The organism is Legionella nautarum, from assembly GCF_001467895.1.
Lineage (GTDB): Bacteria > Pseudomonadota > Gammaproteobacteria > Legionellales > Legionellaceae > Tatlockia > Tatlockia nautarum.
Window position 1 is genome coordinate 162,357 of record NZ_LNYO01000013.1, and the last position, 57,671, is coordinate 220,027.

Sequence of the window (57,671 nt, forward strand, 5' to 3'; positions counted from 1 at the left end):
TCGCGTCATCAAGGTTACTAAATCATCGGTTTCTAGATTACCTTCTACAGCTAAACCAAGTTGGATACAGGATTGAAAATGTAATAGCTCTATGGGGCTACTGCAATTATTTTCCGAAATTGACTTAGCCAAGGCTTGCCAATCATAATCCTTAAAGGACCAGTTAAACTGCTCTATAGTTTTATCTTTTATTTGATTAATAAACTTTTGGTGGTAAAGAGGGATTTTACCTTTCTCAAGATTGCTAATAATTGTATCGAGGACCTTTACTCGAAAAACAGGATTATCAAGGGTTGTGTCCATCATTTTGTCAAATAAGGACTTCAGCTCTTCCGGTAGCTCATCGTCCTGTCCTAATTTTGCGTATAATTCGACAATATTCTCAATATCGTGTGGATGCCAACAGGCTAATACTAACTGTGCATAAATCCCTTTGTGTTTTTCCTCAAGCTGTTGTTCCTTAGGAATGGCATTTAATAGGTTTAATAAGGTTTGTTTATTATCATTTAATTCATTGCCATGAGCCTCAACAAATTGTTTCAATTGCTCAATAGAGTAGCCTTGAATTAATTTTCTAATGAAATAATCTTCAGTTTGTTTTCTATCCTTCATAAAGACTGGTACGGCATGCATACGTCCGTAGACTTGAGGATAATTCTCAGCGTCTGTGGCCATTCGTTGAGCCAGATTAATAACTTCTTTTTTATCATCAAAAACGATAAAGTTATCGGCGAGATCACTGTGATGAACGATATGTAGAATCATTCGTTCTTTGCCGCCTCTATAGTCAATCGAGTTGTCGAAACTGTCGGCTTTGGGCTGTAATTCTTCTTCTACTTTAGCGACATAGTTTTCAATTTTAGAGGGATTTGGAGCGGCTGGGTTTTCGGCGGCCTCGTCGACTAGATCTGCTTTATTTCTTTTATCTTCAGCTTTTTCTCTTAGCCTGCTTTCGGCACTAAGAAGATCTTGTTCCCTCTGTTGATCCGAGATCATTTTTTCTTTCTCGCTCGAATTAAGCAATGAGTTCGGATTCTTTCGGTGAAAATTTAATACGCGCCTTTCAAATTTCTCAATGACAGTACTATAGTAATTTCCTAATTTACCGTGATTATTAGCATCAAAATCTAGATAGTGTGAAGCATTGACAATGACATAACCTGTTTTAATTCCCATTTTCTTTAATTCATCGCTTACCAAGCAGCGAAAACTCTTTTCTTCTCCTGGGGAACCAAATTTTCTTATCTCAAAGGATGTTAAAAAATTGACCCGATTAATCCCCATTGTTTTCATTGCCTTAAATAGATTGGTATTGAATTTACCTTCACTATCGAGACAGGTTCCGTCAATATCAAATAAGATTTCCGGGGATTTTACTGGTTTTGTCATGAGCAATTCTCTACAGTCTAATGTTGCAACTGTTAATTATAGCAAAAAGAATAAGTCGAATTCAATGTGCTCAAAAAATATCCAATATTTTTAACAAAGTCAAGATTTAACGATAGTGCGGAGTTTGGTGGTATTGCATAAGTGACCGTATGGTGAATTCACCATTACTCATACCTTATGAAGAGGAAAGTAGAAATAAAATGCGAGTGATTAGCTTCATAAACCTAAGTTTGAATCTCCTCGCACTGAGCTAAAATCAATGTTTTTTCTTCTTGCCGCCGTGATCTTGTTTATTTACAGTTCGCCATGCACGCTCTTCGGCTTCGCTTTTTGAAACGCCCTTATCTTCATAAGATTTTTCAATATGATGTGCTTGGCGTTTTTGTTTTGAGGTATAGCTTGATTTATCTCCTTGTGGCATTTTAATCTCTCCTTAATTAATCTGTTAAAATAAATTAGTAATAATCGCTAGTTAGCGGTTATTAAAATTTCGTTGAAGGGCTTTCTTAACTTTTTCTGATTTATTTTTTCCAATTTCGGTGCCAGCTAAATTACTGGGTTTTTTCTTGCTTATATTTTCATCGGCTTTTTTTACAGCTCCAGGCTGTGGGTGAAGGTAACTTTTAATCATTCCAACTTCCTTTTTAATAATCGATAGATCAATTATAGCTCATAGAAGCTAAAGAAAATTTTTGTGATGCATGCTCAATTCAAGCAATAAATTATGTTAATTTAATAGGGTTTTCTCTATAAAAACACAAGTTTTTCAAAGAAGTTGGAGCGAGAATTAGTCTGGTTATTAACAATAATTCAGCTGCAAATATAAAAAATATTATTCTCAGTTTTAGCTTATTTTGCTCTTTCTTAATTGCTACGGCTTTAGTCATTGCTCTGAGTGCAAATATTGCCAATATGATCGCAGTGGCGGTCCTTAGAAAAAATTAGTATTAAGAAATACGCCATCTAATACTACCAAAGATCCCATGATCGCTTACGTTGGCAGCGATTTGTCCTGAATAATCCAGGCTAAAAAAGAGATTGCGTGCCGATAGTACTGGGTTTAAATTGATTCCAGCATTAATTAGCAGAGAGTCCTTAGCAATGGCTGTCCCTCCTATTAAGAAAGGGATGCTGCCGTTGGCAAAGTTTAACGTTGAATGGGGATTTACCTGCCCATAGGCATGACGCCAAGCCAGCATGACCTTTTCACTTAGAAGAAAACGTTCAGTTTGATAGAGTTGCGCTTTTTCTCTTAAACCAAAAGTGGAGTAGGTGACGTCTTCATTTCCTTTACCCTGTAAGGCTGCAGGACTACTTGATTCATACCAAAAATTATTATTTAGACTTACATAAGCTAAACCTGCAAAAGGTTCTAAGGTTAAGTACTTCGCTTTCAAGTGATAACCTGCTTCGGCAAAGGCTTGTGTCGTATGCGCGTTATAATTTGAAGCAAGATGATTGGCAAAATGAGGGAAAATAACATTGCGAGCCTGATTAATATCGTGCCAAGTATGCACTCCACCGATACGCAATCCCCAATGATTGATCTCAGTACCTGCATAAGCACCTAAATGGTAATTATCGCTGTTACCGTATGAATTTCGTGCACGGACTGCAAAATTGCTATTACTGTAACCACCTAAGATCCCAATTCGCAATGCCTCAGCAAAACGCAGGTCGCCACCTAAAAAACTGCCTCCCGTTGAACGATTGAGTTGTGCTGCGTTAAAATTTCCTCGCAAATGCCCCCAAGATCCAAAACCATCTGTCCATAAACTCAGTCCAGAATCCATTGATACTTGCTGCTGATGACCAAATTTTTCATCCCTAAGGACGGGTGGAAAAGAGAAGGCTTGTTGCAGACGATTTAATACTGCATCACGTACATAGCGGCTTTCTTCTAAAAAAACACCTAAGGTTGAAACGTAGATTTCGCCGGATAAATTGTCAAACGCGTATCTAGCACTTTGTTCATCTGGAGCGTTTAAAACCGAGAGAAAAACAGGGTCTAAGGGATTTAAACTTTCTACGGCATTGGCCGTATTTATTTGATTTGAAGTAATCGCCACAGAAGCAAAAGGCACTATTGTAGGACTAGTGAGGATAGGATTAGGAAAGGGGAGTAGGGAGCCAGGAATGAGACTTCGTGCAATATCCAAAAAGACATGATTATTGTCATAGTTAAGCGATAAATTCAAAAAGGGTAGGTTCGCCTGAGAGAGATTGGTATAAGTTCCACTGACACCACCTCCCGCCGTTAAAATGGTATATCGTGTACCAGGTATATAGATCCCAGCTTCTTTAACCACTTCAACTGCTCCACCGTTGATGGCTGCTGTTTGACTGACATTGATTAAATCGGATTGACCTTGGGGATTGATCTCAACCTCATAGACAGAGCCTGGTGCTTGTGTGTAGTTACCCGCTATAGTCAAGGTACCAATCGAATGACCTGGCGCAATAATACCATTGACGGTAAGCTCATTTAACGTGCCTGTACCTCCTAAAATACCTAAAGAAGTGACAAGTAGATTGCCACCTAAAGTACCGTTAACTTCTAAAGTACCATTTTGAACGCTGGTGATTCCTGTGAAGGCGCCATTATTACCGGTGAGAATAAGCTTGCCTGCTCCTGATTGAATCATTGAACCTGAGCCACTTATCGCAGCAGCATAAGTTAAATTGTCAGCGCGATTAAATACCAGCCCGGCATCATTAGCAATATCGCCGCTAATATTACCACTGGTACCCCCATCACCAATCTGCAAAATGCCCGATGAAATAGTTGTCAGACCGCTATAGCTATTAGTACCTAATAGAATAACGGTACCAGTTCCTGCTTGAATAACATTTCCTGTGCCGCTGATAGCTCCAGAATAGCTCAAGTCGTTAGTGTGACTGAATTGCAGCGTGGCATTGTTCACAATATTTCCAGCTACGCTACCACTGGTGGTGCCTCCACCAAGTTCTAAAGTACCGGCTGAAATGATAGTATCGCCGCTGTATAAATTATTACCCGACAAAGTTAAGATTCCCGCACCTTGTTTGGTAAGACCTCCCGTGCCAGAAAGCACAGCGCTAGTGACTAGGTTAAATCCATTGGAGTCAATGGTTAATCCATTAGCTAAAAGTTGCAGTTCTCCCGCTGAAAAACCAGTGATAAAATTAGTTTGATTTGCTTTAGCGCGTAAGATCCCGCCATTAAAGTTAGCTGCTCTTGTTCCATTACCACCCACTAGCTGTGTTGTTGCCAAAATTCCTTGAACGCCAGCCGTGCTATTCAAATTCAAGGTACCTTGGCTGCCAGCTTGTGATGCAATCGTAGTTATGGTGCTCACATTAACGAAACCACCATTGTCGATATTCAGTACAGCAGTGCTAGTCGTGCCAACTTGAAGGGCGGTCGAATTTGTCCAGGTTGAGCCGATATCAGTTACAGTAACAGTACCATTGCCTCCTGATGCCGCGATAAATCCGCTTGCATTGCTTACTGAGCCGCCGTTTTCGATAGTCAGTCTGCCATTACTTAAATTACCAATAAAAAGATTTCTAGAATTTGTCCAGGTTGAACCTGCACCAGTTACAAGGACTATGCTATCACTTGCAGAAGAGGTTCCGATGCTTCCAGTTGCGCTATTATTTACTGCGCCACCGTCTGAGATGGTCAGAGAACCATTACCTGAATTGCCAACAGTTAGACCGGAACTTACACTGGAATTTATCCATGTGGATCCCGCACCGGTTACGGTGACTGTACCATTACTGCCAACGTTTAAGCCAATATTTATCCCATTATTGGCACTGACTACTGCGCCATCTTGAATTGTCAGACTACCAACATTGTTGACCCCGATAGATATCTCTCCTCCCGAAGCATAGGGTGAAGCGGGGCTTGCAGGGCATGCGGCACCATTACACGAGTTATCGCCAGAAAATGTAATGCTAGGGACAAAAAAAGTAGGGGCATAGAAGGAGGAAAAAGTGGAAAATAGATTTAAATCATCGCTTAACTGATTGGCATATCCTAGTTCCCCACTCATTAATAAAAAAGCACTCAATATCCTTTTTTTCATTAAAACTCCTGTAATAGGTTAATGCTTTATCGCTGTAATACATGAGTTGGCATCTAGAAGTAGTCTTAAATTTCAGGTTATCATTATTGAATGAGCTATTTATTCCGGGCAAAAGAAATTTTTTGCTTTCCTAAATCCAATTTGGAATGCCGCGTTGAGAAAAGCGGAGCATTGAATTATCTTTTTACTCTTTTTAATTAACTGTTTAATATTAATAATCGCTTCAATTATTTAAAGGACTTAATTGAACATTGCAAACTCTCGGTGGGAAGTGAAAGTTTTAGCCATTATCGCTATTATTACGGCCATAAAATTTTCCCAATCAATTTTATTTCCTCTACTACTTTCTTTTTTTCTATATTTATTATTTAACCCTATTGTGGAGTGGTTGGAGAGGGCTAAGTTTCCTAAAGTAGTTGGCTCGATATTAATTGTGCTAGCATTTTTAGGTATAATTAGCTTGGGGACGACTTTTATTGTACAACCTGCTGCTAATTTAATTCAGGATGCTCCAAAAAATTTCTCAATTATCGAACATAAATTTCAATTCATTAAAAAATCTTTATGGAAGATTAATAAAGCCGCTGAAACAGCACAAGAGATTGCTGAAGAAACTCAAAAAAATGAAGTTAAAGTTGCTACTTCTAATACTAGCCTTGGTATCTCTTTATTTAATTTAACTTCAAATATAATAATATTGATATTCACTGTGCTCATCTTTTTATTTTTTTTCTTAGTTTATTTTGAATCGTTCATCCGTAATCTAGAAAGAGTAATTTATAAAAGAAAAAAAACAATAAAGAAAAATGATTTTCTATATCATTTAAAAAATGAAGTATCTAAATACATGCTAATTTTCTCTATAATTTGTGCAGGATTAGGTGCTGTAATTGCTATCTGTTTTTGGTTGCTAGACTTTCCAAATCCTCTGGTTTGGGGTGTCATGGCAATGTTACTCACTTATATACCTTATATAGGCCATTTAATAGGTATAATAATCATCAGCTTTATTTCATTAATCACTTACGATTCCTATTATAATATTCTACCCCCTCCTATTATTTACTTTTTATTAAGTGTCATTGAGGGGCAGATTATTACACCTATTTTTTTAGGTAATCGTTTAAATTTAAATCCTTTAATTATTCTATTAAGCATCTTTGTATGGAGTGAGTTATGGGGGGTCAATGGAGTGATAATTTCGGTTCCCTTTCTAGTAACAATAAAAATAATTATTGAACATGTTTATACCAGATTAAGCTACGAATTATTATTGGAAAAATGACCAAAATAAAAGAATGGATTTAGCTTATACTATGGGATGAAAAATGTTTTTTACTTGAGGTTAGTCTAATCTTAATATTGTGAATGCAATTTATATGGATTTAAAACTCACAAGGAGAGAAACATGCATCATCAAATAGTAAATGCAGACGATGTTATCGGCGTTGATGTTATTAACGCACAAGATGAAAATTTAGGAAAAATAGAAGCACTCATGATAGATAAATTATCAGGTAAAATTGCATATGTTGTTTTATCTTTTGGTGGATTTATGGGCATGGGTGATAAGCTATTTGCAATGCCATGGCATCTTTTTGATTACAATCCTACTAAAGGAAAATTTTTGATTACCATGGATAAAGAGCGGCTAAAAAATTCACCAGGATTTGATAAAAATCATTGGCCAGATATGACTTCTCCTGTTTGGGTTCGTACAATGAATGAATACTATCAGGATGCGTCAAGGCATTGATCTTTGGTCATAAAAGCATCGATAATTCGTTATCGATGCTTTTTATAATTTAATTCCAAGAAGGATCTTAAACAACCGGCTATTGAACCAGGGTGTTCTTGTTGTACTGTACGAGATTGTTCCATCGTCGCCTCATAAATCCGTTTATAACTTAATCCTGCAAAAATTCCATTGAGTTGATCGGCAATTTTTAGAGCCTCTAATAAATCATTCTCTTCATATAAATTTAGCCAGGGGGAAATACATTGCTGTTGTAAATTTTTATAGCTCGGATCGCTTGGTTTGATCTGGTGAAAATATCTAAGATTCCAGAGACAGCCATTTAAAGAAAAAAAGGGATGAGCGACAACAGTTTCTCCCCAGTCAATGATACTAATCTGTCCATTTTCTTGCTGAAAAACCATATTATTTTCATGGAAATCACAATGATTTATTGTTTCTGGAATCTGATATTTGGACAATGATTCACATAAGTTGATGCAAATTTCGTAAGCGTTATTAAGCTTAGCAATTTCTTCTTTCAATAACCCATCACAGTTTGCTCGGTAGTTAAAATGTTAGCCTATATGGCAAATTTCATTTAAAATGGACCTTTTATTTTCACAGAGATTTAAAATGAAACAAAAAAAAGAGAGTTCATATTTAGCTAATTACTATAAACTTTATCAGAAGCGCTATGAAAACGCGCAAATATCGTTTTTAGGCCCTAATGATGACAAAGAAAGCTTGAAGAATCGTAGACCTCCCATTGATGATACTATCTATGTTAAGAAGGGTGTAAGGCCAGAGCAATTAAAAGTTATTCCCCAAACAGTAGAACATGTTTGTTTCATGAAAGCATTTCTAAAAGACCCAATGGATGAAGAAACCTTTAAAACCTATATTGATGCACTCCCTTCAACCGTAGTATGGTTAAAAATCTCTCATCGTAAATATTTAACTTTCCTTCATCTTATTCCAACAAATATTTCTGTTTGTTCAAACGTAGCCTGTTTGAGGGTATCCGACTCCATCAAATCCTCATATCCAACCGCAACAACGACAGGGTTTGTTAACAGCACAAAAAAAAGAGGAGGCTGTGAAGCTTCAGTTGATGGTTCAACTAAAAATGAAAAAAGAGATAGAAAACGGAGTAAATTAGATAAAAATCAATCGTCTGTTAATAATCAAAAAGACGAGGAATTAGAAAAATACAAGCGAAAAAATTCTAAACTTAAGAAAAAAGTTAAACAATTAAAGGCGGAAAGATCTGAATTAATATCAACGGTTTCAACGCTTGTGAGTTCTAGGTTATCAGTAGAATCTAATTACAACCCTGGGTTTTATAAAAAACCACCTGCACAAAATTTTACAGATATTGTTGACGACGTAGGACCCACTCATCGTGGAACTCTATCTTGAGTCATCGGAGATGATTTGCAATTTCAGAAGTCTTTGAGGAATTAAAGATACATCCTTAATAATCCTATTATTTTAGGATTTTATTTAAAATTATTGTGTTTTTGTAATTAATCCTATTATAATGGGATTAATAAGGCATTAGCTCGAAATTCTAATATAAAGTCTATCCTAGTAGGATTATATATGGCCAAGCAAATTAAAAAATTAAAGACTCCAAATCTTCAGCAGCCATTAACCGCAGAATTGTTAGGGGAGGTCATTAAAGCACGTCGAACTCAAAGTAATTTACGATTGGAGGATGCGGCTGCTTTATGCGGTGTCGCCAAAGAAACCTTTATGAAAATCGAGCATGGGCAATCGAAATCTCAGTTGGCAAGTGTATTACAAATTTGCTCTGGTTTGGGAATAAATCTTTACATAAAACCGTGGGTGGATAACGGTGAGGATGAAAATGGTTGGAGATAAGCTGGTCTTAGATGTGTATCTAGGCAAAAGTCAAAGGACCTAACGGTATTTCACTGGCTCCATTTTATGATTTAGTCAATATTAAAATGTATCCTGAATTTGAGCATGACTTGGCGATGGCATTAGGAGATGAATTTGAAGAAGATAATATAAATGCCTATCAGTTAGCTGATTTTTCAGATACATGCCAGCTGCCCCGATCATTAGTGGCTAAACGTTTAAAATATTTGATTGGCAAGTTAACTGCTGCATTGCAAGAAGAAATCAATCTTACTTTGATTAATGATAAAGAAGAAACCTATTTAAAGAAGTATCAAGAAATTGTCATTAAAAGATGTAAGCATTTATTAGAGCAGAGCGACCAAATTACCTCAATGAGGCTCTAGTGCTTCTCCGCAACCTTGTTTGTTTTCAAAGAACAATTTTTATGTTTTCTTCATCTTAAAAGACCCGACAATTTTGATGATTTGAAAGAAGTGATGTAAGGTATCGATTTCAAATGAAGCCTCTTCGGAGGCCCTTGTTTTAGAATGGTTATTTTAAAAATAAACCAATTGGCAGAGCATATAGTGGAATATTATTTTGTGAGAAAGGTAATACTTCTTTGCCAGAATAAAAGACAATTCCATATTGAAATTTTGCTGGATTGAATTCTGCCAGTTTGATTAGTCCTTTAAAATCATGTTGCTTTATAGTAGCAGAAGCCTTAACTTCAATTCCGATGATTTGATTATTATCTCGCTCTAGGACGATATCCACTTCATTCTTATACTTATCTCGAAAATGAAAAAGTTCTACCTGTTCATTTGACCAACCATTTTGTTTTAATAATTCCATGAAAATTAAATTTTCTAAGAGTCCCCCAAAGTAAGGACTATTTATTAATTGATCATCATTTTTAATACCGAGTAGATTACATGCAAGACCAGTATCTATCATTTGAAGTTTAGGCATAGTAATCGCTTGTCGTTTAGCTTTATTTTTTAAGTAAGCGGGAACGATTTTAAGGATGAACATTAATTCAAGAATTTCGATGTATGCTTTTATAAGTTTGTCTTCTTGGCCAAGATCATTTGAGATATTTGAGTATTTAATAAGATTACCGGCAAGCCCGGCTAGATACGGTACCAATGATTTTAATTTGGAACGATAGTCACCTCGAGCAGCATATAATGTTTCAAAGTCTTTAAATAAGCGACCTTCGAGATAAGAATCATACCAAATCTGTTTTCCTCTCGGACTTTTATCTTGAACCTCAGGATATCCTCCTTGAAGAATCAAATCTGCCAATTGCTGGTGGCTAAGGTTTTCTATCAAACTAATATTAAAATTTTGGCTACATAATAAATCGATGATGTTGTTTGGGGTATTAAACTTTTCCGATAAAGATAGGGGGTAAAGCTCAAGTCTAGCCATGTGGCCAGGTAAAGCTTCCTGTGTTTTTCCAGATCTGAAAATGTCAGCAGAACCAGTTAAAAGAAATTTACCTTTTTCAGTGACAGTAAGATTATCTGATGCTTGTTTTATTGCTGGGATTAATTCTGGGATGTATTGAAACTCATCTAATATCAGTTTTTTATTTTTAAAAGAGTCTATAAACCCAATTGGATCGTTTTGAGCAGATTGAAGTATATTTTGATTATCAAATGAAATGTACTCAAGTCCGTAAGCGGGTGAAATCGATTTAGTCAATGTTGTCTTGCCTGCCTGACGTGGTCCGGTAAGATAAACAATCCGAAATTCTTTTAACAATTCAATAACAATAGAAGTTAATTTTCTTTCAAACATTTTAATCATCTGATGATTGGGGCTTAATTACTATATATTGTTGAAGTATATCGTTGTTTATTCCGAAAAATCCAGATTATTATCCCGAATTATCCAATATCTTATCCCGAGAAATCCAATATGCTATCCCGAAATTTCCATAAGAAATACAAAGTAGGTGTAGGTAGATGCTTTGCTTGATGGGAGCTGTATGAATCGAGGGGTTCACGCATGGTTCTGGGAGGGGCTAGAGCTGAAATGCTCTGGTCTACTCAACTTAGAGTACTATGCGGTTAACTGAGTGCCTCCGGAAATGGGGAAGAGCCAAGTACTTTCGACTCACGAAAGACTCTAGGTAAAACATTATACCAATGGCGAGAGGAAGTGGTTAGAATGTGGCGGTTTACTAAAAATAACGGTATTACGGAAGGGCTCCATCGTAAGATGAAACTCATTCAACGACGTGCTTATGGGTTTAGAAATTTTGAAAATTACAGGTTAAGGGTTAAAGTTTTGTGTGCTTGATTAGTGCCCCCGGAAATGGGGAAGAGCCGCGATTTCACCATAACTCATCGATTTCAATGGTGGCCAGAGGCAGAATCGAACTGCCGACACGAGGATTTTCAGTCCTCTGCTCTACCGACTGAGCTATCTGGCCACAAGAGGTTGCTATTAAACTCTGAGAACGCTTTGGAGTCAAGCAGAGTTTATTAGTTTTTTTATAAAAAATTAATGGTTGTTTTAAGACTGGATAATTGCTTAGCTAAACGTTTTTATTTTGCTCTATTTTAATGCTTGTGTTTGATTTGAAGAACAGTTCTTGTTAGGTCTGATTTTTTGTTGATAAGCAATAGCAATTTGAGCTCCCAAAATGGCATTGCTTTTTATTAATTCTATGTTGGCTTGCAAGCTTTGGCCTGAGGTTAATTCTGCAATTCGCTGTAATAAAAAGGGGGTGATGGCTTTGCCGTTAATATGTTTCGCTTCGTTTTGCGCTTGTTTAATAATTGGCATAATTTGTTCGTCGGGGATTTCAGCAGTTTTGGGAATTGGGTTAGCAATGACAATGCCATTGTTAATTCCTAATTTATACTGATAATGCATGGCCGTCGCTATTTCTTCGGCGGTATCTAAGCGATGGAGTAGGGGGATACCACTTGATTGGCTGTAGAATGCTGGGAATTCGTCGGTACGATAACCAATTACCGCTACTCCCTGAGTTTCAAGAACTTCTAGGGTTTTTGGTAAGTCTAGGATTGATTTTGCCCCGGAGCAAACGACGGTGACTGGAGTTGAAGACAGTTCAATCAAGTCCGCTGAAATATCAAAGCTCTCGCCGGCATGATGGTGAACTCCACCAATCCCACCGGTTGCAAACAAGGGCAAGCCTGCTAAATGGGCGCAGAACATTGTTGCAGCAACCGTAGTACTGGCGGTAATTTTGCGACTTAATACATAAGCAATATCTCGTCGAGAGGCTTTGATTACTTCAGGGTTATTGGCAAGATGTTTCATGATTTTCTGATCGATGCCAATATGGATTTTTCCCTTATATAGGGCTATGGTTGCAGGTATTGCGCCATTATCACGAATAAGTTGTTCGACTTCCTGAGCTGTGTTCAAATTATCAGGATAGGGCATGCCATGCGAAATAATAGTCGATTCTAGCACTACAACGGGTCGCTGTTTACGACTTGCTTCTTCAACTTCTCCACCTAGATGCAATAATTCATGAACCATGTTGATTGGCCTTATTCTTTAGGGACATAGCCAGCCGGTGCTGTTGAGCCTTCTCCAAAGAAATATTTCTTCATTTCTTCATTAAGAAATTCTCTTGCCTTGGGGTCTATTAAGCTTAGACGATATTCGTTAATTAGCATCGTTTGGTGTGCTAACCACATCTTCCATGCTTGTTTTGAGACCTGATTAAAAATCTTTTCACCCAAAGGACCAGGGAAAGGTGCTTTATCTAAACCTTCTGCCTCTTGATTTAATTTAGAACAAAAAACATATCTTGTCATGCTTGATCTCTCAAAAACTTCACCTTTTTTCTTCTGCGAGATACAGAGAAGATGCCTGTGGGGCAGATATTGTCCCTAAGGCTTGGTTACTTCATTTAAAGTTAAACAATGCATGATTATGCGATAATGAAACCTGTAATACCAGGCCAATTTATATTCTATCAATCAGCTCGGCACTTGGCTTGCTGAGCTAGGATAATATGCTGAGAAAGTAATTGCTCCTGCTCTTTATCCAATTCGTCAAACTGCACTGCAGTATGGTACTGGTTTTCATTATGATATTGACTATATACAACTACAGCATTGACAACTATAGGCAACATTTTTGGTTTGGTATAAATGATTATTTTCATATGCGTTTTTTCTTTAATCCGCTCTTTGGTTTTAAACGCCATACCACCTAAACTAAGATTGACTTTGCGGACATGAATATTGTCACCCAGCATCAGATGTCGTGCTAGGTATTCGACTTTTGCATTAATTAAATTCAAATAATGGGCAAGAGCTGGTTCTTCCATTGCCAGCGTTTGGGTTAAGCCAGCTAATTCGTAATCAATACTTTGAAAATATTGTGTCGCTTCCATATAGCGTTTACCACTTTGACCCAATAGTTCATCGGTAATGTGCTTTTCAGAATAAGGCTCCCCGGTTTCAACTAATTTGTAATCAAAGTAAACTTGATCTTCTATGCGGAAATGCTGGCGTCTTTCGTGTATTGGCATGATTACTCCATAAAGTCCATTTTAAGAGGTAACCTAATTTCTTAGGATGCCTGCCAAGTTATTCTTTGTTGCAAAGCAGCTTGCAACCTTTTATTTCCATAAGTAATTCCATTGTCACAATCTATCTTAAATATAGACGTATATTTTGAATTATTAATAAAAATATAGATCAAATTTTAGACCCAGCGGCTTAATAAATATAAAATATAGATATGAAGTGGATAATAGACGTAGAAAAAATAACGAATACGTGGAACTTTAATATTAATTTGTGTGGCTAGAAAAATGAGAGGTAAGGTAGCTAGAGCCCAATTATTACCATTAATATTATCAAGAAATAAATAGGCAAAAAGCCAAATCAAAAGACCAACTAAAGTTGATTTTCTGCAATAAAACCAAGAACTAAGGCAGAAGAAAATCCCAACCCAGCTGTACTCTACCACAAGGCTGCCTAATAAGAAAATCAAGAGGGCAAAGGCGCGATTTCTTGTTCCGCCTACCTCGAAACAATAAAGAATCGCTGTAGCGACAGCTAACATGAACATAATGTTCAAAGGCCATAGGTATTGCAAATGGCGCATGGCAATATAGCCGGGAGTGGCGATGATGCCAAAAATGATTAAACGAATTAAAACTCGTTTATGAAGTCCACGAGAAAGGGCATCAGGTTGAGCAAAATTATAAGCAAAAATAAAAGCGAAGAGAGGCATGGCAAGTCTGCCCGCGCAGTAAAGCGCTGGAATGGAGGAGGCAAACAAAAATCGATTAGCGTGATCGATTGTCATGGACATTAAAGCAATCCATTTCACGACTTCCATGGTTCCACTGCTGATTTTAAGAGGAGGAAGGTTGTTCATCGTTGCCCAATCGAGGTGCTTGCCCAACATTAATCTCCAATTTCACCCTGTCTTTTTGATAGCTCAATGGTAACGGTAATAAGCCGCTCTATGGAATAAGTTTTTTAAAATTTTCATAAAGTTATGCGCACCCAGCTCATTTTTCTCCTGGAGGCATTGCTGAATTTTAGTGAACCTTAGAAGGTATGCCCGTATGAATACATACAGGCAAATTGCATTTAATTACAGTAAGTTTCTAACCAACATTCCCCATAAGAATTGCAGACCTCAACCTTTTCACACAAGGGAGCATAATAGCGTCTAGTGGGGACATTAATCACAATATTGGGACCACCCCAACCGCCTCCATAAGAATACCCGCCACCGTATCCCCCCCAGCCATAACCATAGCCACCACCATGATAATGTTCATGACCACCGTACCATCCTCTGCCATGACCATGCCAGGCTGCGCAAGTTGTGCTCGCAAGAATGCCTATAACAAACACAAAAGTGCTGAAGGTATTGCGCTTGCTGTTTATAAACATGAGTATCCTCAAAAAATTTATTATTAACAGTGAGTTGCAGCACAGGGCTAGGAAGAATCATTCTAAAAATAGTCTTTTTCCTTAGCGGAGTGCTGACAAAGTATACAAGAGATTAGGAGAGGGAGCTATTGTTTCATTGTTCATCAATTTAATAAAAAGCCAATTTCCCGTGCACCTCCAGTGTCCATACTCCCTATTAAAATATCGCCATTAAACCATTAGGTTGTATAACCGACGGAATAGCCATTTTTCTCTACGAAATCAGGATTAGAGTTAGATGAAGGGATATCTGGAGTATTCATACTATTTTTTTCATTATTAAGAGTATTTAATGGGGAAAACTTAGTATCAATTAACGATGTGAGCAAACAGTGAATCAATAACATACTAACACAGGCTAACAAGACTACAGGGATCGGCGTTGTAAACAACAAAAACAACCCAAGGGGTAAAAAAACGCTACTAAGGATAACTTGATTTAAATCCTTTAGATGAGCACGAGTCTTTGCAAGCTCTTCGTTCATGATCTGTTGAGAACTCACTTCATTAAGTTTAAGTTGATTTATTAATTTATGGTTTTTCTTTACCTCGGTTATAACTCGTAATAGTGAGCTGATAAGAACGATAGTAGAGATAAGAGGCGAAAGTGGTACTGTAATGATTGAAAAAGAAAATAAAGCAAAAACTGTCACTATAGCTAAGCTAGTAAGTAAAGAGCGAAGAGTATTAAATTCTTTATTCTGCCATTCGATTGCTAAACGAGTTCGCTCAATACCTGTAGCCTGATTGTATTTTAACTCATATTCGTCTTTCTCTTGTTTGTAGCGAATTATCATTATAAAAATATCGATAAGTTGTGCTAGCGTTTCTAATTGCATCCCCCTAAGACCAGAAGATATTGAGTTTCTATAGGATAACCAAAAAAACTGAGTCAGGTTAACGGCACACCACAAACTGTCGTTTAAAAGACTGTAGAATAACTCTCTACGTAGTTTATAATCGGTTTGTTCTTTGGATTCAACCCAATTTAGCTGTACTAATAAGCCTATATTGGTTGAAAGGCGAAGCATATAAAGAGAAAAACTCATAATACCCAAAGAAGTGTCTAAGGGGGAAAGAGCTCTCATGCTTTTTTGTGAACTTGCAAAATACTTTGCTAATCCTTTAGCCCGATTCACTTGAATTCTTTTATTATTTAAATCAGACAGGCTGCTACTAAAAAATTGTAATGTGGATTTTAAGCGCTGTTTTGATGTGCTTTGCTTATGCTTACTCATCTTAATTTCCTCATTCAATACATGAGTTAACAATAAGCAATTGATCCTGTTAGATTCGTGGCATCCACATTACAAAACTGTAATCCATTATATTCGTCAGTTTTTTTATGTTATATTGACTATTTTTTAAGCATAGAGAGCTTATGCGAATATTAATTGTTGAAGATCAAAAGAGAACTGCTGATTTTATCTGCAAGGGATTTAATGAATACCAATTTCAAGCAGATGCGGTATACGATGGTGCGGAAGCAATTTATCAATTATCCGAAATAAACTACGATGCGGTTGTTTTAGACGTTATGTTACCAATAATGAATGGATGGGATGTGCTTGAAAAGATTCGAGAACTAAAACCAGACTTACCTGTTTTGATGCTCTCTGCTTGTGATGATGTAGATAGTCGTGTCAAAGGGCTTGAAATGGGTGCTGATGATTACCTTATTAAACCCTTTTCCTTCAATGAACTACTCGCTCGCGTAAGATCGTTGCTACGAAGAAAACCGAATGATCGCCCCATAATATTAAGCATTGATGATCTGAGCTTAAATTTACAAAAGCACAGCGCAAAACGAGGAGAAAAAAAATTAGCTTTAACAGCAAAAGAATTCAAGCTTCTGGCACTTATGTTGCGACGAAGTGGTGAGGTGCTCTCAAGGACTTTGATTGCTGAACAAGTTTGGGATATTCATTTTGACTCGAATACCAACATCATCGATGTCGCCATAAAGCGCTTAAGGGAAAAAGTAGATAATGAGCACCCAAACAAATTGATCCATACTGTTCGGGGGGTAGGTTATGTATTGGAAGTTCGCTAAATCCATGTCAATCACCAACCGTCTATTATTGGTATTTTTTTGCTCAAACCTGCTGATATTGTCTTTAATTACCGGGTTAGTATACCCTCCGATGAAAGAGTTGCTTCATCAAGCACATTCTAATAATGAGTATTACACTTATTTATTAACTCAAGTTTGTATTAAAAAATTTTTTGCTGCCCTATGGTTTTCTGCCTTGATAATTATTATCGCCAGTTATTTGATCGCAAAAAAAAGTATGAGGCCTATTAAAAATTTTACTAAAGAGCTCGCCTCTATTAGCGCTTCTTCCCTCAATAAACGATTACCCTATAAAGAGAGTCCCAAAGAACTGCAGGAGTTAGCTAATACTTGCAATGATATGCTATTTCGCGTGGAGTGTGCATTTAGACATTTGAAGCAATTTTCAGCCAGCATGGCTCATGAATTACGAACCCCCATTCACTATCTTCAAACTGCTACGGAAATTACCCTGACTAAGCCCCAAACGACTGAAACCTATCAACAGCTGTTACAAACCCATCTTGAGGAATATCAAAATTTAACCCAACTGATAGATAATCTACTCTTTATAACTCGTTGTGAACATGGGCAACTTCAATTAAAAAGAAGAAAAATATCCGCAAACAGCTTAGTGAGTTCGATTGTTGAATATTATCATTCTACTGCTCAAGAAAATGGAATAGATATTCAGGTTTTTGGTGATGCTCAAATTGAGGTCGATGAACAACTATTTAAACGTGTTATTTCCAATTTAATAGACAACAGCCTAGCCTATAGCAACGAAGGTGGAAAGATATTAATAAGCATAGAAAAAAGACCGAACGATAGCATTCAAATTGTTATAAAAGACAATGGAATAGGTATATCTAAAGAACACTTACCACTTTTATGTCAAGGCTTTTATCGCGTCGATCACGGGAAAAACACAGGACTTGGTTTAGGTTTAGCAATTGCTAAATCCATCATGGAGTACCATAAAGGCCGACTTGTGGTAGAAAGCCAGCCCAGTTTAGGGACCAGTGTCATTTTGACCTTATTAGTCAATGAAGCTTAAGAAGGGGGAATTACAATTTTCTGCAATTAAAAAAGGGATTAGCGTTTAAATTTATTTCTTTTTTGGACCCTCTTCGTTCTCAATAATTTCCACTTTTTTTCTTTTTAAATCCTTTTTCGTGTTTGTAACTATCAAGCTATCATTAGACAATAAAGCAGCTGTGTTTTTCTTTCTCCAGTCGAACACATTGGTATTTAAATCCTGTTTTAAGTTGTGAGATACCTCATAGTTAAAAGAAGATTGCAAAAACTTTTGACAGCGTTCCTTAAAGACTTCTTGGCAAGCTGCCTTATTTAAATCCATTATAAGATGTTCAGAAGTAGAATCCTTTAAATCAACTAGTCGCTCTGCCTCTTCTTTTTTAAACCAAGCGACTAGCTCTTTATCATTACTAATATCCAAGGGATAAAAGCCAAATTTATTGTAAACAGCTAATGAGTCAGTTGTGGGATATACTGCCAAATCGGTTCGTCCGCTATGTACAAAAAAATCCAGCGCATAAAATATCATTAAATTGGCTAGCCCTTTTCCTCGGTATTTTTTATCGACAAATACACTAAATAATTGTGATACTGGGTTTTGGGAGTCTTTGGTTAGTTTTAACTCACAAAAGCCGATAATTTTTTTATTTTCTCTTAGAACCAGCATTAGATCACATCTATCATTATTTTCTCGTAACCATTTTCCATTATTTTCAAATAATTTTCTTGCTTGAGGACATTGTTCGTCCTCTTCAAGATACATTTCTGCCATTGCATCGTCTTGTGTTACATAATCCATAAAGTCAGTAAAATCATTTGAATTAGGGTAGTCAAGGACGAATTTCTCTTCAGAAGATTGAGTTATCTCATCCAACTTTTCTTGCATTAGGTTTTACCCCCTCTTAGAAAAAATATCGGCTTATATAAAATATAACAAATGGCATAATATTAACCAGGAATATATCTTTTACGCAAAACACTGAGGGACGGCCAGTGCAATCGTGGGCCCTGAACAGGCCGCGACACATCAGCGGTAATATTAATTTACCAACATACCCTAATTCGAAAAAAATAAATGGAGTCAAGACTAGTTTTTTATTATTTATTTGTTAAGATAATCAGCCCGAAGCTATTTCTTTTATCCACAAACCTGTGGATATCTTTTCTATAGTAGATTTCTTCTTCACTATCCCAGAGCTTAATTTTCTTGACACACCTTATGGAGAAAGGCTTTTGGCTTTGTATTTTGATTTTCATTCACAGCTGTTATCCACAAATTCAGTGGATAACTCTGTGCATACACTGTCGAATAGCATATGGAGAAAGGGGCTTTTATAACTGTTTAGGGTTTCTACAATCGGGCCTAATTGATCAGTTGTACAGTCCGCAGATTGAATTTTCCTGCATTGATCGCTGATAGTTAATATCCTTTATGCCGCATAATAGAAAAACTTAAACTGATTATTGTTTCTCCGCACAAAAGCAATTGTAATAAGATCAAGGCTAGGAATGAAAAAGAGGTAGAAAATAGGGGGGCATTCATAAAAACAGCGAAATTAAATAATATGCCTGATAAAGAGACTGCGGCGATAGCTCCCCACCAACCAAGTCTGAGACTAATAATGAAGGTTATCAAAACATTGACTAGGGCAAATAAAATAGCAGTACTTGGAGTAGAGCTAAAACTAAAGGCAATGGTAGAAAAAACTAAAAGAATGTAAAGCGAAAGCTGCTCTTTAGTCATCTGTTTTATAGACTTATATTGTGGAAAATAAGCGTCCCAGCTGATCATTGCTAAAGAAAATATAAGTATTCCGTTAAAATTAGCCAGCCACCATTGTAGCCCAATTTGAATGGGTAGCTCTGTTGGGTGCATGGATGGATAGCAGATAACAAGCAGCAAACTACTAACTAGACCTGTTAGCATGGCAGTGTATAAGATAAATTTAATAAACTCGTTCAGCTGATGAAAAATAAGGGTGGGGTTAAGAAGGTAGCGATAATTAAACCAAAGTAGCAATAAGGCTTGTACAGTGAGTAAACTTGCGCAGCCTAACGCTAAGAAAAAATTAGCTGTTGCAAGGTAGTAAGCAAAAAAATTGCCTAAGACAATTCCTGGCAGGACACTCAATCCACGTAAAAAAAGATAGGCGCAAGCAGTTCCAGTAGCGAACCATAAGGGGAAGGGATTTAAAGACAAGGTACTGAGGTTCAAACCGCCATACTGGATAAAAAATACCAGAATGTTTACCATAACTAATCGTTGCAACGATAATTTTTTAAATTGCTGGTTCAGTTGAGGCTGTATTATTTCCGAATTCTGCTTAACAATGGTCATCATTTGATGCCATTTACTTGGGTGGGATTCTAAGAGCGACTTTTGTAAACCCATAAGAAGGTACCTGCTACAATGATCTTTCGAGCGTTTTCAACAGAACCCAGTATCAATGATACTGATACACTATGCCAACATTATTTAACTATTTTATATCATGAGGTTCAGCAAAAAAATCCTATTATAACCGGTAACCTTTGTGAAACCTACGGTGAGATTCTCTATCCCAGCGTTAATAAATTATTATCAGCCATTCAACTTTCCGATGCCGATGTATTCGTTGATTACGGTTCAGGTGTTGGGAAAATGTTAATACAAGTTTTTTTAAAGACTGTAGTCAAAGAAGCCTATGGCATCGAAATTGTTCCAGAACTACATCAGCAAGCTTTAAATGCGGCTCAAAGACTGCAGCAGGAGTTACCTGATTTTTATCAAAATAATCGAAAATTAACCTTTTGGTTGGGCAATTTTTTAGAGATTCCTATACCCTCTGCGACAGTGGCTATAATAGTTTCAACCTGTTTCTCCCAGCCGTTGTTGAACGCTTTAGGAAAAATCATTGAAGCCACTCCAAGCATCCATACCGTATTATCTTTACGGCCTGTCAGTACCTTGCAACGTCTTCCCTTTAAAAAAGCAATTGCTGTTGAATGTTCCTGGGACAGTGCCTTATGTTATATCTATAGTACTAAGACGGTCACTTAATGCGATAATTCCCCATTACTATCCACAAATTCTGTGGATAACTGTGTGTATTGCCTGATAATGATTGTGTACTACTCGCTAAGATTTATGAAGGAAAGCTGTTTTAGCTATATCTTGGCGGGCTGAATTTAACTACAATAGATCTTTTACAAAGTTAAACCAATTATGTTTAAGCCACTGGCATTTTTTATCGGATTACGTTACACACGTGCAAAGAAACGAAATCATTTCGTTTCTTTTATTTCCTTAAGTTCCATGCTGGGCATCGGACTTGGAGTCATGGTATTGGTTACCGTACTCTCCGTGATGAATGGTTTTGATGAAGAAATCCACAAACGCTTTTTTGGCATGGCGCCGGAAATTACCGTGAGTGGAAGGGATGGCAAAATTGCTGATTGGCAAAATTTGCAAAATCAGCTCAAAAGCACTCCAGGCGTTGTCGCAGTTGCTCCTTATATCGGTGGTCAAGGGTTGTTAACTCACGAAGGTCAGGTCTTACCTATCGTTCTTACTGGCATCGATCCACAGGAAGAACAGGCTATTACTCATATCCAAGATAAGCTGCTTATGGGTGATATTGCTGATCTCCAACATTTTGGTATTCTTCTTGGTCGCAGTCTTGCCGATAGCTTGGGGGTTATGGTTGGCGATAAAGTAACAATTATGATTCCTCAAGCCACAGTCACTCCTACAGGAATGATTCCGCGCTTTAAACGGTTCACAGTGGCAGGAGTATTTTCAGCCGGTAGTGGTTTTAATTTTGATGCCAAACTTGCGTTTATTAACTTGGAAGATGCGCAAAAATTAACACAAATAGGTAATAATATTACCGGCCTCAAAATGAAAATAAAAAATATCTATGATGCACCTAAAATTTCTGAGCAATTAGCAGACAAATTAGGTGAGCAATATGAAGTGGGTAACTGGACACAGCAATTTGGTCCGTTTTTCCATGCGGTTAAATTGGAAAAAACAATGATGTTTCTTATCCTACTGCTGATCATTGCTGTAGCAGCATTTAATTTGGTTTCATCCTTAGTGATGGTCGTGAACGACAAACAATCTGAAATTGCTATTTTAAGAACGATTGGTGCAACTCCTTCCACAATTCTTTGGATCTTTATTGTACAAGGCATGATGGTCGGTGTAGTCGGCACTATACTCGGTTTAATAGGAGGTCTAATCCTCGCCTCAAACGCAACCTCAATCGTTAATTTCCTACAATCGATTTTTCATACGCAATTGTTATCCTCGAATGTTTATTTTGTCGATTATTTACCATCGAAGATTATGATCAGCGATTTATGGATAATTTGTGCTGTAGCCTTGTTGATGAGTTTTGTTGCGACTATTTATCCGGCTTGGCGCGCCTCAAAAACTGTAATCGCGGAGGCCCTACATTATGAGTGATATTATTTTTGATTGCCAAAATCTAAGCAAAACTTATCATGATGGAACCGAGTCGATTGATGTTTTAAAAGGAATTAATTTAACGATTAAACGTGGGGAACGAATTGCGATTATTGGGCCTTCAGGCTCAGGTAAAAGTACTTTGTTGCATTTATTAGGTGGTTTGGATAAACCGACCTCTGGACAATTATTTACGCAAGATGTTAACTGGCATACGCTTTCCGAAAAACAGCGCTGTAGGTTGCGTAACAAGGAATTGGGTTTTGTTTATCAATTTCACCATCTGTTGCCGGAGTTTAGTGCTTTAGAAAATGTGTGCATGCCTTTGCTATTAGGAAATCAATCCGTAGCGGAGGCCCAAACGAGAGCACAGAAAATCTTAGAACAAGTCGGATTGGCACATCGATTAGAGCATAAACCCGCACAGTTATCAGGTGGCGAACGACAGCGGGTAGCAATCGCAAGAGCCTTGGTTCATCAGCCCCATTGTGTGTTGGCAGATGAGCCGACTGGTAATTTGGATAATACAACGGCTGCTAAAGTGTTTGATCTGATGCTTGATTTGAATGAGCATTTAAGCACTGCTTTGGTGATTGTAACCCATGATCAACAATTGGCAGGGAGAATGGATAGAATATTGACTATTCAAGACGGGAATTTAGCGTGATTGAGATGTTGCAGCGGATTTAACCCGAAGCGGGCTGAGTGTGGGTTGAACAAAGGCCCAACCTACACCGCGAATCCATCTATTAATAATCTGCATGCCCAGGAGTACGGGGGAAAGGAATCACATCGCGCACGTTGTTCACTCCCGTTACATAACTAATCAGCCGCTCAAAGCCTAGACCAAAGCCGGCATGAGGTACTGTACCGTAGCGACGTAGATCTCTATACCATTGATAGCTTTCTTTGTTTAAATTACACTCATCCATGCGTTGATCAAGGATTTCTAAGCGCTCTTCACGTTGGCTGCCACCAATGATCTCCCCGATTCCTGGGGCTAAGACATCCATCGCAGCAACGGTGTTGCCGTCGTCATTCAAGCGCATGTAAAATCCCTTGATATCTTTCGGGTAGTCGGTGAGGATAACTGGTTTTTTGCAAAGTTCTTCAGCAAGATAGCGCTCGTGTTCAGATTGCAAATCAAGCCCCCAACTGACAGGAAACTCAAATTTATGACTGGTATTTTCTAACGCTTTGATTGCATCAGTGTAAGACATGATTTCGAAGTCCGAGGCAACTATATGTTCTAAGCGTTCGATACAACCCGGTGCTACGAACTCATTAAAAAAGTTCATATCATCAGCACGCTCATCCAAAACGGTTTTACACAAATGACGTAACATCGTTTGGCTGAGTTCGCAAATATCATTTAGGGTTGCGAAGGCAATTTCAGGTTCGACCATCCAGAATTCAGCTAAATGTCTGCTAGTATTTGAGTTTTCAGCGCGGAAAGTAGGGCCGAAAGTATAAACTTTTGACATGGCTAGGCAATAAGCTTCCACATTTAATTGGCCTGAGACGGTTAAGAACGCTTCGCGCCCAAAGAAGTCTTTTGAAAAATCAATTTGTCCCTGCGGCGTTTTTGGGAGATTAAATAGGTTCAGAGTGCTTACCCTAAACATTTCCCCTGCGCCTTCGCAATCGCTGGCTGTAATAATGGGAGTATGAACCCAAAAATAACCGCGGTCGCTGAAAAATTGATGAATCGCCTGGGCTAAGCAATGGCGAACTCGGGTTACTGCGCTAATGGTGTTCGTTCTTGGACGAAGATGGGCGACTTCACGCAAAAATTCCAAAGTATGGCGTTTTGCTTGGATGGGGTAGCTGTCTGGATTGTCTACCCAGCCGATGACTTCAATCGATTCCGCTTGAATTTCAAAGGCTTGGCCTTTGCCTTGTGATGCAACCAGTTTACCACTGGCAATAATGGCGCAACCGGCTGTTAATTTAATAATTTCTTGGTGATAATTCGCTAAACTGTCAGTCGCTACGATTTGGATGGGTGAAAAACAAGAGCCATCATGTAAACTGATAAAAGATAAACCTGCTTTTGAATCGCGACGAGTTTTTATCCAACCACGGACGGTGACTCTTTGATCAACCGCAATTTCACCACCTAAGCATTGTTTTACTGTATAGACTTCTGTCATGATGTACTCCAAAACTTAATAAGCTGCTGTCCTCGTTTATATCACATATAATGAAAACGATGATAAAAACTTTGGATAATACACTAAATCAGATCACTGGGGGAACATATGCTGCGTGGAGTGTTAGGTTTTTTTGCATTGATGCTGTCGTTTTACACATTTGCAGAGGATACGGAGTTAAAGTTATATCGCCCTTTTGGGAATGGAACACCAGTCGTTATAAAAGAAGTCATTCCTGGTCAATGCTGGCAGCAATCGCAGCGCATTAAGCGGGAAGATGCTTGGCGTTGTGTAGCGGCAAATAAGGTTTACGATCCCTGTTTTGTCAAAGAATATGGTACCCATAAAGAAGCAGTCTGTCCTCAATCCCCTTGGCTTGGTGATAGTGTACAAATTAATTTATCCACCCCAGTCGATAATAGCCAAAATGTCGCTTTAGATATGGCCGAAGCTTATCCTTGGGCCATCGAATTAACTTCTGGAGAAAAATGCCAGGCTGTCGATGATGGTGAAATTTATGATGGTATGAAAGTTCACTATCAATGCAATAGTCAAACTGTCTTAATCGGAAGCGTTCAACGTTGCCAAGCAAAATGGAGTATTTTGCAACGTACTCCCAGTGGAATTTCGACCGCTTTAGTGGCAAAAGCGTGGTTTTAGCTAGCATATAAGATTTTTTTAAGTCATAATGCGCATAATTTGAATAAATTAATATTTTGTTAATAATTCCACAATAAAATCAACGAAAATAAATCAGGCTTAGAGTCATATGAAAATTAGAGAATTGGAGCGTTGGTTAACTGAATTAAGAAATTTAAATTTAAGAAATAAACGCTTACAAGAAGAAATTGACAATTTGCATTTGCTCTTAATACCTCCTTATAGACGCGATAATATTGCTAAAATAGAGGAAGGATTAAACCATATAATAGAAATAGCCGACCCTTATTTGCCTAAAGAAAATCTTTTAGCATTATCTGAAATGAAACAGCCTTTTGAAAAGGTTCTTTACCCGGAAAATGTGACTGCGGGTATGATGCTGGAAAACATTAGGAAAGACGAATGGAAAGAAGAGATTAATAATGAAAAAAAAATGGAGTTGAAAACAGCAATTGAGAATCATAAAGTTAAACTAAATGGTATATTCAGCCGATATAATCCATTTTTAAAATCTCCCGCCGCAAAAATTCAAGCGCTTGAGGTGCTTGAAGATTATCTCAACAGACCCCAAGAATTGGCTCCAAATGCTCAATCAATTCATGAGCTCATTGAGGCTTGGAAAAGCGCCAGCTTACCTCCAAAAGACGAGCTTATCGAAAAGGATGAAAATCACTCTCCGAAAGAAAGCGAAAGCTTTGCAGTAATAATAGGTAAGCATCGGAACATCTTTTTTAATGAGACACGTAATATAAATACGTCCACTCAAGATTTCCTCGACTCAATTGATAAGGACTATGGAAGCACGGTACTAGTAAGCGGACTTCAATAAATTCAAATAAAAAATTGTTGAAAGGGGGAGTGATAGAACAATCACTTCTACTTTCTTCTTAACCTTATGAAAAACATAAAGAAACAATCTCCCCATCATCGACTATAATTTATTTACAAACCTCGTTAAAGGAAGAACAAAATGATCCACACCTTTCTTCATGCTCTCATTATTGCGCAAATTGCAGGGTTGTATCTTCTTATCATGTCCATCATCATGTTAGTCAGACGAGACACTTATCGCCAATTTGTGGCGCATTTAAAGCCTAGTTCGGGTCTGATTATTATGACCGCCTCGTTTGCTCTAATTATCGGTTTGTTCATAATCGTCATTCATAATCGCTGGGTATTCGAGCCTGATGTAGTCATTACGCTTCTAGGCTGGATAATTACGATTAAGTCGATTTTGTGGCTAGCCATTCCCGAGCAAATGCTAGCATTTACGAGAGGCTTGTATCGAAGTAATTGGTATTACGTCTTTATTGTTATCCTGGCACTCATTGGAATTTTCCTTATTTTGAAAGGTTTTTATCCGTTCATGTATTAAGCAATTCATTGAGTAGCTTGATATTGTTGTTCTGGGGCGGCATCTTTAAAAGGCTCCAGAGCACAGCAATAATTATAAATCTCATTAATGAGAGGATAGTTTTCCATTGGAAAACGAAAACGGTGAGCATTATAAACCTGCGGAATAAGGCAGATATCTGCTAGACTAACTTCACTGCCATAGCAGACTTTATTTTTATGTGGCATGGCCTGCAAACGACTTTCTAGAGCATCAAAGCCTTGTTTTATCCAGTGATGATACCAAGCAGTCACTTGTTGCTCGTTGGCGTTAAATTCATTTCGTAACTGCTCCAAAACTCTCAGATTATTAATTGGATGAATGTCACAGGCAATCATAAGCGCCATACTTCTCACCTGTGCGCGTCCAAGAGGGGTTGGGGGCAAAAGTGGCGGGCTGGGGCTGATTTCTTCCAGATATTCAATAATGGCTACGGATTGACTAATGATATGACCATTTTCATTCAAAGTAGGGACTAATCCCTGAGGATTGAGTTTTAGGTAATCGGGATGATGATGCTCGCCGCCATTGTTAATCAAGTGGACTGCTAAAGTTTCATAACTAATATTTTTGATATTCAGCGCGATGCGCACTCGATAACTCGCAGAAGAGCGATAATAGTCGTAGAGTTTCACTTTTTAACCTTTATAGTTAGTCAGAGTTTGCTTAATAGCTCCAAAATAAGATTGTCCCTCGGGACCGAGCATTTCAATACAGATGCGATCACCATAACGCATAAATTCTGTTTTCGCTTTCCCCTCGGCAAGAATTTCCAGCATGCGTTTTTCTGCAATACAGGATGAACCTTTACTTTGATCTTTGTTTGAAACTGTTCCTGAGCCAATAATGCTGCCAGCAGCCAAATGCCTTGTTTTGGCAGCGTGGGCAATTAATTCAGGAAAGGAAAAGGTCATATCGATGCCCGCATCCGGTTGGCCAAATAATTCATCATTAAAATAACTCAATAAGGGAAGATGAACGCGCAGGCCATCCCAGTGGTCTCCTAATTCATCAGGAGTAATGGCAACAGGAGAAAAACTACTAGCAGGTTTAGATTGAAAAAATCCAAATCCTCTGCCAATTTCTGCGGGAATGAGATTGCGGAGCGAAACATCATTCACCAGCATTAATAATTTAATATGCTGGGCTGCATTTTTGCTACTGATACCCATGGGAACATCGTCAGTGATGATTGCTACTTCGGCCTCAAAATCAACACCGTAGGCTTCATCCGCAACCTCAATAGGATCATTAGGCCCTAAAAAACTATCAGAACCACCTTGATACATAAGGGGAATAGTCCAAAAATCTGCAGGCATCTCTGCGCCGCGCGCTTTTCGCACCAGTTCGACATGATTGACATAAGCGCTACCGTCTGCCCATTGGTAGGCACGGGGTAGGGGGGCTGTTACTTGGTTCGAGTCAAAAGGAAAGCAATGCTCTACCTGGCCTTGGTTTAAAGCAAGATAGACTTCATTGAGTCTTCCCTCTGTTTTATCCCAATGATCTAAAGCTTCTTGCATGGTACGGGCAATATAATCGACTTTGGTACACCTTGTTAAATCACGATTGACCACATAAAGTTCACCATCGCGGGAGGTAACAGATTTCTTACTAGCTAGTTTCATATTTGTTCCTAAAATAACCGTACGGATTGAGTCCTTCGAGAGGTCCAGAATGCGCGGAATGTTACGCCATCTCGAAGACCCACAGTTGCTTTTAATTTGGTTGTAAAGTACCCCGTTTGATCTGATCACGCTCAATGGCTTCAAACAGAGCTTGGAAATTACCTTCGCCAAAACCTTGATTTCCGTGGCGTTGAATAATTTCGAAAAATACCGGGCCAAAAATATTTTCAGTGAAAATTTGTAATAATAATCCTTTTTTCGGATCTTTTTCGCCGTCGATTAAAATTCGTTCTTGCCGTAATTTCTCTAGCGGCTCTTTATGCCAAGGAATGCGATCCCCGATCATTTCATAATAGGTGTCAGGAACATCTAGAAACGCAACGCCTTGCTGTCTTAAGCGATTAACTGTCTTGTAAATATCATCGCTATTTAAGGCCACATGCTGAATGCCTTCACCCTTGTATTCATGTAAGAATTCTTCGATTTGTGATTTATCGTCTTTCGATTCATTTAAGGGTATTTTAATTTTATCGCAGGGGCTGGCTAAGGCTCTACTGATCAATCCAGTCATTTTACCCACGATATTGAAAAATCGAATTTCCCGGAAATTAAAAATGGATTCATAAAAACAGGCCCATTTATCCATATTGCCGCGGAAAACATTATGGGTTAGATGATCAATAAAAGTAATCCCACAGCCCTGCTGTGCTTGTGATGTCGATGGAGTGTTTTGCCATTGATTAGCAAAGGGTTGGTGCTGGTCATCAACAAAATAAATGACGCTTCCACCAATGGCTTCAATAGCCAGCAAACCATGATCAGCATGTTGGCAATCTTGAAAAGGAGTTGCACCATGTTGGATAGCATGGTTATAAGCCTGATTGGCATCTTTTACGCGAAAGCCCATCGCACAGGCACCTGCGCCATGAGTTTTGGCATGTTCTTGTGCTTGACAATTACTGGCCGCATTAACAATGAATTGAATACCCGCTTGTTGATAGAGACTAATATTTTGGTATTTATGTTTGCCAATCTCATTAAAACCCAGTCCAATAAATTCTTTATCTAAAAAAGTCCTGTCGGGGCCGGAGAATTCCAGAAATGCAAACCCGTCTAATCCACAGGGATTGTTAGCAGCGTTCTCGTTCATTAACTCACTCCTTGTTGGCCTTTAGCAAATATCGAGAGAACTTAGGCTAAAGACGTGGTTTAACCAAAAATAATCCATCAGCTATTGCCAGAAGACTGATATCGACTCGCTCATCCTCTTTGAGAAAGGCATTCAAACGACGAATTTCTCGAGTTTGCCCGCCAGTTACTTGCGCATCAATTACTTTACCACCCCAAAAAATGTTGTCTATGGCAATTAATCCTCGAGGGCTAATTAATTGCAATGCTAATTCATAATAATTCATGTAATTTGTTTTATCAGCATCAATGAAAATGAAATCGAATTGATGTTTATAGCCTTCTTCCAATAAATGATGAAGTGAATCTAAAGCCGGTGCCAAACGTAATTTTATTTTTTTATCTTGCTTTGCCTGACGCCAAAAAGGTTGCGCTACGGCAGTCCATTCGGTATTGATATCGCAGGTGATCAATTCCCCATCGTCGGGTAAAGCCAGGGCCATTGCTAATGCACTATAACCAGTGAAGGTGCCCAGCTCTAAAACCTTTTTAGCACCGATGAGGCGAATTAGAAATTGCATAAACTGCGCTTGCTCAGGCGCAACCTGCATGATAGCAAGTCGCATTTTTGCCGTCTCTTCGCGTAAAGCATTTAAAATGGAATCCTCACGCAGGGAGATATCAAGCATGTAATCATACAAAGCGGGAGTGAGACTTAAATGTTTCATTGTGAGGCCTCAAAATTTCTTGCGCTAATCGTGGGTTGATTAGCGCTGATTTTGTCAATGCTTACTGCTAGCTTGGCAGCGGTGCAAGACCTAATTTTTCTTGAGCTAAGGTGTCAGCAATCTCGCTAGCTGGGAGATTTTCACGCATTGAGCGAGTAAATATCGCTAATAGAGAGGTATGAATACCATCAATTTGCTGATTAATTAAATGCTCAGGAGTATGTAGGTATTTGCTCGCAGCAAAAATTAAACCGCCGGCATTGAGCACATAATCGGCGGCGTAAAGAATTCCTTTTTCATGCAATAATTGACCATGGTAACTGTGAGCTAATTGATTATTAGCTGCTCCTGCAATGATTGAAGTTTGCAATTGGCCAATGGTGATATCGTTGATAATCGCTCCAAGTGCACAAGGAGCAAAGACATCACAAGGGACTTTATGAATTAACTCAGTCGATACAACCTCTGCCCCAAACTCTTTTGCTGCTCGCTCCACATTAGCGGTTTTGATATCGGCAACAGTGAGTCTAGCGCCTAGTTCATGGAGATGTGAGGCAAGTAGATAACCTACATGGCCAAGACCTTGAATCGCGACATGTAAACCTTCTAAGCTAGGCTTGCCTAATTTAAACTCCACAGCAGCTTGAATGCCTCGCAGCACTCCTTTTGCAGTCGAAGGGGAGGGGTCGCCATTGTAACTGGATAAACTAGCAACGTAAGGTGTATGTTGCGCGATAATATCCATATCGCTTAACTGGGTACCACTATCAAGAGCCGTGATGTAGCGGCCATTTAAATCATTCACAAACTTACCAAAAGAATGTAAATAAGCTTCCCGGTTAAACGGTTTATTTGGTTTAATAATGACGGCTTTACCGCCGCCAAGTGGCAGATTCACGGAAGCTGCTTTAAAACTCATTCCCCTTGCTAAACGCATGGCATCATTAATCGCGCTGATCGTGCTTGGATATTCTATAAAACGACAGCCGCCTAGCGCTGGCCCTAGTTTGGTGCTATGAACAGCCACGATAGCTTTCATTCCCGTCTCGGGATCGACTTTAAAATGCAGATCACCAAATCCGTGCATCATGGCATAATCGAGGAAATCTTCTTGTACAATAAGTGCCTCATTCGTTTTTATTTGTTCAACAGACTTCATTAATAAAGCTCCGGTGGAAATTCATGTTCACCAGTTATAAATCCATTCCCGATTGAAAGCAATGCAGTTGAAGGCAAAAATTAGATCGTAATAATTCCTTTAGATATCTCAAGTATAATTCATAGAAGCATTGGAAGCCCTCGCAGCCTAGTGTAAACTGCCTTTAGTTTATATAGGAGATAATGATGAGAAAACGAGCTGCAGTCCTGATGCTAGCGGCATTAAGTCCATTGTCAAATGCTGCTAATTTCCCTCACAAAACCCAGTTAGATAAGGTTGTATTTCAAGTTTCTGCTAAGCAATGGGTGACAACCCAATCAGCATTATTAACCGTTAACATCAATGCAACCTTAACCAATGCCGATTTGGTAAAGGCGCGTGCAGAGATTATGAATAATTTAAATAAGATTGCTACAGGCCAATGGCAATTGACGCAGTTTGATCGTTCCCAAGATAGTTCCGGGCTTGAAAAATTATACGTGGCTGCCCAGGCAAGGGTGCCCCAGGCCAGTTTGACCGACATTTATCAAAATGCCAAAAATGTGAGCAAGCCTGGTGCGACCTACGACATTAATGGTGTGGAGTTTAAACCAAGTCTCGAAGAGACACAGCAAGTAAAGGCACAGCTACGAGAATATTTATACCAACAAATTAACAGCGAATTGAACCGCTTGGACAAAACTTACACCAGTCAAAATTACAGTGTTAACCGCATCTATTTTTTTGAAGGTGATCAGCTAGTGCCTATGGCAAAAGCTTATCAACCGCGAGAAATGAACACGATGGCTATCACCGCCGCAGCGACACCTGCGCCTGCAGTGTCTGTCAGTAATGAATTGATCATGAATGCGATTGTCGAGTTAGCCTCAAATCGTCAAGAGGAAAATGCTGGTGCAAGTAATTGAACGAATAATTGGCCATCGAGGAGCCTCAGCCTACGCACCGGAAAATACGATTGCGGCCTTCGACCGAGCGTTGGCAATGGGATGCAGATATTTAGAGTTTGATGTCATGCTAAGTGCCGATGGCGAGCCATTTGTTTTTCACGACGAAATGCTTAAAAGAACAACAAATGGTCAGGGCGAAATTGGTTTAGTGACTGCCGAATATTTACAAAGTTTGGACGCTGGCGGTTGGTTTTCCAAGCGTTTTCGTGGCGAAAAGATTCCTCATTTTCGTGAAGCGTTGCAGTGGCTAACTTTTTCGGATGTCAGAGCCAATATTGAAATAAAACCCTACCCTGGAACATCTGAGCAGACGACCGTTGCTGTTCTTTCACATATTAATCGATATTGGCCCCAGAATAAGCCTTTACCGCTGATTTCAAGTTTCGATTTGGCTGCCCTGACTTTATGTCGTAGCCTGGCACCGGAAATGCCCATCGGCTTACTTCTTGATGAGTGGGATAAAGATTGGTTAGTAAAAGCAAAGGAATTGCAATGCTATTCCGTTCATTTCAATAAACGAGCACTCTCTGCCGCCCGCGCACGGCAAATTAAAGAACAGGGTTATCTGCTTTTTGTTTATACTGTCAATCGCCGACGGCAGGCTAAAAAACTTTTTGATTGGGGTGTCGACGCAGTGTTCAGTGATTATCCTGATCTCATCTCATGAAACGCCTTACCCTTTTATTGTTACTGCAGTTTTTCTTTACAATCCTCCAAGCGAAGCCTGTCGAACTCGTCCTGTGGCATTCGCTTGCCGGACAATTAGGCGAAGAGATTAATCAATTAGTTGACTATTTCAACCAAAATCAGCCCGATTATGTGGTCAAACTCGTTTATAAAGGCGAATATACGGAGTCGCTGACCAGTTTTGCAGCCGCGTTTCGCGCTAAGCAACCACCGGCAATGGTACAAGTTTTTGAAGTCGGTACGGCGACGATGCTTTATCCTAAAGGCATTATCAAACCCGTTCAAAAGCTGATGCAAGAGCAAGAACTATCTTTACCCGTAGACAGTTTTTTACCGGCGGTACGTGCGTTTTATAGCGAAGCTAATCGTCTGCTTGCGATGCCATTTAATACTTCGATTCCTGTTATTTTTTATAATGCAGATGCGCTAGCAAAAGTCGGGTACAGCGAAAAAAACTTTCCTCGTACTTGGGATGAAATGGAGATTTTAGCCGAGAAATTAAACCGTGCAGGCTATCCTTGTGTGTACACCTCGGCTTATCCAGGTTGGATACAAATAGAGTCTTTCTCGGCTATTCATGGTTTAGCAATGATAGACAGTCATCCAACTCGAGCTGTTTATAATAATAAGGCGATTGTGGGGCATCTTGAACGTTTAAAAAAATGGCAGAAAAACCATTATTTCGAGTACGGTGGTAGGGCAAGTGATGCCACTGTTTTATTCACCAGCGGTCGTTGTGCTTTATTTAGTCAGTCATCAGGAAGCCATAATAGTTTAGCCGATCTGGTTAAATTTCGATTGGGGGCGGCGCTAATGCCACTCGATACGCAGGTGAGCCAACAGCGCTACAATAATGTAGCTGGTGGTGCTGCGCTTTGGGCTGTATCTGGACAATCAACGTCCGTCTACCGAGGTATCGCGCAATTTTTTTCCTATCTTGCCCAACCTGAAACACAGCAACACTGGCATCAAAAAACGGGCTATTTACCCTTGGGAACAACAGGGGTTTATGCGGTTGCGGACAAAGATAAAAATCATCCTATTCTTGCACTTGCCCAAGCTGATCTAGGGAGCCAACGTGACGAGCAAGTGCGCCTACATATCGGACCGCAAAATCAAATCAGAACAATTAATGACGAAGCCTTAGAAGCCATTTTTGCGGGACTTAAAACACCCCAACAAGCCATGGAGGAGGCTGTTTCGCGAGCAAATTATGCTTTATTACGCTTTGCTCGTAATACAGGCGATAAGAGCTAGGATAGTTTGTAACGGTTTTAAGAAGGTGAACTCCCGCGAAAATGTAGCGGGACATAGGGATGGAGTTCAACTCTGTGACAATAAAAATTTAATATTTTCTTAATAAAAAGTGATTATATTAATCTCACTTAAATTTTTAGGCATTTCTATGACTAGTTCTTTTCGAGAAACCGATCTTCAAGCTTGCCTTGCTGCCATCGATGCAATTCCAAGCTCTGAGCTTAAGTATTATTTATTGCTTGCCTATCATTCCATAAAAAATGCAGATGCCGATAAATATCAGAATTTTCTCGATGAACTCATCCTCTTCAGCCAAAAATTGACTGAATTTCTAAATCCGGAAAGCGAGACCATAGCCCCAACCCTATTGGAAGAGATGCAGCAATCTTATCAAAGATTAGGTGATTTTTCTAAAACGAACAGCGTTTCTATTAAAATTGGCTACGCGCTAATTGATGTTGGTGCTGTGCTCCTTGCTGTGTTGACTGGTGTACTTGGCGGTATTATTGGCGGTGTAGCTGGGTTAGGCAGAGCTTTATTTACTTTTTCTAATCCTTTACGCCATTTTGCGGATGGGCTTATATTGGGCCTCGCTTTTGGCGGAGCAATTGGTTTTAGAGCACCTAAAAAAATATTCAAAGATGAATTATCAAGACAATTAAAATTTTGTTTGAATCACATCGATAGCTGTATGCAGGATCTGCAAGCACAGATCATAAAACCGCTGCCTTTTTATAGGGAACAGGTAAAAGGACGGCTTTTAAGGGATTGTTTTAATGGAGACCCAGATGCTTATGGGCAATTTTTAGGTGAACAATGTGAGTTCAAAATTGTAAGCCTGAATGCTCGGTTTATCAGCCCAAATCTAGAGCGCTATATAGGCCAACATTCTTGCATTGCTTTTTCATTACCAGGTCAGGAAGAGCAGGAGCTCATAGAATTTTCACTGGGTAAATCTGATGTGGAAAATCGCGAACTAACACAGGAAGACCTGCGATCAGTCACGGGTGAAAAGCTTGTTGAGATGATGGCTTTACATCAACAACTGCTAGTCACCCAAACCTGTACTTATGGATATGTCTTTACCAAAATGAAGTCAGGTGAAAATGATTGTTTACGCTATGTGGAAAAAATTTTGGTGGGCACTGGCCAGGAGACCACTACTGTTAAACGCTTTAGCGGTAAAGAAAATTGGATAGGAAGAAACATAGTCGGCTTTTTTGTGGAAAAACTGAGTCCTTTTAGCCAAGATGTTTTACAACCAAGCCTTGCTGTTCCACCCAGGCTAGAATAGGATAAAGAATTTCTCATTTATAAAACAATGAGCTAGTTGATGAAAGGACTCAAAAAAATAGATTTTCAACAACATCCTATTCTGTTGCTTTCACTGCTCACCTGTTTTGCTTTTTTTGTCAGATATTTTTTTGCTTTTCAAGAGCTGGCTTATCTCGATCGTTTATTTATTCCTGACGATGCTTATTATATATTGAGTATCAGTCGATCGATGGTTGCGGGTTTAGGACCTAGTGTTGATGGCGTGCAACTGACGAATGGGTTTCAACCGTTAATTTCTTTTTTTCAAACAGCTATTTTTCTATTAGGTTTTAAAGGCGATCAGGCTGTTAGTCTTGCTGTATATTTGACTGCTTTTTGGGGCGGGATATCAACATTTGTTTTAGGGTATTTGCTGATGATTTTAAGCAGTATCCGTGCAGCGTTTTTTGGTTCAGTTTTATGGATATTTTGCCCCATAATTATTCAAAATGACTTAAATGGGATGGAAACGTCACTTGCTGGATTTCTAAATTTATTAACTATTTTGCTAGTGCTGCTAATCGATAAAAAACTAACTTATCTACGCTTATTAATTCTGGGAGTTATTTGTGGGTTAGCCTATTTAGCTCGTGCAGATAGCTGTTTTTTGCTGATAGTCATCGGCCTTTTTGCGTTGCTACGCTGGGGATTTCATGCCAGTCTTTTTTTTGTGGCAATTGCGGTGCTTGTTGTTTTGCCTTGGTGGATATATTCCTATGCTCATTTTGCGACAATCATCCCCGAAAGTGTCCAAGCTATCAAACAACTTGTTAATTATATTCATCGATCAACTCAGTTTAATACGCTTGCGTCGCTCTATTCACTCATTGAATGGTTCCCATTTTTTAAATGCTTAGCCCTCACCGCTTGCTTAGGGATTATTATAACTTTTTATATAATCGCCAAAGGTGCTTGTCGTGCAGGTTTAATGGCTTATATTTTGGTTCCAAGCATCGCATTGCAATGGATTTTCTATACTTTTTATTTGCCGGCATTTTGGTTTTTTACTCGTTATTATTATTTTATTTATTCAGTCATTCTTATCTTGCTAGCACTCCTTCTTGATGCAAAAAAAGATAGTCAAGCGCAACGAAGATCACTGGCTTTTCTTTTGCTGATTTTATTGGCTTTTTGTATTTACTTATCGCAATTTTTAGGCAAGCCTCAACGTACCAAAGCAGCGGACATTTCTAGTTTAAAAGGCTATCGCGATGTTGCTTTAGAGCTAATCGCCCATCTTGCTCCGGGCGATAGAATAGGGGCTTTTCAGAGTGGTGCCTTGAGTTATTATGCCCCTGCGTCAGTGCGGGTTATTAATCTTGATGGCGTAGTCAATGCGGAGGCGGCAAAGGCTTTTAAAACTAAGACCATGAAAAATTATGTTGATTCCCAACATATGAATCGTTTTGCTGATTGGGAATATAATGCTTATCTGTTTAAAGATCTGTATGGCGCTCCTTTTCCTGCAGGCTGTTTTAATACAATCTATGAGACGCAAAAACAAGGGAGTCAGCGATTTACATTGCGAAATTATAATCCAAAATGCAAGTTCCAATAAGGGACTGCCAAACTTCTTTGTCACCGAGATTCTTCGCAACCTTTAAGACTAAATACTAATTATCTCTTCTAAAGGCTGCTCCATTGCTGCTGTTTTAATCTCATTGATTGCTTGTGAGCCTACTGACGGGGATTTAAAAACGCCAAAGGCAGTCAAACCGCCTATTAGTGCGCCACAGCCTCCACTCACAGTGACTAGAGTGACAGCAGCGGCGGAACCTGTCGCAATACCGGTTAGCAAGGCAAAGGGCCCGGACCATGCCCCGAAGGCACAACCTATTGCAAAGCCTACAGCAAAAGCAAAAAGAGAGACAAGAACTGCTGCCACAATACCCTCAATTGCATTGGCTACTTTTGATGGTTGCTCGTCTAAGATATCATGGCATTTTTTAGCAAAAGTCTCGAGAGCTTGATCTTTAGCTAAATAATAAGGATTCCGAAGATCATAGATTAGTTCATTGGCTTGTTCCCCTAGTTGAGTCAATTGAACTTCTGATAAATCCAGTTCTTCCAGTATTGAAATAAAATGATCAATTGCTTGGTATAGGCTTGAATCACGCGGTAATTTATTTCTAGCTTTTTCTAAAAGAAAAGTGGCGGGTTTCTCTTGTTGAATAGGAAATGATTGAAGTTGACCAACTAGTTTATTTAAATCTTCATTATTTTCGGCTGCAAAGCTGATAGGCTCGGCAAGACCTTCGAAACCTTGCTCTTGAAGCCGAACTTGTATTGTTCTATGGATTGAGGAAATAAGCTTTTCAGGATCGTCTTCGCATTGGTCTTTCTTTGTTCCCACCAAAACTATGGGCGCATCAGGGTTCTCTATTCTAAATTGGCTAAGCTCTTCTACTATTTTCTCTACATCATAAGGTACCGACAAATCAACGCAATAAAGAGCTATGTCTGCTGGAGTATAATAGAGAGAACTTAATCTCCTCTCGAGACGTCGATTAATAGTCCATATGCTCCATTGGTTTGAAAAACCATACTCTGCAAACTGCATAAATTGTGAATTATCATCTGAGCGGGAAGATAAATTAACAGGAATCTCAGGGTGAGTTAGTCGCTTGCTAAGTGTTGATTTACCCGATTTTTGGTTACCAAGAAGAACAATTTGAATAGGCATGAGTCTAATTTTAAACGTACAGGTTGCGCGATTATAATACATTTGGGATTAATAAAATAGGGATTTTTTTTATTCATGCCAAAGCAACTGTGGTTGGCTGCTTGGCACGAGGGCGCTAGTTAGCTGTTATTCCCGCGATGGCAGGGATTGTGCCTTTATTAAAACTATTAATTCCCAAGGATAAAGCCTAGCTCTGAATAAGCACTACAAAGGCTTCATAAACGAATGCAAATCAGGCTTTTGTTGTAAGCGGTATTGGTAAACCGCATAAAAGGCAATAATATTTTTTAAATAATTACGGGTTTCATGCCAGGGCAGGGTATCTATCCAAATATCCATTTCTTTAGGAGGATGATTTTTAAGCCAATAATTGACTTGGGTTGGTCCTGCATTATAAGCAGCAGCGACTAGAACCGGATGTTGATTATAACGAGTGGTTAATTGTTTTAGGTATGCGACACCGATATTAATATTTTTCTGTGAGGAAAAAAGTTGATCTTTGTTGTTGTAAGCAATTTTTTCACGTTTTGCGACCACTGAAGCGGTGTTTGGCATGACCTGCATTAAACCTCTGGCTCCAGCAGGGGAGACAACATCTTCACGAAAGCCACTTTCCTGGCGAATAATGGCGTAGATGAGTTCTGCTGGAACATGATAGTTTTTTGCATATTCTTTGACTGTCCCATAATAAATAATGGGGAAACGAAGCATTAATTGATTATTTAATTCTTCTGCACTACTTAGATAGACTGACTTGCCGTACCATTGAAGTCCTGTCGCTACCCAATAAATAAGAGCACTTTTTTCTTCTTTTGGCAGTTCACTGATAAAGTCGTTCAATAATCTAGACGCTTGCAATGATTGTTTAGAGTAATACAGCGCTTTAATAGTATCGGTAAAAGGTTGATAGGGTTTCAGTACAGCTAAATCGTTTACAGGCTTCTCATTTTCAAAGTTTGGCGTTTTATTCAAGCGCATACTGGCTAGGAAACCATAGTAATGCCTATTTTGGGCAATGGTTTGGTAGAGCGCTTTAGCCTTGGCTGTCTCGCCTTTTGCTTCCAGCGCCCTGGCTAGCCAATATTGCCAGCAAGGCTTGTCTTTATCGGGCGAATGATTCACCAAAAGCTCAACTTGATCCCACTGTTGATGTTTAAGATTAAAGCGAATCTGCCAATCAAGAATTGCTTCCGTATAAAAAATTGGTTTGATCTTAGCAAACCAGAGGGGTTCGTCTTCATGGCCACGCATTGCCTTATATAAAACAAGCTGAATAAGGAAAGCTTGTTGTTGGGCTTCATTGAGAAATTGCTTGGTTTTATTGTCCTGCCAAAAGCGTAGGGCTTGATCCATTTTTGTCGAGATCATGCGCTTTAAACCAAACAAGTAAAAATAATCATGAAGTTCGCCTGGTTCGAGTTGGGCAATACGGGCAGGATTGTGATAAATCGCCATTAATAATTGCTCATCGCGAAGGCGGGGTTGTTTGTATAATTTTAATAAATAGCGTGCTAGGCCAATATTTCGACTTTCTAAAGCAAGAATGATGCGTTGAGTGATTAAATGTTCATCAAAACCATCCTTTTTTACCATTAAATCAAACAGCAGATTGCAAGTCAGAGGCTGTGAATTACCAGAGAGCCATAATAATCGAGTTGTCTTCAACGCTTCGTCTATTCTGCCTTCATTGAAATTGGCAATCTGCGCGAAGCATTGCAAATTAATATCCGTTGAAGGTCGATAGTACTTAGAAAAACTAGCCCAATCTTTTTGGCGAGCTAATTGATACAACCATTTTTCACGTAATTTTGTTGCTAGTGGGCTGTCGCTATCAATGAAAGCAAAAAAATCGGCCCCAGGCTGCGGCGGTAGATTTTGGCTCCATTGTGTATAAGCCATAAAGCGATCTAAGTAGGCCTGCCCAGAAATTGCATAAGATGCCGTAGATATGCTCAGAACTAATAGTATTAATAATATTTTTTTCATAGCCTGTTATCGACAAAGTCATCGCTCTACTTTAGTAAATGCTGGAAGGGAACGGTTGCATTAGGGACATCATGCGATACATCGTAACAGCTCACTTCGTCCGTCATCCCGAGTGTAGCTCACCCAAACGTCATCCTGAGCTTAAAACGTTCAGGACGGACAAGCTGAGCTATCACTTATTTTAGGGCCAAATTTGCACGCATGGTTTTAATCGTTTTCGCATAATCATCGCTAGAAAATATAGCAGAACCAGCAACAAACTCAGAGGCACCTGCCTTGGCTAGTTGGGCAATGTTGTCTGTGTTGACTCCCCCATCGACAGCAATAGGCAGCTTGGTATATTTTTCTTTGATGAGCTTGATTTTATCGATGACTTCAGGAATTAAAGTTTGACCGCCAAAACCTGGATTAACTGTCATCACTAGGACAAAATCTAAGCGATGAATAGACCATTGCAGACAATCGATGGAGGTTGCTGGATTAAGCACTAATCCTGCTTTACAGCCCTGTTGGCGAATCAATTGCAAGCTGCGATCCACATGAATAGTGGCATTCGGATGAATGCTGATGCGATGAGCCCCGGCTTTAGCAAATTGCACAATTAATTCGTCAACAGGGCAAGTCATTAAATGAACATCAATTTCATACTGGGGAAAGCGTTTGTGCAAAGCCTGGCAAATTGGCGGACCAAAGGTTAAATTGGGCACATAATGGTTATCCATGACATCAAAATGAACCATGTCTGCACCAGCTTCCATTACCGCAAAAACTTCATCCCCCAGCCTTGTCATATCGGCTGAGAGCAATGAAGGGGCAATTAAGTATGTCATAGAGTTCTTTATCTATCCCTAGTCAGAAAAGAAATAATTAAAATTCAGGTTGAGTGTATGGGTTTGCAACCGTGAATGAATGTCCGATAGTGATTTGGTGGTTATGTAACGATAATCAAGGCCAATCGACAGATCATCGGAGCTATAATAGCTAATACCTAGAATAACTTGACCCACAGGCGAGCTTTCACTGTTTTTGGAACTAACGCTAAAAACTTGGGGGAAAAGATAAGGAACAGTATAGGTAACGGTGTTGCGCAGATAAGAATAACCTACCCCTAAACCAACATAAGGCACCCAGGTTGGATCCATTTCTTCATCATAAAAATCGTAATAACCGTTAATAATTCCTGCACCCAAAATGCTTTGCCCCCCTAAACGTACTGGATTAGTAAAGGATACATGCCGTGAAATGGAGGCACCAGCGACTTTGACATTCGACAGAGGGGAATAATTGAATAATAATTCACCTTCGGCACGAAAATTACAAATGCGATAGCCAAGGTGCCCGCTGAAATTACCGCCTACCCTATAGTTAATTGTTCCGCTAGTTAAAAGCGACAAAGACACAGTTGGATTAAACCCAAAAGGGATAGGTACTCTAGTCCTATAGTTATTGAGGATTGAATTGGCAACGACAGGGTTAGCAGTCATATTATAGTTATTATTAATAGCAATAAAAGGCAAAGGATTTGGTGCAGAAGCACGAACGCTGGAGGTATAACTTGCACCACCCATTAATCCCAAATACCAACCTTCAGCTGGAGTTGCTGCAAAAACAGAGTTCGTTAAGAATAGGCTAGCTAAGGCGAATTTACTCGAACGTTTCATGTTGTTCCCTTACTTATAGTTGTATTCATTAAAGCGATACACCACACCGACACTAGCTAAATTAGCCTGCAAAACTTTACCTAGCGCACCTATCCGCGTCGAGCCAATATAGCGATAAGCGAGATTAAGCGCATAGTTTTCGGTAAAATTGTAAGTTAAACCAGCTGTTGCTTGATAAACAAAAGCGCTGCTAGAGCTTGAATAGTGAAGATCTCGAAAAAGTGGATTTTGAAAAACAGTTGGATTACGGAAGAAAAAATTAGGATTTTCAAAAAAATGACGATTGTGATTAAAGTCATTACTAAAATGAATTCCAAACCAACCAAAACCGATACCCGCGCCCAGGAAAGGGGCAATACAGGGAACCATTTCAGGAAAATCGTAATAAAGATTAGCTATACCAGTCACGGTATTGGTTTGCCCATTGACATCCCGAACCCGCAATACGTTTTGAACTGCGAAGGGGAATAGACCGAAACGAAAGGAATTGACTGTTGTTCGCATGTAGGTGACTTCACCTTCATAACGCCAATGATTAGTTTGATAACCAAAACGGCCGCCGGCATTAAAACCATTGTTATAAACCGCATGGGTAAATTTAATACGATTATGGAATTTGCTTAAGTTGTCGGGGATATAAGTGTATCCTCCAAAAAAGCTACCATATAAGCCATCAATCGGAGTTGCAGCCGTTGCTAGACTAGATGCAAGCAACATGCTCGAAAAAAATGCAATTCTCATGAAATACCTTGTTATTATTATTTTGCAACTCAATGTTAGCGATTTACTTTTATTTTGCAAGCAGCTTTTGTGTTTGAACCTAAGCTCTTTTCTAAAAAATTTCACTTTACTGCTTAATCTGCCTTATCTCTTGTATCATTGGTCTATTATTATGCTTTTTTTACTTGTATTAATCAGATAATCGTTTAAGATGGATAACGTTTAGGATTAACGGAGCATGGACATGCTAACAAAAGATGACACAACGATTGTTGATGTAGAAGGAAAAAAAGAAAAAATTATCGATAATTTAAGAGGTTTTGCTGGAGCTTTGGTTGATTGTATTGCGAATGCCTCGTTCGATATGCCTTTAGAAGATGAAGCTATAAACTCAAATCAAAGCTTAGAACAAGAAAAAGTAGCGACTACTGAAGATGAAGAGCCCAAAAAAGATAATATAACTCAAGAGCAAGCTTCTGAAACGCTAGACAATAAAGAGGATAGCAGCGAATCTCATTCTTTTTGGTATTGGCTATCAAGTTTAGTAGGTTATGGCTCACCTACGCCACCTGGTTCACCCGATAAATCGCCGGCTCGTTCTTCGGTAAGCCCTAATAAATCTGAGAGTGCTAAGGAGCTGGGTAAAGACAGTAGGTCATTAATAGGCGTATTTGAAAGGGCAAGTAAGCACTATCTCGATAAGGACTCCTATTGGTCGTTGATATCCGGGTTTTTTCGTCAACGCTCATTTGAACAAACTATCAATGATTTAAAAAGCTTCTCGGATCCTATTCTAAGATTGCAAGCCTTTTACTTATTCACTTCTGCAAAGGGAGCAACTTGGCATAGCGGTTCTGCGAATGTTGCTGTATATACTTCTGCAATTAGAGTGATACCGGGTTATGAAAATGATGAGCAATCGGTTTCTGATGAGTTTATTCATCGAGTAATCATCCCAAATCTAAGACCGTTAGTCGATCTCGAAATCATTGCCCGCATTGAAGGAAGGGCTGAGTTTTTAGATCAAAAAGAAGTAGAAAGAAGAAAGGTTGAAGCAGAATGTCAGGTTTATCTAAATCAAGCGGCTAGTATTGAATTATTTAACGACGCAGAGCTAGCTAGAAAAACAGCAGTCGATAATCCTGAGAAACAAGTGTTTCATTTGAGCGCAAGAAAGTTAAGTGCAAAGGAGCTGGAATTAAAACAGAAGAGAACAAAGAGCAAAATAGACGAAAATGAACTCGTTTGGCAATTCACTTGGTACGATTCGACTGGTAATCCAAATTTGCTTGAAATGACTTCAGGGTTAGAAAGTTTATTAACTTCGTTCCACTTGATAGACACTCAGAAAGAGAGTGTAGACTCAGAGATCAAACTTAAATTAGCTGAGTTTTCGCGCTTGGAAAAAGAATACGAAGAACGGACCAATGTTGTGCTAGAACCTTCGGCTGAAGAGCTCGAAGACTTAAAATCAAGTTATGTTATCACCAAAAAAGATAAACAATATCAACTGACTTGGTACGACAATCAAGGTAATAAAGTTCCATTGGTACTGAGTCATCACTATTTGTTAGCCACGTGGCTTGCAACTAAAGAAAACCTAACTAAAGAAGACCTGCCAGTTCTTAGAATTTACTTGCAACCTCAATTTGCTAATCCGGAATTGAGTCTCAAAATCTGCTGCAGACAATTAGCTGAAGAACATCTTGCAAGAACTAAAGTGCTCATTAACCCCTCGTCTAAAGAGCTGCAAAATCTAAGCTTAACCTATGTAATAGCAGGACAAGATAAGGAATACGAGCTGACTTGGTATGATAGTTTTGGCAAAACTCATTCGGTCAATTTAGAGGGCTATGACTCCTTTTCAAAATGGCTGAAAGACAAAGAGGCTTTAAGCCATGAGGAGCTGCCTCGACTGCGGACTTATCTACAACAGGTCAAAATGCGTAATGAGGTTAACCAAACAGCCAAAAAAAGCTTGGGAAGAGAAATACTTGAAAAAAAAGGAGTCACTTTAATCTGTACTGATGATTTGCAACGAATTCCTCCCTATAAACTTTCTGTTGGCATCTACATCCTAACCCGTTCCCCTGATCCAAAAACAGGCGAATGGATTTTATATCAAAGACAAAAGGGAGGGGTGAATATACCTGTTAATGTCAAGGATGAAGGGTCTAACGATTGGGATGATTTTCATCGCTTTTTAGCAGAAAAACAAAGTCCTTTTTCTGCAGTGCAATTAACATCAAACGATCAAGCAAAATTAAAGAAAAAAATCATGGCTGCTATGCCTGTGCCAAAAGAAAAGAATTTGTGCAGGGCTGTCGAAGCATTTCAAGTAAAACATGCACGTGAATTTCCTGCTTGTACTTTTGTGGTAACAAAGAAAGATTCAGAGTGGCAACTGTTTTATATTGACACCCTACAACATGCTGTGGCGGTCTCAGTATCGAGCGATAAATTACCTAAGGTCCATGAGCTATTTAGTCAATGGAAGGAGGAGGAAGCCCAATCATTAGTAGATGAGCAATTAAAAGAACTATCTAGTCATTTAATCGATTATAAACCGGCTAATCAAATCAAAATGTCTGAATTTTCCTTGATTGCTAAGTGCATAGCAGGTCAACTTTCTAAGCAGAAAGAGTTAGAAGAAACTACAAAATCGCATGAATCGCTTGCGGAGGATTCTTCAACCCAAAGTTCTGATCAGGTTAGTGAAGAATCTACTTTTCCATACACTAGAATATCCATGCCTGAACCAGGAAGATTAAATCTAAGCGATTATACTAAAGTCAGCGAATGGTGGGGGAAAAGGACTGTTTTAAAAAACGGAGAATCTGCTTCTCCATGTCCTAGAACATCCATGCCTGAACCAGGAAGATTAAATCTAAGCGATTATACTAAAGTCACCGCATGGTGGGGGGAAAGGCCAGTTTTAAAACCTGAAGAGCAAACGCCTCCTAAGCAAACTTCTGAGGATTCCTCTGTTTCTCAATCAGTTTATAATCCATAGATTATTTCGGTACGTCATCCGGGCCTAACGCTCGGGATGACGTATTGATCTATTAAAATCCAGAGGTAATCGGGTATCGCCAATCACGTCCAAAAGCGCGAGTACTGATTTTAATACCAGGCGCTGCTTGACGACGTTTATATTCGTTGCGTTGAATGAGACGGACTACTTGATGAACCGTTTCGGGATGATATCCTTTGCGAATTAAATTAGCCGCAGACAAGTCATTTTCCATCAAATCTTTTATCATGGCATCTAAAACTGCATACTCGGGCAGGCTATCTTGGTCCGTTTGATTGGCACGGAGTTCGGCGGAAGGCGCTCGTTGAATAACGCGTTCTGGAATAACTGGCGCTAAACGATTACGATAATTCGCTAAGGCATACACTTGCGTCTTTAAGACATCTTTTAATACTGAAAAACCACCTGCCATATCGCCATAAATAGTGGCATAGCCCACAGCAGTTTCGCTTTTATTAGAGGTAGTTAATACAAGGTTACCGCTTTTATTAGATAAAGCCATCAACAACATGCCACGGATCCGTGCTTGTAAATTTTCTTCAGTGACATCCGGTGCTAAGTCTTTAAAAGAGGGGGCTAGGCTTTCCATAAAACGATCAAAAATGGGTTCTATGGCGATAAGGGTGCTTTTCACACCCATGGTTTTGATTTGTGATTCAGCATCTGTAAGACTGATATCAGCAGTATATTGTGAGGGCATCATCACGGCTTCAACTCTCGATGCCCCTAAAGCATCCACTGCAATGGCTAAAGTGAGTGCCGAATCGATCCCTCCTGATAAACCAATCAGCACACCAGGAAAATGGTTTTTTTCAATATAATCGCGCGTGCCACAGACGAGCGCTTCATAGATTAATTTTTCTTCTTCGTAGCTTGGAACAATTTCAGAGCTTAATTTTTGTCCTTCAATGTGAATAGTTTGTAGATGCTCCTGAAAGGCAGGCGCTCGGGCACAGACTGTTCCGCTGCCATCAAAGGCTAAAGATTGACCATCAAAAACCAACTCATCTTGACCACCCACCTGATTGACGTAAATAATAGCCACGCCCTGCTTTGCATAGTTAAGCAACAAATTTTCCCTCAATTGCGGTTTATTACAATCAAAGGGAGAAGCATTGATGCAGATAATTCCATCCACGCCAGTGGCGATAATGCGATCGACAGGTCCATTTTTCCAAATATCTTCACAAATACAAAGCCCTAAACGATAACCTTTCGCTTGAAATATACAGGTTTCAGCAGGCCCGGGTACAAAGTAACGGGCTTCATCAAAAACACCATAATTAGGTAAGGCTTGTTTTCGATAAATAGCAAGTTGCGAGCCTTGATAAAAAACGGTTGCGGCATTGTAGCAATCATTGCCCACAAGCAGGGGATGACCGACAATAACATGGCATTCACCTGTGTTTTTTTGAATAGTCTCTAAAGCTTCTTTTACCCTTTGATGTAGTTCATCACGAAACAGTAGATCTTCAGGAGGATAGCCTGACACCGCTAATTCAGGAAAAACAATAACCTCATGTTCTTGCTGCTGTTGCTGGATAATGGTAATAATTTTCTGCGTATTGGCTTCTATCGCTCCCACTGTTGGGTTAATTTGAGCCATAAGTATTTTTAACTGATGCATGGAGTTAACACTAATCTCACTAAAATAAGTTCAGAATAATACAGATACTCGTCGATTTTAGCCATTTTTATAATATCGAAATTCGTTTCGAAGAACGTCATCCCGAACGAAGTGAAGATCTCCGGCTTCCAAAGATCTTGCCGCTGCAGGTAGATCCCCCCCCTTCGTTTGGGATGACGGGGAGAGAAAGCCCAAAACAGTTGTTACAATTGATAAATGAGTATTACCTTAACCTTTAATTTGCTATAATCCCCCGTTGGACTGTTAATTTGTTGTAGGTTTTCTATGTTAAAAGAAGCATTATCACGGATGGCAGATGTTTTTTTACCCGCCGTGTTGATGCGTGGACAAGAGTACCAGCAAAAAGGGTTTGTTTTAAACATTCGTCTTAGCGATGGTTTATTAAAAGCCCGTGTTAAGGGGCGTTCGAGTCAAATTTATGATGTCCATATCGATCTTAAAACCTGGCCTGCCAATCCTGCGCGTTGCAGTTGTGCCTATAGTTTAAATTGCAAGCATGCTGCGGCAAGTTTGTTTGCTTTGCAGGTAAGGGAAAATTATGAAATTCCTGCTCCTGTTCCTAATAAACCTAATCTTTCTTTGAATGCCTGGCTTTCTTCTCTGCGGGAAAAAGAGTTTGACGAGAATAAACCCCAGAGCAGTCATGAAGTTGTTTATCTGCTCGAACCCCAATTTGGTGATTATGAACATCGAATGGTGGTCCGGCTTGCGATTGCCAAACGACTCAAAAAGGGAGGCATCGGTAAAAAATCCTTATTTAATACGATCACAGAAAGTCGCAAGCAATTTTTCCAAGACGAAGATGAAGCCATCATTGCCTCTTTACTGTTTAAAAATGGTTCCCGCGGTTGGTTCGATCGCTTATATCTACGCAATAGTGATTTACTAGAAAAAATTCTTGCGACCAATCGCGCTTATTTGGCGAACGATATTGAACCTTCTTTAGTGCTTGGTGACGAGTTGTCCGCCCAATTCAATTGGCAGCTCGCAAAAGATGGTACACAATTTTTAGTCTTAACGTCGGAAAAAGAAATTATTTTACCGGTTATGTTGGATAAGCCCTGGTATCTTGATCAAGAAGAAAATATTATCGGTCGTTTGGATCTTCCTTATAGTGCAAGCCAATTAAAAAATTTATTGAACGCACCGCCTGTCAAACTAGAAGAAGCGCCTTTAATCGTCAAACAATTGGCAATAACTCATCCAGAATTACCCGAGCCTAAGATTTTTGAACAGCGAATTGTGCATAAAAATAGGCCTCAGCCGATACTAAGTTTTGATGCGATTGAATTAGAGACTAGTGAATTATCTTCTGAAAATAATCGTTTATTGATTGTGGAACTTGCCTTCGATTATGAAGGGGTAGTAATTGCCCAAACGGAAACCTGCACTACGCTTTTTCGCAGCGATGGCAAAGACTTATTTGAAATCCAACGAGATTTAGCTTTCGAAGAGGAAAAAGCGAAGGAGATTAAAGAAATCCTTCAGATTCGCAGCCCTAATCTCTCTGAAAAATTGCGTGCCTATTATTCTTTACACGATGAATGGGTTTTAAACCATTATCAAGATGAAAATGATTTACCCCGCTTATATAATCAAGTCATTCCACTATTGAAAAATAAAGGCTGGCGCATTGAGTTTATTCATCCTTTTTATGAAGAATTAATTGATGCTGACGAGCTCGAATGGTTTTCCGAACTTGAAGAAAAAGGCAATGATTTTTTCTCTTATCAATTAGGAATTTTGGTAGAGGGAAAGCAAGTCTCTATTGTGCCTTTGGTGGCTGAGCTGATTAGTCGACTTGGAAAAGATAATCTTGATAGCCTAGCTGAAAATGAGCGAGTTAAATTACCTTTACCCGACGGTAAAGTACTGCAGGTTAGCCTTGGGCGAATTAAACCGCTACTTCGCTTTTTGCTACAGTATGGCCTGCGTCATCTTAAATCCGAAAAGTCGCTGCAAATAAATCGTTATCAGCTTGTTTTGATGCAAGAAACTGAACAGGCTATGGCCTGCATTTCCGCTCGTTGGCAGGGTAATACCGCTCTACGCAAACAATTACAGCAATTGATGAGTTTAATTAACCTTCCCGCTATCGAAATACCACGAGGCTTGAAGGCCAGCCTTCGCGATTATCAACATCAAGGGTTGAATTGGTTACAGTTTTTGCGCATCAGTCGTTTTGGCGGTGTTTTAGCCGATGATATGGGTTTGGGTAAAACAGTACAAACTCTCGCCCACTTGCAAGTTGAAAAGGAAGAAGGTCGTTTAAGTAAAGCGAGTTTGATTGTTGCGCCAACGAGTTTGGTAGGTAATTGGTTTGAAGAAGCGAAACGATTTACACCCGAATTAAAGGTATTAATTTTTCATGGTTTGGAACGCCATGCGGATAATTTTGATGATTATGATCTAATTATTTCAACCTATGGACTGATTCAGCGCGATAAATTGCGCTTTATCGATTATCCTTTTTATTATCTCATTCTTGATGAGGCCCAATCGATTAAGAATGCCAGGACGAAAACCACACAAATCATTCAGCAAATCCCAGCGGTACACCGGCTCTGTTTATCCGGCACGCCTTTAGAAAATCACTTGGGCGAACTTTGGTCGCTATTCCATTTTTTAATGCCAGGCTTATTAGGCGATGCAAAACAATTTCGTCAGTTTTTTAAGACACCGATTGAAAAATTGAATGATGCTGAAAAAAGACATTTACTCGCAAAACGAGTTCAGCCTTTCATGTTAAGGCGAAACAAAAATCAAGTGGCAAGCGAATTACCCGAAAAAACAGAAATGACTCGAGTTATTGAGCTAACCGGCAGTCAGCGTGATTTATATGAAGCTATCCGCATGAGCATGGAGAAAAAAGTTCGTGAAGCGATTGCTAAACAGGGAATTAACAAAAGCCATATTGTTTTACTTGATGCCTTGCTTAAATTACGACAAGTTTGCTGTGATCCCAAATTGCTATCTATGCCTGAGGCAGAAATTGCTCACGGTACTTCGGCTAAATTAGATACTTTAATGGAATTACTTGAAAGTCTGGTTGATGAGGGGCGCCGAGTCTTAGTGTTTTCGCAGTTTACTTCGATGTTGGAGTTGATAGAAAAACAACTTATTGAGTGTGATTATCCTTATTTGAAATTAACAGGCCAAACGCAAAACCGCCAAGCTCTAGTCAATACCTTCCAGGAAGGGAATACGCCCATTTTCCTAATTAGCCTAAAAGCAGGGGGCACCGGCTTAAATTTAACAAGGGCAGATACGGTTATTCATTATGATCCTTGGTGGAATCCAGCGGTTGAGGATCAAGCGACCGATCGCAGCCATCGGATAGGTCAAGAGAACCCCGTCTTTGTTTATAAATTGATTACTGCAGGAACAGTAGAAGAAGCTATTCTTGCGATGCAAAAGAAAAAGCGCCAATTATTTGATGGTATTTTATCGAATAATGCCAGTGGCATGATTAGCTTGACTCAAAATGATGTTGAGCAATTTTTTATGCCTTTATCAAATGAATGAGCACTGAATTGCAATACCGATTCTCATGACCTATCCTGTCGGTGAGCAATTTACGGAGAAAGACTCATGAGACAAATGAAAGCTTTATTGGCCTTTTTAATAACGCTGACAATGATACCAGTTAGTTTCGCCCAATCACCTGCTGGAACCTGGACTTCGATTGATGATGCAACAGGTAAGAAAAGAGTGGTTGTTAATTTTAAGGTATCAGGTAAGACCTTAAGCGGAACAATAGTCAAAGTATTTCCACAACCCGGTGATACGGGGATTTGCTCAAAATGCCCCGGCAGTTTGAAAAATAAGCCAACCCAAGGTTTAAGAATAATATGGGGATTAAAAGATAGGGGAAATGGAGTTTGGGAAGACGGTAAAATTCTCGATCCTAAAAGCGGCAAGATTTATCACGCGAAAATTACTTTAGAAGGCAATAAGCTGTATGTACGTGGATATATAGGGATTCCTGCATTGGGACGTACGCAGATTTGGGTGCGGTAAGAGGATTTTAAAAGGAGGCTTCGAGACGGCCTGCGGCCTCCTCAGCCCTAACGGACACGAGTTTATTTAATCTGTTCGGGCTAAAAGTTTTTTTATTCGTTCGGGCTGAGGAGGCCGCAGGCCGTCTCGAAGCCTCGGTGAATAGCACACAAACCCAACAAAAAATATCTACATTTAAAAGTTTCCCTTAGGTACAATAGCAATTAAGACTCTAGACTCTGCAAGTAATATGACTGAAGTTCAAACACGAAAAAAAACAACTATTGACCCCTTGAAGCGCCCGCCGCATTCAGCCGAAGCCGAACAATCCATCATCGGTGGATTAATGTTGGACAATCAGGTTTGGGATAAAATCAGCACCAAATTATGCGAAGCAGATTTTTATCGTACTGAACATCGCATTCTTTATCGTGCCATCGTTGACTTAGTTAAAAAAGAACAGCCTTTTGACGTAGTGACTTTACTCGATATTTTAAAATCTAAAAATGAACTTGATGACGCCGGAGGGGAGACTTATTTATTTGAATTAGCGAACAATACCCCCAGCGTTGCCAACGTCTCGGCTTATGCGGATATCGTGCGTGAAAAATCGGTACAGCGGCAATTAATTGCAGTTGCCAATGAAATTGCTGATTCTGCTTATAATCCAGGAGGGCGCGAAGTTAGCGATTTACTTGATTTTGCTGAAACCAAAGTATTCGCTATTGCCGAACAAACAGGTGGGGATGGCGGCCCTGAAAGTATTAAATCCATTCTGGTGAAGGCCGTCGAGCGAATTGATGCGCTTTATCATAACGGAGACGCAATTACCGGTTTGGCAACGGGTTTGTCTGATTTAGATGAAATGACCTCCGGTTTGCAATCCTCCGATCTGGTGATCGTCGCAGGTCGCCCATCGATGGGTAAAACAACGCTCGTAATGAACATGGCAGAGCATGCGGCCATTCATGCGAAGAAGCCTGTCTTAGTATTTTCTATGGAGATGCCTGCAGATTCTCTAGCCATGAGGATGATGTCCTCTCTTGGGCGAATTGATCAGCATCGCATTCGTACAGGAAAATTGGATGATGAGGATTGGCCGCGCGTGACCTCTGCTGTTCACATGTTATCTGAAGCGCCTTTATTTATTGATGATACGCCAGCCCTAAGTCCTTCAGAAATGCGTGCTCGTTGCCGTCGTTTAGCTAAAGAACATGGGCAATTAGGACTTATCGTCGTCGACTATTTACAGTTGATGCAAGTGCCAGGTTTGAAGGCAGATAATCGTACCGCGGAAATTTCGGAAATTTCGCGTAGCTTAAAATCCCTAGCAAAAGAATTGCAAGTACCAGTGATTGCCCTATCACAGTTAAACCGAAGTCTCGAGCAACGCCATGATAAACGACCTGTAATGTCCGATTTACGTGAATCGGGAGCGATTGAGCAAGACGCCGACTTAATTTGTTTTATTTATCGTGACGAGGTTTATAATGATGACAGCCCCGATAAAGGGGTGGCAGAAATCATCGTTGCAAAACAACGTAATGGCCCAATAGGAAAAGTGAGGGTAGCATTTCTTGGCAAATATACCCGTTTTGAAGATTTGGCGTTCAATGGTTATCAAGGGGTAGATTGACGTGGCAAGACCCACTCGAGTGCAAATTGATGAAAATGCACTCTTACATAATGTAAATAAAATAAAGCACTGCGCCCCGAACAGCAAAATTATTGCGATGGTCAAAGCGAATGCTTATGGCTGTGGCATACCCGCCGTGGTTCCCGTGCTTGAGGGGCAGGTTGATGCTTTTGGTGTCGCTTGTTTGGAAGAGGCTCTGGCAATTCGTGCCCTTGGCATACGTAGCGATTGTGTACTCTTTCAAGGGGTGTTTAGCGCCGACGAACTTCATGTGGTTGCCGAACATCGCTTTCAATCGGTGATTCATCAACCTCACCAATTACAATGGTTATTAAATACCCCTTTAGCGAACAAGATAAAAGTTTGGGTTAAGGTCAATACAGGAATGCATCGTTTAGGCTTTCGGCCTGATGAGATCGATGAACTCATCAGGGCGCTAAAAAATTGCCCTTGGGTTGATGATGATCTTGGCCTCATGACCCATTTAGCTTGTGCGGATGAGCCCGATCATCCCGCAAATCAAAATCAATTGCGCGCTTTTAAAGAACTTCATTTACCGGCAATTGAGCTGACTAAAAGTATTGCTAATTCCGCGGCTATCTTAGCCTTACCTGATACTCACGCTGAGGTTGTTCGCCCAGGTATTATGCTTTATGGCGTATCCCCTTTTGCAAATCAGACAGGGCTAGAATTAGGCTTAATACCAGTTATGCGCTTTGTTTCAGCAATCAGCGCCATTCATCATTATCCAGCGCAGGCACGTATTGGTTATGGCGGAACATGGCAAACCACAAAACCCTCGATAATTGGTGTGGTGGCAGCAGGTTATGGGGATGGTTACCCCCGACATATTGCTCAGAATACTCCTGTATGGGTCAATGGCTCTCACGCTCCCATTGTGGGAAGGGTATCAATGGACATGTTGACGGTCGATTTAACCGATTGCCCGCAAGTCAATATTGGTGATCCAGTGGAGCTTTGGGGAAAGTTTATTCCTGTGGAGACGATTGCTTTGTCCGCTGGAACAATCGCTTACGAATTACTTTGTCAGTTTTCTCCGAGAGTGCGCCAAGACAAGCCTTAACCAACATCCATAACTTATCTCACTGACATTAAGTTAAGGAATGCTCCTTAGCTCTACGTGCCAAGCAGGCATTGCTGCAGATTCCTGTCCTTATGCCTACGAACCACGACTTGTCCGCGGTATCCAGGTGAGCTCAGACCATAACTAAGGATCTCTTGATCCTGCGGACAAGTCGTGGTACGTAGAGCTAGGGGCTATAGAAGTATGGATAATATCTATACGTGATGGTAGAATGGCAACCGGATTTATGAACCATTACACAGGTGAATTTAAAATGAGAAAAATAGTTTTGGTGTCATCACTTTCTCTTTCAGTCCTACTTGCAAGCTGTGCTCAGGTCACAAATGAAGACGTAGGTACCGTAACCGGAGGGGTCGTTGGAGGTCTTTTAGGCAGCCAATTTGGTGGTGGTTCAGGTAAGTTTGCTGCCGCTGCCGGTGGCGCATTAATTGGTGCCTACTTAGGTGGTAACATTGGTCGTACTATGGACCGTCTCGACCGTTTAGAAATGCAAAAGGCGCTAGAAACTGCGCCAACAGGTCGTGCTGTTGTGTGGTCAAACCCAGATACAGGTAATCGTTACACCGTACAGCCCACCAGAACTTATTATACTAATGCACAACCTTGTCGTGAATATATCACCAAAGCAATTATTGGTGGTAAGTCACAACAAATTTATGGAAAAGCTTGTCGCCAAGCGGATGGCTCATGGAAAGTGGTAGGATAAGATTTTAGTCTGAGCTTGATTTATCTGGATGAAGATGTCTTCATCCAGATTTTTGAATAATTTCATAGACCTAAAAAAAAAAATTAAAGATGACGCATAATGCTGTGCACTTCAAAAAATCAAGTTGTTCTTATCCTCTAAATAATTGTGCCTAATTCTTAATAATTTCTTAAGAAATTATTGTTAATATGGCGCACAAATCCCGATGTGAGGATGATTTATGAAGCCTATAGAAATAGCTTCCGCACTGATCACTGGCTATGATTTGTTATCTGCGAATGTTCGTGATGAGTTTGAAAACACTGAGGCAGGTGCCATTTTTTATGCTGCGATTGCTAAGGCAGAAGGCCCTATTACTGAACTGGAAGCAATAAGAGATAACAGTTGGTTCTGGCAGAAGGGCACTTATCAAAAGCAAATTGATGAGGCAATAAAAGCACTAGCGGACAAGGCGTTAACGCCTGATGTTACGGATTCCGAAGAATATAAAGACCTCATCCGCCAAATCATTTTAAAAGTTCTCCCTAAAATCTATCCTGACATTAAATATTTGACGGCAGAAGAACAATTTCAACTGGCAAGTGCTGAGTTTTCAATAACTTTACAAAGTAAATATATCCAGGCTAATAACGACGTTGAAGCTTACCAAAGCCCGTTGATTCCTCGATCGGGCGATCCGTTGTTTTATGACCTGATAGAATACTATAGGTATTCAATAATTGAAACATGGAAACGGCAGCTGGCAACTGATGAAAACCTGTCTCTTATACGAACTAACATTGCGCTAGGGAAAGGGTTGGAGCGCTCTAGAGCATTAGCTGACTTTTTTCCCTTTCTTAGGGATCCTAGTTTGTCTAATCCTACTTCTGCCACTGACCAATTGTATAATGCTTATCAATTAGAAATAGAGGCTGCTGAGGAAGAGCGTCGCGTACCTAACACAGAAAAAGTAGAAGAAGATTTCTTAACTCAATTATTGTTTCAAGAGCTACAGGCGAAGGCCGGCCATTATATCGATGCTTTACAAATTGACTCCCACAATCTCCTCGATGAGTTTAACCAGACCCAAGCTAATCTTCTAGCTAAGAAAATTCTTGATGCCTTTAATAAGGGGCAAACCTTAGAGATGCATAATTGGCTTGAAGCTTACCGAGCGGAGTTGAGTAGTTACATCCGCAACAAGATAGAGTTAATTAATGGTAAAAGATGGTCTTCTCCTATCTTGGCAAGTTTAACAGACCTTGCTAAGCCTTTATCCGTTCTTTGGAATAATTGGGTTACTAATGGTTCAGCTGAGTTTGCTGCAAGAGTAGGTGATGCGCAGCAATTTTTACAATATATGGGCGCTGCTTCCCAAAATGATAACCCACTTTTTTGGGGCGTTGATGCTTATAACTTATTGCGTAATGCAAACCAAGTTGTGGAAACGAAGAATACCTTATTTAATTTATTAATAAAGCCGTTTAAGCCACTAATTGCCGAATATCAAGATATTGCTAAATACGAGAAAAGTTTTTTAAAGCAAATTTTTAGAACCGTGATGCCACTATTAATCGTCGCCGGTTTGCTTGTTTTAGTGGGTATGTTATTAACTCCTTTTGGTCTTCCAGAGTTAGCATTTTTGGTTCTCGCTATACCTACTATATTTATTGGACTCGCTTTAGCGACCAAATATGTCACTTGGAAAAATAGTATATATCAATCATTACGCCAATGGTGGTATGGCGGTCCTTTTGAAATTCCTGAACTTAAAGTCAGCGAGAGGATGATTTCTGTTTTCGGTGACCAAGCAAGGCTGAATGCAGCCCAGACTGTGCAAGAGAAAGACGACTTACTGCAAGAATTTCGACAAACAGCTGAAGCAATTAGAGCAATCTATATTGAAGAAATGCAGAAACTTAATGAAAATGAGGCTTATTTTGCTGAACATGAAGCAGGCTTAACTGAAGAAGAGCTAAAAGCAAGAAAGGCTAATCTTGCGGAAATATATGCCTTAGGCTTCGAATGGTATGACATTCATAGTAATACACAACTTGGAATTGATGTTGTAAAAGCAGTGGCAATAAAACGCTTATCTAAGATTGCTGATAAGAATTATGGAGCATTGCTAGAGCGTCTTCAGGATACTGAGGGTGTTTTAATTGATCAGGCTGTTAATAACTTGGTGGCTAATTTGAACACTAGTTTGTTGCCCGACCTTGACCAATCGGTAGAGCCGGAAAGAGACAATGATGAAGATGATAACCTTGTCTTTAACAATGGCAGAGCACCTCAAGTCAGTCTCGTGGCTGAGAGAGCCTCTTTAGCTGATGTTGTTGATCAAGCTAATAGGACTCAAAGACCATCTAGTGAAAATGCTCGCTCCGCCTCGGCGGCTCAACCCTCGGCTACAAATCCGTTGCGTCTTTTTTCATTAAATTGTGTAAAAGAGCACAAAAAGGTTGAGAAAATTAGCAAGCTGTTAGAGAAAATAAAGTATGAAAATAGGGAAGATGATGGTTCATCTCAAGCTGATGGGTCCTCAAATCAAGGAAGGCGGCCGGTGATGGGGGTAATGTAGATTATCACTTCCCACGTCAATCCTTAGCGCTGCGAGCAAAGCTGTATTTTAGCCGCTCGCTTGCTCCAAAGCCATGAAATAACATTATTTGTGCTATAGTTAAAACAGGTGGTTATGTCCATTTAGAGGCGTATCCACTTGTCTCTGCACAAGTATGCGAGACTTAGTAGCTTGAGAAAAAGTTATCGCAGGAGGGAGCATGGCCCACTTAATTTATTCAGCTTTATCGGAGCCTAGGCGTCCTATCGTTTATGTGAGTCCTAAGACTACGGTTTCTCAATGCATTAATCTGATGATCAAAGAAAACATTGGTGCTGTTAT

At 39.5% G+C, this 57,671-nt stretch carries 51 protein-coding genes, 1 tRNA gene and 2 pseudogenes (2 of these 54 cut by a window edge); 27 read left to right on the forward strand and 27 right to left on the reverse strand.

Going from position 1 to position 57,671, the window contains the following annotated elements:
• The 4 genes from Lnau_RS04085 to Lnau_RS04095 all read right to left on the reverse strand — a co-directional run.
• On the reverse strand, window positions 1-1,389 hold the 5' portion of the coding sequence (locus Lnau_RS04085) for a hypothetical protein (RefSeq protein ID WP_058503877.1). 2,196 nt of this gene lie to the left of the window's left edge; 1,389 of the gene's 3,585 nt are visible here — the first part of the coding sequence; the start codon lies at window positions 1,387-1,389; the stop codon falls past the left edge of the window.
• A gap of 256 nt (window positions 1,390-1,645) precedes the next feature.
• Window positions 1,646-1,810 carry a hypothetical protein gene (locus Lnau_RS16585; RefSeq protein ID WP_058503878.1) on the reverse strand — a complete coding sequence of 55 codons (165 nt, stop codon included), beginning with the start codon at window positions 1,808-1,810 and terminating at the stop codon, window positions 1,646-1,648.
• 51 nt (window positions 1,811-1,861) lie between these two features.
• A complete protein-coding gene (locus Lnau_RS16340; protein WP_157070625.1) occupies window positions 1,862-2,020 on the reverse strand; it encodes a hypothetical protein in 159 nt (52 codons plus the stop codon).
• 316 nt (window positions 2,021-2,336) lie between these two features.
• Window positions 2,337-5,462, reverse strand: coding sequence for an autotransporter outer membrane beta-barrel domain-containing protein (locus Lnau_RS04095; protein WP_058503879.1), 3,126 nt, complete (start codon window positions 5,460-5,462; stop codon window positions 2,337-2,339).
• 244 nt (window positions 5,463-5,706) lie between these two features.
• Here Lnau_RS04095 and Lnau_RS04100 point away from each other — a divergent pair, with 244 nt between their 5' ends.
• Both Lnau_RS04100 and Lnau_RS04105 read left to right on the forward strand, forming a co-directional pair.
• Window positions 5,707-6,747, forward strand: coding sequence for an AI-2E family transporter (locus tag Lnau_RS04100; RefSeq protein WP_083503771.1), 1,041 nt, complete (start codon window positions 5,707-5,709; stop codon window positions 6,745-6,747).
• Window positions 6,748-6,870: 123 nt separating this feature from the next.
• Window positions 6,871-7,218 carry a PRC-barrel domain-containing protein gene (locus Lnau_RS04105; RefSeq protein WP_058503881.1) on the forward strand — a complete coding sequence of 116 codons (348 nt, stop codon included), beginning with the start codon at window positions 6,871-6,873 and terminating at the stop codon, window positions 7,216-7,218.
• Between the two features lie 29 nt (window positions 7,219-7,247).
• On the opposite strand, the gene Lnau_RS04110 is transcribed toward Lnau_RS04105, so the two are convergent.
• On the reverse strand, window positions 7,248-7,742 hold the full coding sequence (locus tag Lnau_RS04110) for a phosphotransferase (RefSeq protein ID WP_083503772.1): 495 nt from the start codon (window positions 7,740-7,742) through the stop codon (window positions 7,248-7,250).
• A gap of 91 nt (window positions 7,743-7,833) precedes the next feature.
• Here Lnau_RS04110 and Lnau_RS04115 point away from each other — a divergent pair, with 91 nt between their 5' ends.
• From Lnau_RS04115 to Lnau_RS04125, 3 genes and pseudogenes are all read left to right on the forward strand, one after another.
• The gene (locus Lnau_RS04115; protein WP_058503882.1) at window positions 7,834-8,619 is read left to right on the forward strand and encodes a hypothetical protein; all 786 of its coding nucleotides are present in this window, start codon (window positions 7,834-7,836) and stop codon (window positions 8,617-8,619) included.
• A 183-nt stretch (window positions 8,620-8,802) separates the two neighbouring features.
• A complete protein-coding gene (locus Lnau_RS04120) occupies window positions 8,803-9,084 on the forward strand; it encodes a helix-turn-helix domain-containing protein (protein WP_058503883.1) in 282 nt (93 codons plus the stop codon).
• A gap of 35 nt (window positions 9,085-9,119) precedes the next feature.
• A pseudogene (locus Lnau_RS04125) lies at window positions 9,120-9,470 on the forward strand (HipA domain-containing protein); the annotation flags it as partial.
• A gap of 148 nt (window positions 9,471-9,618) precedes the next feature.
• Here Lnau_RS04125 and Lnau_RS04130 read toward each other — a convergent pair.
• Window positions 9,619-10,872, reverse strand: a complete 1,254-nt coding sequence (locus Lnau_RS04130) for an ATP-binding protein (protein ID WP_058503885.1) — start codon at window positions 10,870-10,872, stop codon at window positions 9,619-9,621.
• Between the two features lie 306 nt (window positions 10,873-11,178).
• On the opposite strand from Lnau_RS04130, the pseudogene Lnau_RS16095 reads away from it, so the two are divergent.
• Window positions 11,179-11,376 (forward strand): annotated as a pseudogene (locus Lnau_RS16095) (transposase); the annotation flags it as partial.
• A gap of 57 nt (window positions 11,377-11,433) precedes the next feature.
• On the opposite strand, the gene Lnau_RS04135 reads toward Lnau_RS16095, so the two are convergent.
• From Lnau_RS04135 to Lnau_RS04165, 7 genes are all read right to left on the reverse strand, one after another.
• Window positions 11,434-11,509: transfer RNA gene (locus tag Lnau_RS04135), tRNA-Phe, on the reverse strand.
• A gap of 125 nt (window positions 11,510-11,634) precedes the next feature.
• A complete protein-coding gene (locus Lnau_RS04140) occupies window positions 11,635-12,591 on the reverse strand; it encodes a pseudouridine-5'-phosphate glycosidase (RefSeq protein ID WP_058503886.1) in 957 nt (318 codons plus the stop codon).
• Window positions 12,592-12,602: 11 nt separating this feature from the next.
• Window positions 12,603-12,872 carry an oxidative damage protection protein gene (locus tag Lnau_RS04145; protein ID WP_058503887.1) on the reverse strand — a complete coding sequence of 90 codons (270 nt, stop codon included), beginning with the start codon at window positions 12,870-12,872 and terminating at the stop codon, window positions 12,603-12,605.
• A 161-nt stretch (window positions 12,873-13,033) separates the two neighbouring features.
• Window positions 13,034-13,594 (reverse strand): PilZ domain-containing protein, encoded by a 561-nt coding sequence (locus tag Lnau_RS04150; protein WP_058503888.1) that lies wholly within the window; start codon window positions 13,592-13,594, stop codon window positions 13,034-13,036.
• 176 nt (window positions 13,595-13,770) lie between these two features.
• A complete protein-coding gene (locus Lnau_RS04155) occupies window positions 13,771-14,481 on the reverse strand; it encodes a TraX family protein (protein WP_058503889.1) in 711 nt (236 codons plus the stop codon).
• A gap of 188 nt (window positions 14,482-14,669) precedes the next feature.
• The gene (locus Lnau_RS04160; protein ID WP_058503890.1) at window positions 14,670-14,978 is read right to left on the reverse strand and encodes a hypothetical protein; all 309 of its coding nucleotides are present in this window, start codon (window positions 14,976-14,978) and stop codon (window positions 14,670-14,672) included.
• Window positions 14,979-15,196: 218 nt separating this feature from the next.
• A complete protein-coding gene (locus Lnau_RS04165; protein WP_065240239.1) occupies window positions 15,197-16,255 on the reverse strand; it encodes a hypothetical protein in 1,059 nt (352 codons plus the stop codon).
• A 143-nt stretch (window positions 16,256-16,398) separates the two neighbouring features.
• Between Lnau_RS04165 and lciR the strand changes: the two genes are divergently transcribed.
• Together lciR and lciS are read left to right on the forward strand one after the other, a co-directional pair.
• A complete protein-coding gene (gene lciR / locus Lnau_RS04170) occupies window positions 16,399-17,070 on the forward strand; it encodes a copper-responsive two-component system response regulator LciR (protein ID WP_058503891.1) in 672 nt (223 codons plus the stop codon).
• Window positions 17,051-18,127, forward strand: a complete 1,077-nt coding sequence (gene lciS, locus Lnau_RS04175) for a copper-responsive two-component system sensor histidine kinase LciS (RefSeq protein ID WP_058503892.1) — start codon at window positions 17,051-17,053, stop codon at window positions 18,125-18,127. The genes lciR and lciS overlap by 20 nt, the downstream gene beginning before the upstream one ends.
• 51 nt (window positions 18,128-18,178) lie before the next feature.
• Here the strand turns inward: lciS and Lnau_RS04180 are convergent, their stop codons facing one another.
• Both Lnau_RS04180 and Lnau_RS04185 read right to left on the reverse strand, forming a co-directional pair.
• Complete coding sequence (locus Lnau_RS04180; protein WP_058503893.1) at window positions 18,179-18,994, reverse strand: GNAT family N-acetyltransferase; 816 nt, start codon at window positions 18,992-18,994, stop codon at window positions 18,179-18,181.
• A gap of 534 nt (window positions 18,995-19,528) precedes the next feature.
• Complete coding sequence (locus tag Lnau_RS04185) at window positions 19,529-20,500, reverse strand: MASE1 domain-containing protein (RefSeq protein WP_058503894.1); 972 nt, start codon at window positions 20,498-20,500, stop codon at window positions 19,529-19,531.
• Between the two features lie 18 nt (window positions 20,501-20,518).
• Here Lnau_RS04185 and Lnau_RS04190 point away from each other — a divergent pair, with 18 nt between their 5' ends.
• The 3 genes from Lnau_RS04190 to lolD all read left to right on the forward strand — a co-directional run bounded on the left by Lnau_RS04190 (window position 20,519) and on the right by lolD (window position 23,225).
• A complete protein-coding gene (locus Lnau_RS04190) occupies window positions 20,519-21,148 on the forward strand; it encodes a class I SAM-dependent methyltransferase (RefSeq protein WP_058503895.1) in 630 nt (209 codons plus the stop codon).
• 165 nt (window positions 21,149-21,313) lie between these two features.
• Complete coding sequence (locus Lnau_RS04195) at window positions 21,314-22,558, forward strand: lipoprotein-releasing ABC transporter permease subunit (RefSeq protein ID WP_058503896.1); 1,245 nt, start codon at window positions 21,314-21,316, stop codon at window positions 22,556-22,558.
• Window positions 22,551-23,225, forward strand: a complete 675-nt coding sequence (lolD, locus tag Lnau_RS04200; RefSeq protein WP_058503897.1) for a lipoprotein-releasing ABC transporter ATP-binding protein LolD — start codon at window positions 22,551-22,553, stop codon at window positions 23,223-23,225. The genes Lnau_RS04195 and lolD overlap by 8 nt, the downstream gene beginning before the upstream one ends.
• Before the next feature lie 82 nt (window positions 23,226-23,307).
• Here the strand turns inward: lolD and asnS are convergent, their stop codons facing one another.
• Window positions 23,308-24,711, reverse strand: a complete 1,404-nt coding sequence (gene asnS / locus Lnau_RS04205; RefSeq protein ID WP_058503898.1) for an asparagine--tRNA ligase — start codon at window positions 24,709-24,711, stop codon at window positions 23,308-23,310.
• A gap of 108 nt (window positions 24,712-24,819) precedes the next feature.
• Between asnS and Lnau_RS04210 the strand changes: the two genes are divergently transcribed.
• From Lnau_RS04210 to Lnau_RS04220, 3 genes are all read left to right on the forward strand, one after another.
• Window positions 24,820-25,371: a hypothetical protein gene (locus Lnau_RS04210; protein ID WP_058503899.1), complete on the forward strand. Its 552-nt coding sequence runs from the start codon at window positions 24,820-24,822 to the stop codon at window positions 25,369-25,371.
• A 109-nt stretch (window positions 25,372-25,480) separates the two neighbouring features.
• Window positions 25,481-26,200, forward strand: a complete 720-nt coding sequence (locus tag Lnau_RS04215) for a hypothetical protein (protein WP_058503900.1) — start codon at window positions 25,481-25,483, stop codon at window positions 26,198-26,200.
• Between the two features lie 141 nt (window positions 26,201-26,341).
• Window positions 26,342-26,746 (forward strand): hypothetical protein, encoded by a 405-nt coding sequence (locus tag Lnau_RS04220; RefSeq protein WP_058503901.1) that lies wholly within the window; start codon window positions 26,342-26,344, stop codon window positions 26,744-26,746.
• Between the two features lie 5 nt (window positions 26,747-26,751).
• Here the strand turns inward: Lnau_RS04220 and maiA are convergent, their stop codons facing one another.
• The 5 genes from maiA to Lnau_RS04245 all read right to left on the reverse strand — a co-directional run bounded on the left by maiA (window position 26,752) and on the right by Lnau_RS04245 (window position 31,407).
• Window positions 26,752-27,399, reverse strand: a complete 648-nt coding sequence (gene maiA, locus Lnau_RS04225; protein WP_058503902.1) for a maleylacetoacetate isomerase — start codon at window positions 27,397-27,399, stop codon at window positions 26,752-26,754.
• Window positions 27,400-27,402: 3 nt separating this feature from the next.
• Window positions 27,403-28,392: a fumarylacetoacetate hydrolase family protein gene (locus Lnau_RS04230; protein WP_058503903.1), complete on the reverse strand. Its 990-nt coding sequence runs from the start codon at window positions 28,390-28,392 to the stop codon at window positions 27,403-27,405.
• Between the two features lie 91 nt (window positions 28,393-28,483).
• Window positions 28,484-29,542, reverse strand: a complete 1,059-nt coding sequence (hppD, locus tag Lnau_RS04235; RefSeq protein ID WP_058503904.1) for a 4-hydroxyphenylpyruvate dioxygenase — start codon at window positions 29,540-29,542, stop codon at window positions 28,484-28,486.
• Between the two features lie 46 nt (window positions 29,543-29,588).
• Complete coding sequence (locus Lnau_RS04240) at window positions 29,589-30,248, reverse strand: class I SAM-dependent methyltransferase (RefSeq protein WP_058503905.1); 660 nt, start codon at window positions 30,246-30,248, stop codon at window positions 29,589-29,591.
• A gap of 67 nt (window positions 30,249-30,315) precedes the next feature.
• Window positions 30,316-31,407, reverse strand: coding sequence for a Glu/Leu/Phe/Val dehydrogenase family protein (locus Lnau_RS04245; protein ID WP_058503906.1), 1,092 nt, complete (start codon window positions 31,405-31,407; stop codon window positions 30,316-30,318).
• 185 nt (window positions 31,408-31,592) lie between these two features.
• On the opposite strand from Lnau_RS04245, the gene Lnau_RS04250 reads away from it, so the two are divergent.
• From Lnau_RS04250 to Lnau_RS04270, 5 genes are all read left to right on the forward strand, one after another.
• Window positions 31,593-32,312: a hypothetical protein gene (locus tag Lnau_RS04250; RefSeq protein WP_058503907.1), complete on the forward strand. Its 720-nt coding sequence runs from the start codon at window positions 31,593-31,595 to the stop codon at window positions 32,310-32,312.
• Window positions 32,293-33,021, forward strand: a complete 729-nt coding sequence (gene ugpQ / locus Lnau_RS04255) for a glycerophosphodiester phosphodiesterase (protein ID WP_058503908.1) — start codon at window positions 32,293-32,295, stop codon at window positions 33,019-33,021. Before Lnau_RS04250 ends, ugpQ begins: the two co-directional genes overlap by 20 nt.
• A complete protein-coding gene (locus Lnau_RS04260) occupies window positions 33,018-34,298 on the forward strand; it encodes an extracellular solute-binding protein (protein WP_058503909.1) in 1,281 nt (426 codons plus the stop codon). The genes ugpQ and Lnau_RS04260 overlap by 4 nt, the downstream gene beginning before the upstream one ends.
• Window positions 34,299-34,446: 148 nt before the next feature.
• On the forward strand, window positions 34,447-35,592 hold the full coding sequence (locus tag Lnau_RS04265) for a hypothetical protein (RefSeq protein WP_058503910.1): 1,146 nt from the start codon (window positions 34,447-34,449) through the stop codon (window positions 35,590-35,592).
• 39 nt (window positions 35,593-35,631) lie between these two features.
• Entirely contained in the window at window positions 35,632-37,170 is a 1,539-nt protein-coding gene (locus tag Lnau_RS04270) for a hypothetical protein (protein WP_058503911.1), read from the forward strand.
• A gap of 48 nt (window positions 37,171-37,218) precedes the next feature.
• On the opposite strand, the gene Lnau_RS04275 is transcribed toward Lnau_RS04270, so the two are convergent.
• From Lnau_RS04275 to Lnau_RS04295, 5 genes are all read right to left on the reverse strand, one after another.
• Window positions 37,219-38,295: a GTPase domain-containing protein gene (locus Lnau_RS04275; RefSeq protein ID WP_162263179.1), complete on the reverse strand. Its 1,077-nt coding sequence runs from the start codon at window positions 38,293-38,295 to the stop codon at window positions 37,219-37,221.
• A gap of 204 nt (window positions 38,296-38,499) precedes the next feature.
• Window positions 38,500-40,281 carry a lytic transglycosylase domain-containing protein gene (locus Lnau_RS04280; RefSeq protein WP_058503913.1) on the reverse strand — a complete coding sequence of 594 codons (1,782 nt, stop codon included), beginning with the start codon at window positions 40,279-40,281 and terminating at the stop codon, window positions 38,500-38,502.
• A gap of 176 nt (window positions 40,282-40,457) precedes the next feature.
• Window positions 40,458-41,111, reverse strand: a complete 654-nt coding sequence (rpe, locus tag Lnau_RS04285; RefSeq protein WP_058503914.1) for a ribulose-phosphate 3-epimerase — start codon at window positions 41,109-41,111, stop codon at window positions 40,458-40,460.
• 18 nt (window positions 41,112-41,129) lie between these two features.
• On the reverse strand, window positions 41,130-41,942 hold the full coding sequence (locus tag Lnau_RS04290) for an outer membrane protein (RefSeq protein ID WP_058503915.1): 813 nt from the start codon (window positions 41,940-41,942) through the stop codon (window positions 41,130-41,132).
• A 9-nt stretch (window positions 41,943-41,951) separates the two neighbouring features.
• Entirely contained in the window at window positions 41,952-42,683 is a 732-nt protein-coding gene (locus Lnau_RS04295) for an outer membrane protein (RefSeq protein ID WP_065240240.1), read from the reverse strand.
• 223 nt (window positions 42,684-42,906) lie between these two features.
• Here Lnau_RS04295 and Lnau_RS04305 point away from each other — a divergent pair, with 223 nt between their 5' ends.
• Window positions 42,907-45,675, forward strand: coding sequence for a hypothetical protein (locus Lnau_RS04305; RefSeq protein WP_133134819.1), 2,769 nt, complete (start codon window positions 42,907-42,909; stop codon window positions 45,673-45,675).
• A gap of 52 nt (window positions 45,676-45,727) precedes the next feature.
• Here Lnau_RS04305 and Lnau_RS04310 read toward each other — a convergent pair whose 3' ends face one another.
• Complete coding sequence (locus tag Lnau_RS04310; RefSeq protein ID WP_058503919.1) at window positions 45,728-47,323, reverse strand: NAD+ synthase; 1,596 nt, start codon at window positions 47,321-47,323, stop codon at window positions 45,728-45,730.
• 285 nt (window positions 47,324-47,608) lie between these two features.
• On the opposite strand from Lnau_RS04310, the gene Lnau_RS04315 reads away from it, so the two are divergent.
• From Lnau_RS04315 to Lnau_RS04345, 7 genes are all read left to right on the forward strand, one after another.
• A complete protein-coding gene (locus Lnau_RS04315) occupies window positions 47,609-50,869 on the forward strand; it encodes a DEAD/DEAH box helicase (protein ID WP_058503920.1) in 3,261 nt (1,086 codons plus the stop codon).
• A gap of 66 nt (window positions 50,870-50,935) precedes the next feature.
• Window positions 50,936-51,364: a DUF2147 domain-containing protein gene (locus tag Lnau_RS04320; RefSeq protein ID WP_058503921.1), complete on the forward strand. Its 429-nt coding sequence runs from the start codon at window positions 50,936-50,938 to the stop codon at window positions 51,362-51,364.
• A gap of 229 nt (window positions 51,365-51,593) precedes the next feature.
• Window positions 51,594-52,979 carry a replicative DNA helicase gene (gene dnaB / locus Lnau_RS04325; protein ID WP_058503922.1) on the forward strand — a complete coding sequence of 462 codons (1,386 nt, stop codon included), beginning with the start codon at window positions 51,594-51,596 and terminating at the stop codon, window positions 52,977-52,979.
• Between the two features lies 1 nt (window position 52,980).
• Window positions 52,981-54,063: an alanine racemase gene (gene alr / locus Lnau_RS04330; RefSeq protein ID WP_058503923.1), complete on the forward strand. Its 1,083-nt coding sequence runs from the start codon at window positions 52,981-52,983 to the stop codon at window positions 54,061-54,063.
• Between the two features lie 274 nt (window positions 54,064-54,337).
• Window positions 54,338-54,790, forward strand: a complete 453-nt coding sequence (locus Lnau_RS04335; RefSeq protein WP_058504810.1) for an RT0821/Lpp0805 family surface protein — start codon at window positions 54,338-54,340, stop codon at window positions 54,788-54,790.
• Window positions 54,791-55,010: 220 nt separating this feature from the next.
• Window positions 55,011-57,350 (forward strand): hypothetical protein, encoded by a 2,340-nt coding sequence (locus tag Lnau_RS04340; RefSeq protein ID WP_058503924.1) that lies wholly within the window; start codon window positions 55,011-55,013, stop codon window positions 57,348-57,350.
• Window positions 57,351-57,549: 199 nt separating this feature from the next.
• Window positions 57,550-57,671, forward strand: partial view of a CBS domain-containing protein gene (locus tag Lnau_RS04345; protein ID WP_058503925.1) — the 5' portion only. It continues 313 nt past the right edge of the window; only the first 122 of its 435 coding nucleotides appear in the window; it begins with the start codon at window positions 57,550-57,552; its stop codon lies off the right edge, out of view.

Bases quoted from the DNA above. Each gene is read 5' to 3' on its own strand.
- Lnau_RS16585 (WP_058503878.1), bottom strand. From the start codon at position 1,810: ATGCCACAAGGAGATAAATCAAGCTATACCTCAAAACAAAAACGCCAA.
- Lnau_RS16340 (WP_157070625.1), bottom strand. From the start codon at position 2,020: ATGATTAAAAGTTACCTTCACCCACAGCCTGGAGCTGTAAAAAAAGCC.
- Lnau_RS04095 (WP_058503879.1), bottom strand. From the start codon at position 5,462: ATGAAAAAAAGGATATTGAGTGCTTTTTTATTAATGAGTGGGGAACTA.
- Lnau_RS04105 (WP_058503881.1), top strand. From the start codon at position 6,871: ATGCATCATCAAATAGTAAATGCAGACGATGTTATCGGCGTTGATGTT.
- Lnau_RS04115 (WP_058503882.1), top strand. From the start codon at position 7,834: ATGAAACAAAAAAAAGAGAGTTCATATTTAGCTAATTACTATAAACTT.
- Lnau_RS04120 (WP_058503883.1), top strand. From the start codon at position 8,803: ATGGCCAAGCAAATTAAAAAATTAAAGACTCCAAATCTTCAGCAGCCA.
- Lnau_RS04130 (WP_058503885.1), bottom strand. From the start codon at position 10,872: ATGTTTGAAAGAAAATTAACTTCTATTGTTATTGAATTGTTAAAAGAA.
- Lnau_RS04140 (WP_058503886.1), bottom strand. From the start codon at position 12,591: ATGGTTCATGAATTATTGCATCTAGGTGGAGAAGTTGAAGAAGCAAGT.
- Lnau_RS04145 (WP_058503887.1), bottom strand. From the start codon at position 12,872: ATGACAAGATATGTTTTTTGTTCTAAATTAAATCAAGAGGCAGAAGGT.
- Lnau_RS04150 (WP_058503888.1), bottom strand. From the start codon at position 13,594: ATGCCAATACACGAAAGACGCCAGCATTTCCGCATAGAAGATCAAGTT.
- Lnau_RS04155 (WP_058503889.1), bottom strand. From the start codon at position 14,481: ATGTTGGGCAAGCACCTCGATTGGGCAACGATGAACAACCTTCCTCCT.
- Lnau_RS04160 (WP_058503890.1), bottom strand. From the start codon at position 14,978: ATGTTTATAAACAGCAAGCGCAATACCTTCAGCACTTTTGTGTTTGTT.
- Lnau_RS04165 (WP_065240239.1), bottom strand. From the start codon at position 16,255: ATGAGTAAGCATAAGCAAAGCACATCAAAACAGCGCTTAAAATCCACA.
- lciR (WP_058503891.1), top strand. From the start codon at position 16,399: ATGCGAATATTAATTGTTGAAGATCAAAAGAGAACTGCTGATTTTATC.
- lciS (WP_058503892.1), top strand. From the start codon at position 17,051: ATGTATTGGAAGTTCGCTAAATCCATGTCAATCACCAACCGTCTATTA.
- Lnau_RS04180 (WP_058503893.1), bottom strand. From the start codon at position 18,994: ATGCAAGAAAAGTTGGATGAGATAACTCAATCTTCTGAAGAGAAATTC.
- Lnau_RS04185 (WP_058503894.1), bottom strand. From the start codon at position 20,500: ATGGGTTTACAAAAGTCGCTCTTAGAATCCCACCCAAGTAAATGGCAT.
- Lnau_RS04190 (WP_058503895.1), top strand. From the start codon at position 20,519: ATGATCTTTCGAGCGTTTTCAACAGAACCCAGTATCAATGATACTGAT.
- Lnau_RS04195 (WP_058503896.1), top strand. From the start codon at position 21,314: ATGTTTAAGCCACTGGCATTTTTTATCGGATTACGTTACACACGTGCA.
- lolD (WP_058503897.1), top strand. From the start codon at position 22,551: ATGAGTGATATTATTTTTGATTGCCAAAATCTAAGCAAAACTTATCAT.
- asnS (WP_058503898.1), bottom strand. From the start codon at position 24,711: ATGACAGAAGTCTATACAGTAAAACAATGCTTAGGTGGTGAAATTGCG.
- Lnau_RS04210 (WP_058503899.1), top strand. From the start codon at position 24,820: ATGCTGCGTGGAGTGTTAGGTTTTTTTGCATTGATGCTGTCGTTTTAC.
- Lnau_RS04215 (WP_058503900.1), top strand. From the start codon at position 25,481: ATGAAAATTAGAGAATTGGAGCGTTGGTTAACTGAATTAAGAAATTTA.
- Lnau_RS04220 (WP_058503901.1), top strand. From the start codon at position 26,342: ATGATCCACACCTTTCTTCATGCTCTCATTATTGCGCAAATTGCAGGG.
- Lnau_RS04230 (WP_058503903.1), bottom strand. From the start codon at position 28,392: ATGAAACTAGCTAGTAAGAAATCTGTTACCTCCCGCGATGGTGAACTT.
- hppD (WP_058503904.1), bottom strand. From the start codon at position 29,542: ATGAACGAGAACGCTGCTAACAATCCCTGTGGATTAGACGGGTTTGCA.
- Lnau_RS04240 (WP_058503905.1), bottom strand. From the start codon at position 30,248: ATGAAACATTTAAGTCTCACTCCCGCTTTGTATGATTACATGCTTGAT.
- Lnau_RS04245 (WP_058503906.1), bottom strand. From the start codon at position 31,407: ATGAAGTCTGTTGAACAAATAAAAACGAATGAGGCACTTATTGTACAA.
- Lnau_RS04250 (WP_058503907.1), top strand. From the start codon at position 31,593: ATGAGAAAACGAGCTGCAGTCCTGATGCTAGCGGCATTAAGTCCATTG.
- ugpQ (WP_058503908.1), top strand. From the start codon at position 32,293: ATGCTGGTGCAAGTAATTGAACGAATAATTGGCCATCGAGGAGCCTCA.
- Lnau_RS04260 (WP_058503909.1), top strand. From the start codon at position 33,018: ATGAAACGCCTTACCCTTTTATTGTTACTGCAGTTTTTCTTTACAATC.
- Lnau_RS04265 (WP_058503910.1), top strand. From the start codon at position 34,447: ATGACTAGTTCTTTTCGAGAAACCGATCTTCAAGCTTGCCTTGCTGCC.
- Lnau_RS04270 (WP_058503911.1), top strand. From the start codon at position 35,632: ATGAAAGGACTCAAAAAAATAGATTTTCAACAACATCCTATTCTGTTG.
- Lnau_RS04275 (WP_162263179.1), bottom strand. From the start codon at position 38,295: ATGCCTATTCAAATTGTTCTTCTTGGTAACCAAAAATCGGGTAAATCA.
- Lnau_RS04280 (WP_058503913.1), bottom strand. From the start codon at position 40,281: ATGAAAAAAATATTATTAATACTATTAGTTCTGAGCATATCTACGGCA.
- rpe (WP_058503914.1), bottom strand. From the start codon at position 41,111: ATGACATACTTAATTGCCCCTTCATTGCTCTCAGCCGATATGACAAGG.
- Lnau_RS04290 (WP_058503915.1), bottom strand. From the start codon at position 41,942: ATGAAACGTTCGAGTAAATTCGCCTTAGCTAGCCTATTCTTAACGAAC.
- Lnau_RS04295 (WP_065240240.1), bottom strand. From the start codon at position 42,683: ATGAGAATTGCATTTTTTTCGAGCATGTTGCTTGCATCTAGTCTAGCA.
- Lnau_RS04305 (WP_133134819.1), top strand. From the start codon at position 42,907: ATGCTAACAAAAGATGACACAACGATTGTTGATGTAGAAGGAAAAAAA.
- Lnau_RS04310 (WP_058503919.1), bottom strand. From the start codon at position 47,323: ATGCATCAGTTAAAAATACTTATGGCTCAAATTAACCCAACAGTGGGA.
- Lnau_RS04315 (WP_058503920.1), top strand. From the start codon at position 47,609: ATGTTAAAAGAAGCATTATCACGGATGGCAGATGTTTTTTTACCCGCC.
- Lnau_RS04320 (WP_058503921.1), top strand. From the start codon at position 50,936: ATGAGACAAATGAAAGCTTTATTGGCCTTTTTAATAACGCTGACAATG.
- dnaB (WP_058503922.1), top strand. From the start codon at position 51,594: ATGACTGAAGTTCAAACACGAAAAAAAACAACTATTGACCCCTTGAAG.
- Lnau_RS04335 (WP_058504810.1), top strand. From the start codon at position 54,338: ATGAGAAAAATAGTTTTGGTGTCATCACTTTCTCTTTCAGTCCTACTT.
- Lnau_RS04340 (WP_058503924.1), top strand. From the start codon at position 55,011: ATGAAGCCTATAGAAATAGCTTCCGCACTGATCACTGGCTATGATTTG.